We start from the raw sequence: 57,671 nt of genomic DNA, 5'->3' as shown, positions 1-57,671 counted from the left end.
CGGACCTGGTGGCAGCGGCGCAGACGCTGGGGCGCAGCGACATGTCGGTGGGCATGATCTTCGCGATGCACTGCCAGCAGGCCGAAGCCATCGTCCGGTACGGCGGCCGGGTGCTCCGCGACGAGCTGCTGCCGGCCATCGCCAAGGGCGGGATCTATCTGGCGTCGGTGACGACCGAGGCGGGCAAGGGCGGCCATCTGCTCAGCGCGCAGGCCCAGTTGACCGGCGGCGACGGGCAGCTGGCGATCGACAGGTTCGCGCCGGTCGTGACCGGCGGAGGGTACGCCGACGGCTTCCTCATCACGATGCGCAGCCCCGACGCCGTCACCGACAGCGATGTGTCCCTGGTGTACGCGCACCGGAGTCAGCTCGACATCAGCGGCTCGGGCGAGTGGCAGCCGATGGGTATGCGCGCCAGTCACAGCGGCCCGCTCAAGCTGTCCGGCAGTGTGCCCGCCCGCCAAGTGGTGGGCGAGCAGGACGGATTTCACGAGATCGCCGCCCAGGTCTTCGGTCCGCTGGCCCATCTGGGCTGGTCGGCTGTGTGGCTCGGCACGGCGGCCGGCGCCCTCTCCCGTGTCCTGCGTCTGCTGCGCAGCCCGGCGGGCCGCGAACGCTTCGACCTGTCGTCGGAGCTCCTGCTCTCCCGGATCTCCCGGTCCCGGCAGCGGCTGGAGGCGGTGCACGCACTGCTCACCCGGGCGCTGGGAGTGGTGGAGTCGGGCGATGACCTCTCGGCCCCGGCCCGTCAGCTGCTGCTCAACTCGCTGAAGATCACCGCCGCCGACGAGTGCCATGCGGCGGTGGACGGCCTGGTCACCGCGCTCGGACTGCGGCACGGCTATCTCAAGGACTCCCCCACCCACCTCGAACGCGCCCTGCGGGATCTGCGCTCGGCGGCGCTGAACTACAGCAACGACCGGCTCCACCTCGCCGACGGCCGGCTGGCGCTCCGGGACCAGGGGGTGAACTTTGCCTGACACATCCCGAGGGGAGCGGCCGGGCGGCCCCGACTGGACCGCGCTCGACGCGCTGCCCGCCGAGGCCGGCGGCGACCGGGTCTGGGCGGCGCTCGGCCTGGGCGGTCTGACCGCCCGCGCCTACCGTGACGGCTCTGCCGGGGCGGGCGCCGACCTCGAAGGCCTCGCCGGGCTGCTGGCCGCCGTGGACGCCCGCTTCTCCATCGCCGCCACGCTGTCGGTGAGCGTCCAGCTCGCCACCGCGCTGCCGGTCCTCGCCGCCGGTACGGCGCCCGCGGCCCGGTCCGCCCTGGAAGAGGCACTGGCGGGCAGGACGGCGATCTCCCTGGCAGCGAGCGACGTCACCGCGGGGACCGATCTCACCGCTCTGCGTACCGAGGTGCGGATCGAGGACGACGCCCTGGTGGTGACGGGCGGGAAGAACTGGATCGCCAACGCCACCACCGCCGGCCACCACCTCGTCCTCGCCCGGCACCGTCCGGGGCGGCACTTCACCCACTTCACCTGGGTCCTGGTGCCCGCCGACGCACCGGGCGTGGCCGTGGCCCCCGCCGGATCGGCGCTCTTCGCGGACTCGGGCGCCGGCCACCTCACCTTCGACGGTGTACGGGTCGGGCGCGACCACGTACTGGGCCGGGTCGGTTTCGGACTGCCGCTCTTCGCCCGCCATATCGCCACCGAGCGGCTGGCCGGCGCGCAGTGGGGCGTGTCCCTGTGCCGCCGCACCCTGCGGGACACCCAGCGCCATCTCGCCGCCCGCGCGCACGGGGACGGCACCCTGTGGGACCTGGACGCCGTACGCCAGCGGTTCGCCCGCTGCCTGCTGCGGCTGCGCGAACTCCAGGCGCTGGTTGCTGAGTTCGGTGAGTCCGTGGTGTCCCGGTACGACGCGACGGCCGCCGCCACGCTCAAGGCGGCCGCAGGCGCCACCGTCAGCGAGGTGCTGGCCGAGTGCGCGCAGCTGTGGGGCGCCGCGGGCTTCACCACCGGCGGCATCCAGGAAGTACGTGCCCAGGCCGCGCTGTTCGGGATCGGCGGCGGCGCGAACGAGGTGGTGCTCGGCGCGCTGGCCGACGCCGCAGAGAGCCTCCTGGCCGAGCCCGCACGGCCGGACGTACTGCGGTGAACACCGTGCTGGAGGTCGCGGACCGGGTCTGGGTGACGGAGGCCGCCGCCGGCCGGACCCCGCCGAGCACCCACCGGGACGATCTGCGCCGCGCGGCCCTCCTGCCCGAATGGCGTGCCGGTGAATTCCTCGCCGGGCGGGGGCTTCTGCGCGGATTGATCGCCGCGGTCCACCCGGCTGCCGACGGAGCCGGCATCATCCCGGACGAGCGCGGCAGGCCCCGTATCGAGGGGCTGCCCGGGGTGGGCATCAGCGTGTCGCACAGCGGGGGCGCGGTCGCGGCCGGGGTCGCCGTCGGGCGGGCCGTCGGGGTGGATCTCCAGCAGCCGGCGGGCTCCGTTTCGGCCCCGTTCGTCCGCCGGGTACTGCACAGCCACGCCGACCGGGTCACCGCGCTGCCGCCGGAGCGGGCCGCCGAGGAGGTCGCCTGGGTGTGGACCGTTCAGGAGGCGTGCGTGAAGGCCGGCGGCGCGGGTCTCTCCGGCCGCCCCTGGGCCATCGACGTACGCCCCGGCTCCCGGCACGGCCACTGGGGCGTGTACCGCTGGATCAGTCTGCGCGACCGGTCACGGACCCCGTTCAGCTGCGCGTTCTCCGCGCGTCCCGCAGCGACTGCGGCGGCTGCACCGGCCGCACCACCCGCACCGTGCGCGTGCGGATCCGAAACGTCCGGCAGGACTCCGACATCCGACAAGGACAGACCGTGAACATGCCCGCCCCGCGGCACACCCTCGACGACTGGTTCGCGGCCTCGGTCGCGGTCCACGGCGACCGTACGGCGCTGGAGACCGGCGGCACCGAGCTGACGTACTCCGAACTCTCGCTGCTGGCTAGCCACTTGGCCGACGTGCTGGTCAGCGACGGGGGCGGGAAGCCGCCGCGCAGGGTGGGGCTGCTGGCCGGGCGTACCGTCGTCGCCTACGCGGGATACCTGGCCATCCAGCGCATCGGTGCCGCCGTGGTCCCGCTCGGTCCGGCGTTCCCCGCCGAGCGCAACGCCGGGATCGCGCGCCAGGCGTCGCTCGACGCGGTCCTCAGTGACGGTACCGCCGAGCCCTCCGGTCAACTGGGCGTGCTTACCACACAGATGACGGGCAGCGAGCTGCTCCGCCGTCTGGGCTCCCCCGCTCCGGAGCCGTCCGCCGCGGGGGCCGGTCCCGATGACCTCGCGTACATCATGTTCACCTCGGGGTCCACCGGGGTCCCCAAAGGTGTCCCCGTCCGGCAGCGGAACATCTGCGCCTACCTCGCCCACGCCGTACCGCACTGCTCGGCGGGCCCCGGTGACCGCTTCTCGCAGACCTTCGAGCTGACCTTCGACCCCTCCGTATTCGACATGTACACCGCGTGGGGAAGTGGCGCCGCCCTGGTCGTGCCGGCCCGCGCCGACCTTCTGGCGCCGGTCCGCTTCGTCAACCGGCACGCCATCACACACTGGAACTCAGTGCCGTCGGTCATCTCGCTCGCGAAGCGGCTGCGCGCGCTCGGTCCCGGAAGTATGCCGACGCTGCGGGCCAGCACGTTCTGCGGGGAGCCACTGACGCTCCAGCAGGCGCGGGCGTGGCAGCGGGCGGCCCCGGACAGCTCCCTGGAGAACGCCTACGGCCCGACCGAACTGACCGTCACCTGCACCGCGTACCGGCTGCCCCATGACCCGGAACACTGGCCGGCCCCCGCCAACGGCACCGTGCCGATCGGCACCCTCAACCCCCGGATGGAACACCGTTTGTTCGGGAGCGAGCTGTGCGTACGCGGCCCGCAGCGCTTCCCCGGCTATCTCGACCCGGCCAACAACGCCGGCCGGTTCCTGGAAGCCGACGGAGCCCCGTACGATCCGGCCACGGCTCTGACTGACGCGCACTGGTACCGCACCGGCGACCGCGTCGCCCTGCTGCCGCCCGACGAATCGGCCGGGTCGCGTGATCTGCCGCTGGTGCACATCGGGCGGAGCGACCAGCAGGTCCAGGTGCACGGGTACCGGGTCGAACTGGGCGAGGTCGAAGCGGCGTTGCGCGTGCAGCCGGGCGTGAGCGACGCGGCGGCCGTCGCGCTGGCGACCCGGGCGGGCACCGAGATCGCAGCCGCCTACACGGGGGCCGCCGGCAGTGAGAACGATCTCCGCGTGGCGCTCCGCGACCGCCTCCCCGCCTATATGGTGCCCGCCGTCCTCACCCGGCTGGATGCGCTGCCGCTGAACGGCAACGGCAAGGTCGACCGGGCGGCGCTCGGCAGCACCCTCCGCGCGGGCTCCGGCGCGGACTCCGGCGCGCGGGGCTGACGGGGTACGGGTGGGCGACCAGGTGTCTCCGGGGGGTACAGACGTGTCCAGGGTCACACGCCTGTCCGGGGGTCACAGCAGATCGGCGGAATGAGCGGGGGCTGTCTCCGGTTGACCCCGACGGCACACCGCGTGCCAGTTCCGGTCAGCCGTTCCAGCCGTTTCAAGCCGTTTACCGAGGAGCCCCTCAAGTGACCACCATCGCCTCCGCCGACCGCGCGGCGCAGATCCTGTCCCGGCCCGTCGTCCTGAACGGCCTGACCGTTCCGAACCGGATCGCGATGGCGCCCATGACCCGGCAGTTCTCCCCCGGCGGCATACCCGGTGAGGACGTGATCTCGTACTACGCACGCCGGGCCGCCGCCGGTGTCGGCCTGATCGTCACCGAAGGCACCTACGTGGGGCACGCGTCGGCCGGGGAGAGCGACCGCGTCCCGCGCTTCCACGGCGAGGACCAGCTCGCGGGCTGGGCGAAGGTCGCGGACGCCGTGCACGCGGCGGGCGGCACGATCGTGCCCCAGCTGTGGCACATCGGCATGGCCCGCACCGCCGGGAGCCCCCCGTACCCCGACGCCCCGGCGATGGGCCCCTCCGGCCTCCGCCTCCCGGAAGGCACCGGGGACGACGGCAAGGCCATGACGCAGCAGGACCTGGACGACGTGGTCGGCGCGTTCGCGGAGGCCGCGGCCGCCGCCGAGCGCATCGGCTTCGACGGGGTCGAACTGCACGGCGCCCATGGCTACCTCATCGACCAGTTCCTGTGGCAGGGGACGAACCGGCGGACCGACGCGTACGGCGGTGACGCGGTGGCCCGCACCAGGTTCGCGGCGGAGGTCGTGGCGGCGGTGCGCGCGGCGGTCTCGCCGTCGTTCCCGGTGATCTTCCGCTTCTCCCAGTGGAAGATGCAGTCGTACGACGCGAAGCTCGCCGGGACGCCCGAGGAGCTGGACGCCCTGCTGGCCCCGCTGGCCGGGGCCGGTGTGGACGCCTTCCACGCCTCCACCCGCCGCTACTGGGTGCCGGAGTTCGACGGCTCCGAGCTCAACCTGGCCGGCTGGACGAAGAAGCTCACGGGCAAGCCGGTCATCACGGTCGGATCGGTCGGCCTGGACAACGAGTTCTCCAGCGCCTTCCGCGGCGAGGGCTCCCGGGTCAAGGGGATCGAGAACCTTCTCGACCGCCTGGAGCGCGACGAGTTCGACCTGGTCGCCGTCGGCCGTGCGCTGCTGCACGACCCCCAGTGGGCGGCGAAGGTGCTGGAGGGGCGGCTCGACGAGCTGGCCGCGTACGACCCGGCCGCGCTCAGCACACTCAGCTGACCGGCACCCGGCTGACCGGCACCCGGCCCTACGGCCGGTCCAGGTCGCTCCCGACGACGATCGCACCGTCGAAGGAGCGGCCTGCCTGCCGGCGCAGGTCGTCGGGATCGGGCTCACCGAGGCGGGCTGGGAGGCCGGGCGAGCCATCCGGGCGGTGCTGCTCGTGGAGTCCTACTCACTCGGCGCGGCCATGACCGCCGTCAGCGGTGGTATCGCGGACGACGCCGGTCTCCTGGAGGGCCACCCCTCGCTCGCCGCTGCGCTCTCCGGAGGGCATTGCGTCTTCCGCCTCGACGCACCGGACTTCGGGCACGTCTGACGTTCATGCTGGACGGCCTGGGCCGGGAGATCGCACCGCCGGACGGGACCGGCCGGCGGACCCGGTCACGCGGTCAAGCAGCCCCACCGATAGGTTGTGCAGCACACTCAGGACAGCCAAGCGGCCCGCCGCAGCGACAGCCCGCCCGTTCAGGCGCCTCGCACCGGCAGCCCGTCCAAGTGACGTACAACCCGTACCCATGACGTACCCACCGAGATCGTCGGCTCCGACGATCCCCGGAAGCAGCCCCTCCCACGCACCGTCGTGATAGGGGCTGTTGTGATTTCGGCGCGTGACCGCCGGGTCCGGTCCGGGGACGGAGGACGACGATCTTTTCCCTTTCCCGCCCGGTCACGCCGGTCATGCAGATTACGCCAGTCCGGCCGGTCACGCCGGTCGCTCACGGAAAACATATGGAGCCATGGACATCAACGGATTCCCCCGCCAGTTCGCCAGGACCCGCCGCTTCACCCTCGGTGCCCCCCGGCAGTTCACCGTCTCCCCGGACGGTGAACGCGTGCTGTTCGTACGGTCCGCGAGCGGCACCGACGCACGCGGTCTCCTCTGGATGTACGAGCACGGACAGGAGCGTCTTCTCGCCGGTCACCCGGCACCGTCGGCGGGCGTGACCGCGTACGCCGCCGACCGGGACGCACGGGTCGTCGCCTGCACCGTGGACGGCGAACTCTGGACCGTCCGCGCGGAGTCCGGCCCGGATCACCGCCGCCCCGGCAGCCCCCTGGGCACCCCCGAGCAAGGCTCAGCCACCGCCGCCCCGTGCCGTATCCGCACCGCGGGACCGGTGACCGACGCCCGGCCCTCGCCCGACGGCACCCTGATCGCGTACGTCACCGGCGGCGCCCTGCACGTCGTACGGACCGACGGGACCGGGGACCGGCTCCTCGCCGCGCCCGAGGCCGCCGATGTCACCTACGGTCTCGCCGACTACTGTGCGACCGAATCCATCGGCAGGTCGCGCGGGTACTGGTGGTCCCCGGACAGCGGCGCGCTGCTCGTCGCCCGGGTCGACACGTCGATGGTGCGGCGCCGCTACATCGCCGACCCCGCCGACCCGGAGAAGCCGCCCGTCGCCATCCGCTACCCGGCGGCCGGCACCCCCAACGCCGAGACCTCGTTGCTCGTGGTCACCACCGGGGGCGACCGCACGCCCCTGCCGCTCCCCCACGCGGCGCCCGAGGGACGGACCCCGCCAGGCGCTTGGCACGCCCCCGCCTTCGAGTATCTGATCTCCGCAACCTGGGAGAGCGCCGGGCCCGTCGCCGTCCTGCAGACCCGGGACCAGCGCACGGTGTGGGTCATCGCCGCCGACCCGGCGGGCGGCGGGTACGAGGTGCTGTCCCGGATGTCCGACGAGACCTGGGTGCGTTTCCAGCCCGGCACACCGCCGCACACCCCCGCGGGTGCCCGGATCCTGCCCACGGTCCGCGGCGACGTACGCGGAATCCGGATCGGCGAGGCGGTCAGTCCCGATGGCCTGTATGTGCGCGAAGTGGTGGGCTCGGTGGGCGAGCGGGTCTTCTTCACCGCGAGCGAGGAGCCGACGGAGGTCCATGTCTGGTCGTACGAGGAGGGGCCCGGGTTCGTCAGGCTGACCCAGGACCCCGGTGTGCACACGGCCGCCGCCGGTGGTCCCACGCTGGTCATCGACAGCAGGACGGATGACGGCCAGTCGGTGACCGTCCGCCGGACCGGACGGCCGGACGGGCGGATCGCGGTGCTCACCGAGAAACCGCTCGTCACCCCGGCGCCGGTCCATCTCACCCTCGGCGCACGCGAGTTGCGCAGCCGCCTGCATCTGCCCACCTGGTACACGCCCGGGCAGGAGCGGCTGCCGGTGCTGCTCAGCCCCTACGCCGGGCCCGGTATGCAGGTGGTGACCAGGGGGCGTGGCTGGTACACCGCCGTCTGCCAGTGGTACGCGGAGCAGGGCTTCGCCGTACTGGCCACGGACGGACGCGGCACCCCCGGCCGGGGTGTCGCGTGGGAGCGGGCCATCGTCGGCGACCGGCTGGGGCCCGTGCTCGACGACCAGGTCGACGCCCTGCACGCGGCCGCTGAGCGGTACGACGCCCTGGATCTGGGGCGGGTGGCGATCCGGGGCTGGTCGTACAGCGGCTATCTCGCCGCCGGGGCCGTACTGCACCGCCCCGACGTGTTCCACGCGGCGGTCGCGGGCGCTACGCCCGCCGACCGGCGGCTGTACGACAGCTACTGGGAGGAGCGCTTCCTCGGCCACCCGGACGTCCAGCCGGATGGGTACGAACGTTCCTCGCTGCTCCCCCACGCGCACCGGCTCTCCCGTCCGCTGATGCTGGTGCACGGACTGGCCGACGACAATGTGGCGCCCGCCCATACGCTGCGTCTGTCGGCCGCCCTGCTGGCCGCGGGCCGTCCGCACACCGTCCTGCCGCTGTCCGGTACGGGACACCTGGTCCACGGGGAAGGCGTGGCGGACCGGCTGCTGACCCTGGAACTCGACTTCCTCAAGCGGGCACTGGCGCAGCGGACCGAGCTGGACTGATCACTCTCCCGCCGGGTCCGCGGGCCCCTGCCAGCTCGCGAGTACGTCCTCGGTCGTGGTGATCGTCGCGACGAGCGCGAGGGTGTTGCGGATCATCGCCGGGGTGTAGTCGGCGGGCACCCCCGCGATGGCGTCCGCGGGAACCACCACCGTGTAGCCGAGATTGACCGCGTCGAAGACGGCGTTGGGGATGGCCACATTGGCGGAGACCCCGGTGACGACCAGAGTGCGGCAGCCCAGGTTGCGCAGCAGCGCGTCGACGTCCGTGCCCGCGAGGGGCGAGAGGCCGTGCAGCCGCCGTACGACGAGGTCCTCGTCCGCCACCTCGACCGGCTCGGCGACGCAGACCGCCTTCGAGCCCATGTGCTGCTGGACGGGGAGCCGGCCGGCAGCCCGGAAGAGCCGGGCGTTCCGATTGGCGCCCCGCCCGTCCGGGCGCCGTTCCGCTATCGCGTGCACCACCTGCACCCCCGTTTCGTGCGCTCGGGCGACCAGCTGGGCGACGCGCCCCAAGGCCCCCGACGACTGTGCCTCGGCGGCCAGTTCGGGCAGGGCGCTGTCCTGGCCGACCACACCCTCCTGGCACTCGACGGTGAGCAGCACGGCCGTGGCGGGATCGAGCTGCTGCGCAAGCTGTTCGGACGACGGCATGGGCCCTCACCTCCTGGAGCCCGGCCCACCGGGCAGGGCCGGGCGCGCGAGGCTAACGCCCATTGCGTCATGAAGGAAGAGACTCCATGATTTCTGACACCTAGTCAGGTGCAGCTCTGGTCAGTTACAGCATGGTCGGATACAGCTGGTCGGAGACAGCCGAAACGGCGGGAGAGACCCCATGACCGACACCCAGCGCCGAGGCCGCAGGATCATGCTGACGGACGCGGAGCGCGACATCTTCCTCAGCGAGCGGCGCACCTGCCGGGTCGCCACCGTCTCGGCCGACGGCCGTCCGCACGTGGGCGCTCTCTGGTTCCTCTGGGACGGCACCTCACTCTGGCTCTACTCGCTGACCCGCAGCCGCCGCTGGTCCCAGCTGTCCCGGGACCCGCGCCTGGCCGTGCTGGTCGACGACGGCGAGGAGTACGGCGAGCTGCGCGGCGTGGAGCTCTCGGGCAGCGCGGTCATGGTCGGCGAGGCGCCCCGTACCGGAGAGCCCTGCCCCGAACTCGACGCCCCCGAGAAGCTGTTCGCGCGTAAGAACTTCGGGATGGACCTCATGCCGTACGACGGTCGCCACGCCTGGCTGCGGCTGACCCCGGACTCGGTCGTGTCCTGGGACTTCCGCAAACTCGGCTGACCGCAGGGGTGTTGCCCGCGCCCGGGCACCCGCCCCCGCTCAGCCGGCCGCTCCGTCCGGGTCCGTGTCCGCAAGACCCGCACCGGCCGCGTACAGCGCGTCGACCGCCGCCCGGATGGAGGGCCGGCGGTCGGCGTCGGCGCGCCAGATGGCGTACACATGGCGCCGCAGCGCGTCCCGTACGGTGACGACCCGTACGCCGTCGGGCACCGGGCCCCGTCCCAGCCGTGGCGCGACACCGACCCCGAGCCCGGCGGCGATCAGCGCCATCTGGGTGGGGTGCTCGCCCGCGACATGGGAGATCCGCGGCTCGAACCCCTTGCCCCCCAGGGTGAACATCAGCCACTCACGGCAGAACTCGCCCTCCGGCCAGGTGATCCACTCGTCCTGCGCGAACGCCTCCAGCTCCACCTCGGCGGCGCCGGCCAGCGGATGGTCCACGGGCACTGCGATATCGGCGATGTCGTCGAAGAGGGCACGCTTGGCCATCCCCTCGGGCATCGCCGTGGGCTTGTTGTACCAGTCGAGCACCAGGGCCACATCGAGGTCGCCGCGCACCACGCCCCTTACACCGTCCTCGCCCTCCAGCTCCTGCGAGCAGACCGCCAGTTGGGGGTGGTCCGCCCGCAGGGCGGCGAGCACTCCGGGAAGAAGCCCGCGGGCGGCGGTGGGAAAGGCGGAGATCCGCAGCTCCCCGACCACCCGGCCGCGCTGGGCCTCCAGATCCGACTGGGCCAGCTCCACCTGGGAGAGAATCCGGGCGGCGTGGTCGGCGAGGAGCCGCCCCGCGTCCGTGAGCCGGACGCCACGGCCGTTCTTGGCGAGCAGCGGCTGCCCCGCCTCCCGCTCCAGCTTGGCCAGTTGCTGGGAGACGGCCGAGGTGGTCACATGCAGCCCGTCGGCCGCTCCGCTCACCGAACCGTGCCGGGCCACCGCATCGAGGATGCGCAGACGCTCCAGATTCAACATGTAAGCAATACTAAGGCAACTACTCCACGTAATCTCGCTTGTGCTACGAGATAGGGCGGGTCCAGAGTGGTCCGCATGAGCACCGCGACTCCCGCCAGGACCGTGTCAGCACCGGTCATCGCACCGCCGCCCACCACCCGCCGACCCGCTGTCGACTGGCGCATCCGCTTCGCCCTGCTCTCGCTCATCTGGGGTTTCAGCTTTCTGCTGATCAAGGTGGGCACCGAGGGCTACGCGCCGTTCCAGGTCACCTTCGGCCGCCTCTTCTTCGGCACAGCCGTGCTGGCCGCGGCGATCGCCTTCAGGCGCGAGCGGCTGCCGCGCGGGGCGCGGACCTGGGCGCATCTCGCGGTCGCCGCGCTCCTGTTGAACGCGGCGCCGTTCTCCCTCTTCGCCTACGCCGAGCAGACCATCCCCTCGACGCTCGCCGGGATCTGCAACGCCACCTCCCCACTGTGGGGCATGGCCCTCTCCCTGGTCGCACTCTCCGAGGACCGCCCGACCCGCCGCAGGGTCGCCGGGCTCGGGGTCGGGTTCCTCGGCGTCCTGACCGTGCTCGGGGTCTGGCAGGGCTTCTCCGGACTGGACTTCAGAGGCACGGCGATGGCCCTGGTGGCGTCCCTGTGCTATCCGGTCGGCTGGATCTACGTACGGCGGACCCTGGCGGGCACCGGTAGCTCCAACCTCGCGATGACCGGTTCGCAGCTCCTGGTCGCGACCGTCGAACTCGCCCTGGTCACACCGCTGTTCACCGCACTGCCCAGGTCGTTCCCGGTGGCGCCGCTGCTCGCCGTCGCGGCCCTCGGCGCGCTGGGCACCGGAGTCGCCCTGCTGCTGCAGTACGGACTGGTGGCCGAGGTCGGCCCGACCACCGCCCAGATGGTCACTTACTTCATTCCGGTGATCGCCACCGCGGCGGGCGTGGCACTGCTGGGCGAGAGCATCGGGTGGAACACCCCCGCCGGCGCGGTGATCGTACTGGCCGGCGCCGCCCTGACACAGAGCAGGCCGAGGAGGCGTGGACTGAACGGCGGGGGCCGGGTCAGCCGTAGCGTCCGCCGGGCGCGGTCAGCCGTAGCATCCGGCGGGCGCGGTCAGTCGTAATACCCGCCGAGGCCGGTCAGTCGTAACGCCGGCCGGGCGCGGGTCCGGCCGCCGACGCGATGGCGTCCGCGACCGGACCGATGTCGTCCGGGCGCAGCGTGGAGACCGTGACGCGCACCCCCGGCGGCGCGGCCATCCGGAAGCGGGCGCCGGGGGCGACGGCCCAGCCGGAGTGCAGCAGCCGCGCCACCACCCCGGTCTCGTCCGGCACCGGCACCCACACATTCATCCCGCTCCGGCCGCAGGCGTCGATGCCCCGCTCGGCGAGGGCCCCGACCAGCGACTCCCGGCGCCGCCCGTACGACAGCGAGACCGCGGAGACATCGACAGCCCCCGAGCTCCACAGCTGGACCACCGCGCTCTGGAGCAGATGGCTGACCCAGCCGGGGCCGAGCCGCTGACGGCCCAGCACCCGGTCCACGGTGAGCGCGTCACCCGTCAGCACGGCGAGCCGCAGATCGGGTCCGTACGCTTTGGAGACCGACCGTACGAAAGCCCAGTTGTCCGCGACCGCGGCCAGCGGGCTCAGCGGCAGATCGACGATCCCGTGCCCGTGGTCGTCCTCGACGAGCAGGACGCCGGGAACGTCGCGCAGGACGGTCCGCAGCGCATCGGCGCGCGCTGAACTCACCGCGGCGCCCGTGGGATTCTGCGCGCGGGCAGTGACCACGAGCGCGCGGGCGCCCTCGCGCAGCACCCGCTCCACCTCCCCCGGCAGCGGCCCCTCCTCGTCGAGCGCCATCGGCACCGCGCGCAGCCCGAGCGCGGGTACGAGATCCAGCAGGGCGCCCCAGCCCGGGTCTTCGATGGCGACGGAGTCACCGGGCCTGAGGTGCGCGGCCAGCACCCGTTCGACCCCGTCGAGCGAACCGGACACCACGGCGACCGGCCCGTCCGGCACGCCGTCGGCGGCGAGGGCGGCCCGCGCCAGCCGTTCGAGCTCCGGGTCGACGCCCGCCTGCCCGTAGAGCACAGCCCGCTCGTCGCTGCGCGCGGCGGCGCTCGCCAGGGCCCCGGCGAGCGGGGGCAGCAGGGCGCGGTCGGGATTGCCCGACGCCAGGTCCCGCACCCCGGCAGGGATGTCGGCCCTGATGGATTCACGCGCCGTGCTGGCCGGCCGGGGCCGCACCCGGCTCCCCCTGCGGCCCGCCGTCGCGATCACCCCGCGGTCGCGGAGCGCCCGGTAGGCGGCGCCGACGGTGTTCGGATTGACGCCCAGCTGCGCCGCCAACTCCCGCAGCGGCGGAAGCAGTTGACCCGGCGCGAGCGCGCCGGAGCCGACGGCTCGCTCCACGCTCGCCGCGATGTCCGTTGCACGGCGGCCTTCGATCCCATACTCTCCTAGCACAAACGAGATTATGCACTAATGCAATGGAGAACGCAATATGGAGAACGCAAGGTCCGAGACCGCTCCGGCCGCTCCCCGGCAGCAGGACGCGCCTTACGTACCGACCGCGCGGACCGTGCCCACCCGCTCCCGGGAGCGCGCCTCGTACGACCGTGAACTGGTCCACTCGATCCTGGACGAGGGGTACGTCTGCCACCTCGGGTTCCTCCGCGACGGTGCGCCCGTCGTGCTGCCGACGCTGTACGCACGGGTCGGTGAGCGCCTCTACGTCCACGGCTCGACGGGCTCCCGTCCGCTGCGGGCGGCCGGCGAGGCGGATCCCGGCATAGCGGTCTGTCTGACGGTCACCCATGTCGACGGTCTCGTCCTGGCCCGGTCCGCCTTCCACCACTCGATCAACTACCGCTCCGTGGTGGTGCACGGCACGGCCCGCCAGGTCACCGCCACCGACGAGCGGCGCACCGCTCTCGACGCGATCGTCGAGCAGGCGGTACCCGGCCGGTCGCACGACTCCCGCCCGGCCAACGCCAAGGAGCTGGCGGCCACCGCCGTGGTCCGCCTGGACCTCGACGAGGTCTCGGCCAAGGTCCGCACCGGCGGCCCCAACGACGAGCCCGAGGACCTCGCCCTGCCCTACTGGTCGGGTGTCGTACCGGTGAGCCGCGGATACGGCGCACCGGTACCGTCGGACGACCTGGACCCGACGATCACCCTGCCGGATTACCTCGACCGGCACTGACCGACCCTGACCGGCTCAGACCGTCTCAGATTTGCTCAGACCGGCTCAGACCGGAGAGCCGACCGGCGCCGGCCGGCGCCGCGCGGCCGCCGCCCGCATCTCCCCGTACGCGAGTCCGGTGACGGCCGCGAGCAGTAGCAGCGTGCCGAGGACGGTGCCCGCTGTGAGCCGCTCCCCGAGCAGGGCGACAGCGATGACCGCGGCGCTCACCGGTTCGAGCAGCATGATCACCGAGACGGTGGCGGACCGGACGACCGCGGCCCCGGCGAAGTACAGGGCGTACGCGAGCGCGGTGGGCACCGCGGCCACATAGGCCAGCAGGCCCGCCACCCTGCCCAGTTCGACGGTGCGCGGGAGCAGGCCCTCCGCCACGGCGAGCGGCAGCAGGACAGCGGTACCGACGGCGAGGGACCAGGCCGTCGTCGACAGCGGGTCACCGCCGCCGCTCCGGCCGAGCCACCGGGTCAGCAGGGTCATCGCCGCGTATCCGGCAGCGGAGAGCAGCGCCCAGCCGACCCCGGCGGGGCGTACGGCACCGCTGCCGCTGCCCAGTACCAGCACCACGAGTCCGCCCAGCGCACCCGCGACGGCGGTGGTCCCGCCGGCGCCGAGCCGCTCCCCCATGGTCAGCCGGGCACCGACGGCGATGAGCACGGGCCCGGCGCCGAGGGTGACGACGGTGGCCACGGCGAGCCCGGTGAGCTGGACCGCGGCGAAGTAGGCGACCTGGAAGAGCGTGAAGGCCAGTCCGGTCGCGGCGGTGCGCAGCGCCAGACGTGTGCGGGGTTCGGCGGGGCGGGGCACACCGCGGGGGCGGCGCACGGCCCGCACAGCGAGCAGCAGCACCAGGCCGCCGGCGCAGCGCCAGAAGGTGAGGGAGACGGGCCCGAGATCACTGGCCCGGTAGAGCAGCGAGGCCGCGGCACCGGCGGTACCCCACGCAGCTCCGGCCACGGACAGATAGATGAGACTCCGGCGGACGGACAGCCCGGCGGCAGGGTTCGGCGTATGCGTCACGTACTTGCTCCATGAAGGATGACTGAGAAAGGGGAAAGGCGGTCGCTGAACTCCGTGCGCGGGCAGCGACGAGCCGCTCGGGGACAACCCGAGCCCGGTCTCCGTCAGAGGGTGCGGCCGCCCGCGCTATGCGGCGGGGGGCGGCAGTACGGTGAGATGCATGGCGAAACCCTAACGGACGACGGCCGCGCCGGGGCAGGCATTCACTCCGGCACCGGTTCGCGCTCCGGCGCTAGTTCACGCTCCGGCCGGCGGCGGGCAACTCCGCCCCCACGGCGGGCGTCGCGCCCGCCACCGGGCCCGAAGGCGGCTTCGGGGCCGAGGACTGGGCGACGAACGCACCGAACAGCACCACCACACCGCCCACGATCTGCGGCGCGGAGAGATGCTCCCCGAGCAGCACCCAGGCGAGCACGGTCGCGATGACCGCTTCGAGACAGGCCACCACGCCTGCCACCTGCGGGGAGAGCCTGCGAACCGAGACCACTCCGGAGACATAGGCGACGACGGTGGCGATGAGCACGATCCAGCCGAGCAGCAGCCAGGCGGGCACCCGCGTCCCGTTCATGTCCGCCGCACCTGCGAGCAGTGACCAGTCCATCCGCCACGGGCGAGCGATCACCGTCAGCAGGGCGGTACCGACGAGGAGTCCGTACGCGATGACGCCCAGCGGGTCGGCCGGGTCGGCGCCGTCGCCGCCGTGGTCCGCCAGGACGAAGTAACCGACCTGGCAGCAGGCGGCGCCCAGCGCGAGCAGCAGCCCGACGGCGTCGAAGCTCAGCCCCGACCAGACCTCGACCACACAGGCGAGCCCCCCGGCCGCGAGCACCACCCCGAGGGCGGCGGCGCGCGTCACCGGCCTGCGCTGCACGAACCTGACCCAGCCCAGGACGAGCGCCGGCGCCAGATACTCGACCAGCAGCGCGACCCCGACGGGGATACGGGAGAGGGCCGCGAAGTAGCAGGCCTGGACGCCCGCGACGGCGAACAGTCCGAACCCCAGAAGCAGCGCGGGCCTGCGCCGCACGAGGTCACGGTGGCGCCAGGCCACGGGCAGCATCACCAGAGCGGCCCCGGCCACCCGGAGCCAGACCACCTGCAGCGGGTCGAGCCCCGCCTCGATCAGCGGCTTGGCCGCGACACCCGATCCACCGAACGCGAAGGCCGACGCCAGGGCGAGTCCCAGGCCGACGCTCTTTCCCTGAGACGCACGCATCGGCACATCATGACAGGTGCTGTCAGGAGCGTCACCACCGATGGGACTGACGGGTGCCGTCCCCCAGGCGCCCCGCGAGGAGTTCCGCGTCCACCCCCGCGCGGCTGAGCACCTCCACGGCACGGCACTCGCGGTCGCGGGCGAGCGCAGCCAGCAGGTCGAGCCCGCTCGCCCGCCGGTTCCCGTCCTTCCCCGCTCGCTCCAGGGCCCCCTCCATGGCCGCGACTGCGGCTGGCGACCAGCCGGTCACCCCGGGCTCGGCCACCGCCACCACCGGAACGGCCCCCGAGTCCTCGACCGATCCCTGCCAGCGCAGCCCGTAACCGATGCTGCGCTGCACGAGATAGCCGAGCACCTTGGCCACCTGGGGGCCGCCCTCGAAGGCGGCCCGCACCTCGGGGTCGGTCTCCATCACCGAGTGCAGCAGATGGGCCGTGTCGATCTGCCGGTCGCCGTCACGCAGCGCACGCCGGCGTGCGCCCGCCACGACCGTCGCCAGTTCCACGGTGAGCCTGGCCTCGATGTCGGCTCGGGACGGGGCGGGCTGGTCCTCCGGCTGGGTAGAGCTATGCACATCTCCCAGCTCATCAGCCACCCGAGTCCGGAACATCCCCGCCGGGGAGCATTTACCCCTCCGACAGAAGTTGGGCACGCCTGCCCGGACTCTCCTCCTTACGGATGAGACGGCGATTGCACGCGAAACAGGCGCGCGCCCCCTGCGCCCGGACACCCGGGCCCCCACAGCCCGCCCCTCCGCGTCCACCGGCGAAACGGTCCGAGGGTCTGACGGTTCATCAGTATTGAATGTTCCGGGCTCAGGAGCTACGTTCCGCGACATCACAACCCGACGAGAAGGGGTGGTCGCATGGCCGAAGTCAGCGCCGAGGCTCGGATCGAAGCACCGGCCGAGAAGGTCTGGTCCCAGCTGACCGACTTCAGCGCGTACGGCGAGTGGAACGCGACACACACCAGTTTCCCGAAGGGCGGCCCGGCCAACCTCGCCGTGGGGGCCACCTTCGAGGAGAACATGAAGCTCATGGGCTTCCCCGCGGAGGTGAACTGGACGGTCGACGAGCTGGCGCCCGCGGCTCTGCTGGTCACCCGCGGCAAGGGCCCGATGGGTGTCAGCCTCGCGATGCGCTACTCGCTCACCCCCGACGGCGACGCCACCGTGGTCCGCATCGACGGCGAGTTCACGGGTGCCGCCGTGTCGCTGATGGCCGGCAAGCTCAAGGACTCGGCGACCGCCGCGCTCCAGGAGTCACTGCACAAACTCGCCGGCCTGGTGACCTGACTCGTACGACAGCGGCGCCCCGACGGATATCCGTGTGGGGCGCCGCTTCGGCCGGGGTCGTTCATGAGCTCTTGCACTGCCAGGTCATCGCCGTCACTGTCCTCGCCGCGAGCACGCACGACAACGCCGCAGGCACCGCCCTGCTCGGCCACGTCAGTGGTCCTTTGTCACCCACCGTCCCGGTTCGCCGTTCCTTCGTCCGGCTGGGGTTTCCCGTCAGCCGTTCCGGCCGTCATCGCCTCGGCGACGGCGGCGAGTTCGCCGAGGCGCACCGGTGCCGCAGGGGTGCGGCCGGAGAGCGGGCGCAGGTCGTCCGCGGTGACCGCGCGGCCGGCGAGGCAGGCCGCGATGCCCGCGCTCGCGTATCCGCAGATCCTGCCCTGGCACCAGCCCATGCCGGGCCGCGCCAGCATCTTCAGGGTGCGCGCGTCGGTCGCGCCGAGGTCGTCGTGGGCGTGGCGCAGGTCGCCGTAGGTGACCTCCTCGCAGCGGCACACCACGGTCGAGTCCGGCAGCCACCGCGGCCAGGCGGCCGGCACGGGGTAGGTGCGGTGCATGGCGGTGGCGAACCGCCGCGCCCGCCGGATGCGGCCCTGGACCCGGCGGATCCCGGCCGGGGTTCCTGCTGCTTTGTCGGAGCCTGCGGCCGTACCGGAACCTGTCGTCGTACCGGAGTGCCCATGGCCGAGCGAAGCGGCCAGGGCGAGGGCGCTCAGCCGGCCCTCGCTGACGGACAGGGCGGCGCCGCCCACGCCGGTGGCCTCGCCTGCCACGTATACGCCGTCGACGCTGCTGCGCTGCAGCGCGTCGACCGCCACGATGAGCGCTCCGTCGATGTCCTGCCGGGTCTCCGCGCCGAGCATGAGCGGGAGTTCGAGCGAGGGGGTGAACCCCCAGCCGAGGGCCACCAGGTCGGTGACGAGCTCCTGTTCGGGTCCGGCCGGCCGGCCCTGGTGGTCCAGCTTCGCGATCCGCACGGCCTCGACCCTGCCGTCGCCGAGGATCGCGCGGATGACGGTCCTGGTCCGGTACGGGATGCGGTGCCGGGCGAGCACCGCGGCGTACTGCGCGGCCTCGACTCCCTTGCCGGGCGCGGAGACTGTGCCGACCGGGTCGCGCAGCCAGCCGAGTGTGGTGTTGGCCTCGACGACCGCGGCGATCCGCGCGCCGGCGCGCGCGAGCCCGGCGGCCACCGGCAGCAGGAACGGTCCGGTGCCGCCGACGACGGCTCGCCGGCCGGCGAGCGTGCGGTGGCCCTTGAGCAGTGCCTGGACGCCGCCGGCGGCCATGACCCCGGGCAGCTCCCAGCCGGGGACGGGCAGTTGACGGTCGTATCCGCCGGGGCACAGGATCAGCGCGTCGGCCTCGACGGGATCGGGGGCGGCGGACCAGTCGGCTTTCGGGTCCGGCACGGTGGGCGTGACGCGCACGGTGAACGTCTTGTCGCTGTCCCGGGTGGCGAGCCACACCTGGTGGCCGGGCAAGTAGCGGACGCGCCCGGCGGCGCTCAGGGCGTACAGCCGGTCGCGCAGGCCGGTGAAGACAGGCCAGCCGTGGTGGCCCCGGCGGTCCTCCGGGCGGGTGTGGTTCTCGTCGAAGTGCCGCCAGAACTGGCCGCCGGGCTGCCCGGCAGCGTCCACCAGGGCGACATCGAGCCCCGCTTCCGCTGCTTCGACGGCAGCCGCGAGTCCGGCCGGCCCGGCCCCGACCACGGTCACGTCATGAAGGTGCGCCATCGCCGTCCTCCTCTGCGTGCTGCGCGGCACGGCTGTCGTCGCGGGTGTGCTGCGCGTCGCCCGGCTCCGGAACGCCGTCGCTGTCCAGCGTGTCATCCGACTCCGCCGCGCCGTCGCTCTCCAGCCGCATGCCGTCGTCCGCGGGGACCAGGCAGGCGCGCTCGGCGCGCGCGCCGTCGACGATGATCAGACAGTCGAAGCAGACGCCGATGCCGCAGAACAGGCCGCGCGGCCGGCCCTTCCTGCGGGTGGTGCGCCAGTCGGTGATCCCGGCGGCGACCAGGGCTGCGGCGATGCTCTGGCCGGGCTCGGCGGGGACTCCGGTGCCGCGGAAGGTCATCCGGTAGGTCACGGAGAAACTCCCTCGGCAACGTCCTCGTGCCGGTCGGGGAAGCGGTCGGGGGCGAACGGCGCCAGATCGAGGCCCGGCTGCTCGCCGGTCATGGCCTGCGCGATCAACTTGCCGGTGCCGGCGGCCAGTCCGATGCCGGCGCCCTCGTGGCCGCAGGCGTGCCACAGGCCGGGGGCCCGCGGGTCGGCGCCGATGACGGGCAGGTGGTCGGGGCAGTACGGGCGGAAGCCGTGGTAGGTGCGCATCAGCCGCACCTGCCGCAGCATCGGGAACAGCGCGACGGCCTTGGCCGCGAGCGTGCTGATCGCCGGCACGGACACCCTGCGGTCGAAGCCGACCCGCTCGCGGGAGGCGCCGATGAGGATGGTTCCGCTGTCGGTGCCCTCCACCACCGGCGAGGTCTGCAGGCCTGCGTCGGAACTGGCGACGTCGCTGATGTACTCGGCGGCGTACACCTTGTGCCGGATGGTGCGCGGCGGCATGGGTTCGGTGACGAGCACGAAGCCTCGCCGGGGGCGGACCGGGACGGAGACCCGGGCCAGGGCTGCGACCTCGCCGGCCCAGGTGCCCGCCGCGTTGAGCACGGCGCCCGCGAGGATGTCGCCCGCGCCGGTGCGGACCCCGGTGACCCGGTCCCCGCTGCGCAGGAAGCCGGTCACCTCGGTGCCGGTGTGCACGTGCGCGCCCCTGTCCCGGGCGAGGCGCAGCAGGTGGGCGACCACCAGCATCGGCTGCACCTGTGCGTCCTGCGGGTAGAACGCGGCCCCGGCCAGGTCCTTCGCCAAGTGCGGCTCGTAGTCGTGCAGCCGGCCCTGCCCGACGTCCTGGACCTCGACGCCGCTTGCGCGCTGATGGACGCTCAACTCCCGCAGCGCGGCGACGCTCTGCGCGGTGGTGGCGACGACGAGGCCGCCCTTGGACTCGAACTCCCAGCGGCAGGCGTACTCGGCGAGGTCCTCCCGCCAGACGGCCTGCGAATACAGCGCGAGGTCGAGTTCGGGGCCGGCCTCCTTGTCGGACACCAGCAGGTTGCCCTCCCCCGCGCTGGATGTGCCGCCGGCGATGGCGCCGCGCTCGACGACGGCGACCCGCCGGCCGGTGAGCGCCGCGAAGTACGCGGCTGCCGCGCCGACGACACCCGCGCCGATGATCACCAGGTCCGCGCTCCTGCTGCCCGCAGCCCCCTGGCCGGCGCCCAGCCTCTGCAGGTGGGGGGTGGAGGGTACGTTCACAGCAGAAACCCCCCGGGGAAGGGGTCGCTCGGGTCGAGGTGGAACTGCGAGGTCCCGGTGATCCAGGCGCGGCCGGTGATGGAGGGCAGCACCGCGGCGTGCGGCCCTACGATGGTCTCTCCGAGAAGGCGTCCGGTGAAGCGGGTGCCGATGAAGGACTCGTTCACGAACTCCTGCCCTACGGCGAGTTCACCGCGAGCGTGGAGCTGCGCCATCCGCGCGCTGGTGCCGGTGCCGCACGGTGAGCGGTCGAACCACCCCGGGTGGATGGCCATGGCGTGCCGTGACAGCCGGGCCGTCGACCCGGGGGCCTTGAGGTAGACGTGGTGGCAGCCGGCGATGTCGTCGCGCTCGGGGTGGACGGGCCGATCCGCGGCATTCACGGCGTCCATCACCGCCAGCCCTGCGGACAGCAGGTCGCCGGCCCGGGACCGGTCGAACGGCAGCCCAAGGTCGGCGAGTTCGACGATCGCGTAGAAGTTGCCGCCGAAGGCGAGGTCGTAGCGCACCTCGCCGTACCCGGGCACCTCGACGGTGGCGTCCAGCGCGTGGGCGTAGGACGGCACGTTGGCGAGGGTGACGGAGGTCGCCGCGCCGTCCTCGACCGCCACCGAGGCGACGACGAGTCCGGCCGGGGTGTCCAGCCGGATGGTGGTGACCGGCTCGGTGACCGGCACCATCCCGGTCTCGACCAGGACGGTGGCCACGCCGATCGTGCCGTGGCCGCACATCGGCAGCAGCCCGGACACCTCGATGAACAGCACGCCGAAGTCCGCGTCGGGGCGGGTCGATGGCTGCAGGATCGCGCCGCTCATCGCACTGTGCCCGCGCGGCTCGTACATCAGCAGCGTGCGGACGTCGTCGCTGTTCTCCATGAACCAGCGTCTGCGCTCGGCCATCGTGGCGCCGGGGATGGTGCCCGCGCCGCCGACGACGACCCGGGTCGGCATGCCCTCGGTGTGCGAGTCGACGGCGTGGAAAGTGCGGCGGGACCTCACTTGTAGCCCTTGGCGAGAACCGCCTCGGTGTCGGCGGTGACCCGGGCGGTCTGTTCGGGCGACAGCGGCAGCCGCGGCGGCCGGCAGGCGCCGCCCTTGAGCCCGGCGATGTCCATCGACAGTTTGATGGACTGCACGAACTCGGTCTTGGAGTCCCAGCGCAGCAGCGGATGCAGGTCGCGGTAGACCGGCAGAGCGCGGGCCAGGTCAGCCGGGTCGCCGGAGGTGGCCAGCCCGTACAGCTCGACGGTGCTTCGCGGGAGCATGTTCGGGTAGCCGGCGATCCAGCCGACGGCACCTGCCATGCCGAGTTCGAGCAGCACGTCGTCGGCGCCGACGAGGAGGTCCAGGCCCGGCGCCAGTTCGGCGATCTGGTAGGCCCGGCGGACGTCGCCGGTGAACTCCTTGACACCGACGATCGTGCCCTCCTGGAAGAGTTCGGCGAGCAGGTCGGGGGTGAGGTCGACCTTGGTGTCGATCACGTTGTTGTAGGCCACGACCGGAAGCCCGACCTTGGCGACCTCGCGGTAGTGCTCCACGACCGCCGCCCGCTCTGCCCGGTAGGCGTTGGGCGGCAGGAGCAGCAGCGAGGTGGCGCCGGCCTCGGCGGCCTGCTCGGCCCAGCGCCGGGCCTCGAACGCACCGTACGCGGCGACGCCCGGCATCACACCGAAGCCGTCGGGAGCGGCCTGGACGGCGGTCTCGACGACGCGGGCGCGCTCCTCGGCGGTCAACGTCTGATACTCGCCCAGCGAGCCGTTGGGCGTCACGCCGTCGCAGCCGCCGGCGGCCAGGAAGCGGATGTGCTCGGCGAAGGCGTCGTAGTCGACCGACAGGCCTTCGTGGAACGGCAGGGCCGTGGCAACGTGGACTCCGTGCCAGGGCTTCGCGGAGTTGGTCATGCGGCAGCTCCTTGGCTGGTGGTGGAAAAGAAGGTTCAACAGTGCGATGTCCTATGTGATGTCACACGTACAATTTCACATACGATGAGAGAGGTCCACTGGATCACTGGGCGACCATCCATCCCTCCAGGCCGTCGGCGTCCAACGGCAGCGCGCGGGACAGCACGTCCGAGCCCTCGGCGGTGATCAGAATGTCGTCCTCGATGCGCACGCCGATCCCCCGCAGCTCCGGCGGCACCGTCAGGTCGTGGGCGTGGAAGTAGAGCCCCGGCTCGACGGTGAGCACCATTCCCTCACCCATCGAGGCATCCTGGTACGCCTCGGGAGCGGCCTGCGCGCAGTCGTGCACGTCGAGGCCGAGGTGGTGGCCGATGCCGCAGATCAGGTAACGGCGGTGCTGCTGGCCTGCATCGGACAGCGCCTCGTCCACCGAGACCGGCAGCAGGCCCCAGTCGGCGAGCCCGCACGCGATCACCTCCATGGCGGCGTAGTGGAACTCGCTGAAGCGGCGACCGGGGCCGACGGCCGCGAGTCCCGCCCGGTGCGCCTTCTCCACCAGGTCGTGCACCTGCCGCTGGGCGGCAGAGAATCGTCCCGAGGCCGGGAAGGTGCGAGTGACGTCGGCGGTGTAGTGACTGGCGACTTCCACTCCCATGTCGAGCAGCAGCAGTTCCTCGGGGAGCACCGGGCCGTCGCAGCGCACCCAGTGCAGAGTGGGCGCATGCTTGCCGCCGCCGACGATCGACGCGTAGCCGGGGCCGTTGCCGTATGCCCGGGCGTACCGGTCGAAGGTGCCCTGCAGCCAGCGCTCGCCACGGCCGGCGATCGCGGCCGGGATCTCCCGGACAACCTCAGCGAACCCCTCGACGGTGCGGTCCACCGCCTGCCTCAACTGGTCGGTCTCCCAGGCGTCCTTGTACATCCGCAAGGAAGCGAGGGTGCGGGCGGCCTCCTGGTCCGCCGACACCTCGTCGCGCAACTCCGCCAGCGGGCGCACCTCGACGCCGAGCACCCGCGCCCAGCCCTCGGGCCCGGGCGCGGCCCCCACCCACAGCTCGCCGTAACGGGTGTCGGACCAGAAGGCCGGGTCGCCGGGATAGGCGGGCGGCGGAATGAAGAGGACGGCGTCGCCGGCATGCACCACGACGACGGCGTTCTCGATCGCGCAGCCGGTCAGCCAGTAGAAGTCGCTGTCCGGGCGGAAGTCGTACGCGGTGTCGTTGCTGCGGATCGGCGCCTCGCCCGCGGCGACCACGACAGTCCGGCCTGGCAGCGCCTCAGCGAGCCTGGCACGGTGGGCGGCCGCGGCCGCGGCGGCGCCGGGCACGACCGAGGGCGTGCGGTCCAGGGTGTCCCACCGCGTGCCCATGTAGGCGTTGAACGCGGGTATCCCGGTCAGTTTCGGGGGCCTGCCCTCAGTCACCGGTGATTCCTCCTCCTGTGTCGCGCACCAGGTGCTGGAGCCGGGTGAACACCCGCTCGTCGCCGATGCCTTCGTGCTCGTACTCGTTGGTGGCCCGGACCCGGGCGTCGCCGAACCGGGCCACGGAGTCCCGTTGCAGTACTGCGTCCATGTACATGCCGTCGTGGCGGACGGCGGCGGCGACCGGGACCTCGTTGGCGGCCGGTCCAGGTCGTACAGCGGCGGCCGGCTGTCCCGTTCGGCGAGCAGCTCCACCGCCCCGCGGAACAGGCGCAGTTCGGCCATCCCCCGGAACATCAGGGGTAGCTCATCCAGCCTCAGTGGTATGTGGCATTGCACTGACCATAAGCCCTAGGCTCGGCGCACAGCAATGGGGTCGCCGCGACAGTCCGGTGCCGGGCGTCCGAAGCCCGGGACGCCGCACGGCCCAGCTGAACGGCGAAGCGCAACATCCCAGCCCGCCCCGGAGTTGACCCGTCTCCGGCCTCACCAAAACTCCAAAAATCAGCGACCGGACGTAAAGTTGGCACACTCCTGAGAGACCTGGAACGGGTGCTGATGGAACTCGAACTCCGACACCTGCGGATGCTGTGCACGATCGCGGACACGATGAGCCTCGGCCGGACGGCCACCGTCCTGGGGTGCTCGCAGCCCGCGGTGAGTAGTCAACTGAAGCGCATCGAGCGGCTCATGGGCGAGGACCTCTTCGTCAGGGGCAGTGCGGGGGTGACACCGACGCGCTTCGGGGTCGAGGTGGTGGTGCAGGCGCGCGAGGTGGTCGCGCTGGCGAGCGTGATCGGGCGCCGGTCCACCGCGGGCCACCGCGGGACCGACCGGGTGCTGCGGGTGGCCGCGACGAATACGCCCATCCTGCCGGGGCTCCTGCAGCGGGCGCGCACCGTCCTGCCGGCGCTGACCACGCAGGTGAGCAGCGTGTACTCCTCAGCCGAGATCATCAGGCTGCTTGAGGACGACAAGCTGGACGTCGCCGTCGCTGTCGACTATCCCGGCCGGGAGCTGGGGCATTCGGATGCCGTGGTACGTCGTGGCATCGTCACCGAGCCCAGCTTTGTGGCCATGCCCGCCACCCACCCCGCGAGCGGGCAACTGGATGTGCCACTGCTCGATCTGGCGGGGGACGCCTGGTTCCTGACGCCCGATGACGGTGCGGGCTGGCCCGGTGTCTGCTACGACGCCTTCCAGGCGGCCGGCTTCACACCCGCCACCGTGCACGAGTACCTCGGTGACCGGGACCAGTTGCAGCGGATGATCGCCGACGGGCTGGGGATCTCCGTCGTCCAGGCGACGTGCAAGCCGAACCCGGGTGTGGTCGTCAAGCCGCTGGCCGGCACGCCGTTGTGGTGCCGCTATGTGCTGGTGTGGCACCGGGAGCGGGTGCCGGACGAGGTCGCGGAGACGTTCTTCGGCGCGGCCCTGGCCGCTTACGAGGAACTCATCGTCCGGGCACCGCACTTCCGGACGTGGGCCGCCCGCCATTACCGGACCCCACGGAGGCAGCCGTAGGGGGATTACAACGCCGGCACATGCCGGGGCCGTGGCCCGGCCGACCGGAGTCGACCGGGCCACGGCTTCGGGGCATCAGGTCACTGTCGTGCAGGAGAGGGCAGGAGAGGGTCAGAACGACGTGGTGACGGTGACCCCGCTGAAGTCGGTCACCGCGTACAGGCTGATGTACCGGTAGCCCGCCTCGGTGTTGTTGACGGTGATGCTCTCGGCGTTGTCGGAGTGGGTGGACTTCTCGGTGAAGGTGGACGGGCCTGCCCATGTCGTCGGGTCGTAGTAGAGGTCGGCATTGCCGCTGCCGCCGCTGGTGTTGACCTTCAGAGTGGTGGTGCCGGCCGGCAGCCAGATGTACAGGTAGTCGGTGTCACCGGCAACCCGGGACTGGTCCGACCTGAAGCAGTTCTGGCCCATCACCTGTGTTTTGGTGTCGGTGCAGGCCGCGGCCGAGCCACCCCCGTTGCCGCTGCCATCGCCCAGAGCGTCGAGCCAGGCGTCGAAGTCGGCGTCGTAGCTGGTGCCGATGTTGTTGTAGACGGCGTAGGCGCCCTGGTAGTCCCCGGTCCGCATCTTGGCCAGCATGGCCTGGATCTGGTCCGGGTGCTTCTCGGTCATGTACCGGACGGCCAGGTAACCCCACGGGTAGGTGCGGGTTTCGTCGTCGATGGCGTAGGTGTTCTGGAAGAGCTGGCTGAGCTTGTAGGTGTGCTTGGCCGCCTCGGTCAGCGCGCCGTCGTCGGTGAGGTTGCGGTAGGAGTACGAGACGTACTCCGCCTGGCCCTCGATCCACCAGACGTCCGGGACGGTGATCTGGGTGCCGAAGTCGCCCTTCATGTCGTAAATGGACTGCTGGACGTGCGCGAACTCATGGTTGAGGTTCCACGCGTTGGCCGGGAAGCCGTTGTCGGTCGGCCATTGGTAGAGGATGGAGTAGGCGATGTTGTCGGGGTCGGTCGGTGTGCCGGTCAGCGTCTCGCCGCCGTTGTCGGTGTCGTTGCCGAAGATCGCCCACGAGTAGGTCATGTAGTCGGCCCTGCTCCCGAAGATGACCATCTTCAGGTTGAAGTACTCACCAGGGATCGGCGTCGTGGTCTTGACTTGGTTCTGGTAGAACGCGACCTCGTTCGACAGGCTCGTGCAGACGTCGGACTGCTCCTTCGCTGTCAGCGCCTGCGCCATGATGGTGAAGTTGCTGCAGGCGTTGTTGATCGGCAGCGCCGCCGCGGTGAGCTGCTTCGTCAGGTCGCAGACGCCGTAGTAGGAGCACTGGTCCGGGTCCCCGGTGCTGGCCCGATAGGCGACGTGCACCCACAGGTTGTCCGTGGCACCGGTAATGGACGAGCCGTCCAGCAGACCCTTGATGAGCGGGCGGATCTTGCTCTGCAGGGCCGGTATCTGGATGAAGTTGGCCAGGTCGTTGCCCGCGTTCGAGTCGAGGACGTCGTTGTCCCCGCCGAGCAGGTCGCGGTGGTTGAGGGTGAAGTTGTAGAGCGTGTCGGTGATACGGGAATCCGTGGTGACCGCGGTGACGAAGTCCGACATCCCCGGACCGCGCCACAGCGGGGTGTAGATCGCGTTCAGCGCCCGGTCCATCTCCGGGACGGCGTCCCACGCACTGCTGGTGTAGGCGTTGAGGTACCGGCCGTAGACATCCAGGTAGTCGGCCTGCACCTGCGCGCTGTCGGTGAGGACGAACGCCTGCTCCAGCACACCGCCGTTTCCCGCACTGACGTCGTTCGCGTGGCTGCTGGCGAACAGCGTGTTGAACCCGTTCTCGACGGCGCTGCGGAGCGAGGAGTCGTACGTGCCGACATCCTGGGGGTCTCCGTACTGCACGTAGTAGCCGGCGCGCATGAAGTACATCAGCTCGTTCAGGCCGCCGGAGTCGTCACCGGTGTAGGAGCCCGCCGCGCCGGCGATGCCGTTCGCCACCGCGAGCATCTGGGACTGGTTGAACACGGCGTGCGCGTCCGAGCCGGTCAGGCTGAACAGCGGGTTGATGCAGGAGCTCCAGTCCACCGTCTTGATGTACGACACCAGGTCGCTGCCGGACCGGCCCGAGAAGTCCGACGTGGTGCACGACGTGACGGCGGCAGACTTGGCAGCACCGGCCGCATGGAGTGCCGCGTGCGCCGACAGGTGCGGCTTGGACGGCTTGGCCGAATCCAGGGCAGTCGGCTCCCCGCGCAGTTTCGCGGGCAACGGCTTGGCTCTGGTGGCGGCGGCTTGGGACCGAACGGTCTCAGCTCCGGTCGGTGTGGCTTTCCCGTGCTGTTCGGCGGCCTGCATGGCTGCGGCGGGTGCCGACGCGGCCGCTGATGAGGCATACCTGGTGTTGCTCGTCGCCGCGGCGGCCTGGGTGCTCATCAGGCCGGCGACGAGCCCTCCGGCCGCCAGACCAGCGGCCAGAACTCTGGGCAGGATGGATCGACAGTGCATCGCGTCTCCAGTGGGGGGAGCGAAGGGAAGCCGCCCGAGGAGGCGGGCAGCGATATGTAACATTGCACTGAGGTGAAGTTGTGGGCAATGCTCGGGGACCCAGCACTGTGTCCGGCTGCCCCATAACACCGACGCACAGGATGTCGACGCCTGCCTGGAAGTGAGATGCGGATGACGAGGACAGAGCCGATCGAGACGATCGCCTGGCACACCGGCGGCGAACCGTTCCGGATCGTCGTGGCCGGCCCGGCCGAGGTGAGGGGTGAGGGGCTGACCGTTGTCGAGCGCAGGGTCATCGCGACGCGGAGTGAGGACGCGCAGTGGGCGCGGGCCCTGCTGTGCGGCGAGCCGCGCGGCCACGCGGGCATGTACGGCGGGTTCCTGGTTCCGCCCGACGACACCGGCGCCCACCTCGGGGTCCTCTTCTGGCACAACCGCGGGTTCTCCACGCATGCGGGCACGGCACGATCGCCCTGGGCTCCTGGGCCTTCGCCTCGGGCCGGGTCCCGGCACCTGCCGACCGCCTGCCCGACGTGGTGATCGACGTCCCGTCCGGGCGCGGCACGGCAAGCGTGCGGACCAGCAACGGCCAGGTCCAGGACGCCACGTTCACCAACGTGCCCGCTTTCGTCCACGCGCACGGCGTCGACGTGCCGACCTCCCGCGGGAAGGTCACCGTCGACATCGCGTTCGGCGGCGCGATGTACGCGGTGGTGCCGGCCGCGTCCGTCGGGCTGCGCGTCCGGCCGCAGGACGTCACCGAACTCACCGCCGTCGGGCGGGAGATCCGCGACGCGCTGAACGCCGCCCGCGCCGCCGAGCACCCTCTCGACCCGCGGCTGTCCGGGATCTACGGGACCATCTTCACCGAGGAGACCGGGCCCACCGAACTGCGGGCCGACGGCAGCCGGCTGGTGCAGCAGCGCAACATGACGGTGTTCACGAACGGCCAGGTCGACCGGTCTCCGTGCGGTTCCGGCACGTCGGCCAGGATCGCGGTCCTGGCCGGCGCCGGCCAGGTGCGCCCGGGCGACGAGCTGCGGCACGAGTCCGTGGTGGGCTCGGTGTTTCACGCCTGGATCACCGAGCGGACCACGGTCCACGGGGTACCTGCGGTCGTCACGGCGGTGACGGGCACCGCGCACGCGGTCGGCACGTGCCGGTTCACCGTCGATCCCCGCGACGCACTCCTGCCCGGGTTCGTGCTGCGATGACCGAACTCCTCGACGCGGAGCGGGTCTTCGCCCTGGGGCCGGTCGCCGCCGTCCGGGCCGTCCACGCCGCGCTGACCGCGGGTCTCGACCCGGACGGCGACATGCCGCGGATCATCACCCCGGTGACCAACGGGCAGGGGCTGCTGATGCCGTCCGAGGCCGGCGGCTGGTTCGGGGTGAAGGTCGCGACCGTGGCCCCGGGCAACGCCGCCCTCGGCCTGAACCGCATCAACGCGACGTATCTCCTGCACGACAGCCGGACCCTGACGCCGGTCGCGATCCTCGACGGCGTCGCGCTGACGACGCTGCGCACCCCTGCGGTCTCGGTCGCCGCCTGCCTCGACCGGCTGCGCGAGCTCGCGGCGGGCGCCGCGGACGGGCTGCGGCTGGTGGTCTTCGGCGCGGGCCCGCAGGCCGAGTGGCATGTCCGGACGATCCGGGCGCATGCGCGGGTCGCCCACGTCACGGCGGTCACCCGCCGCGGCGGCGCGACGACGGCCTGGGCGGACCGCCACCTGGCCGCGGACAGCGCGGCTGTCGACGATCGCGTCCGCGCCGCGGACGTCGTAGTCGCCGCAACCTCGGCCCGCGAGCCGGTCCTCGACGGGCGACTCGTACGCGACACGGCGCTCGTGCTGGCCGTCGGCTCCCACGAGCCGTCGGTGCGTGAAATCGACGGCACGCTCATGGAACGCGCCACGGTCGTCGTCGAAGGCCGGGCGAGCGCGCTGCGCGAAGCCGGCGACGTCGTCATGGCGGTGGCGGAGGGCGGGCTCGACCCGCGCACGCTGGTGACGATGGCCGACCTGCTCACCTCGAAGGCCGCTCTGCCCCGCGACCGCCCGACGGTCGTCAAGACCACCGGGATGGGATGGGAGGACCTGGTGGTCGCCGTCGCGGCGTACCAGCAGGGAGCACGGCCGGAGTGACATCGGAGTGACATCCCCCTATTTCCGTACCATGTGAAATGGTACCTTCGCGAAAGGTTCCCGACGGACGGAGCACACGGTGGTGCGAGACGACATGCAGCCGCGCGAGAGCGCGAGCCACGACCGCGCAGTTCCGCCCCCGCTGGCGGAGTGCTTCACGCAAGGGTGGGCCGAGGCGGCTCCGGCGGTGCCGGTACTGCCCGGAGCGGCGTACGCGGCCAAACGCCGCACACTGCTGTCCGCGCGCTTCCCGGGGGAGCGGATCGTGGTCCCGGCCGGCGGCCTGAAGGTCCGGAGCAACGACTTCGACTACGCCTTCCGGCCGCACTCCGCGTTCCTCCACCTCACCGCGGACGAGGGCGCCGGCGCCGCCCCGGACAGCGTCCTCGTCCTGGAGCCGACGGGCACCGGCCACGACGCCACGGTGTTCGCCCGGCCGCGCTCCCCGCGCGACGGCGGGCCGAACGGCACCGAGTTCTACCGCGACCGCCGCTACGGCGAGTTCTGGGCCGGCCGACGCCGCACCCTGGCGGAGACCTCCGATGCCCTGGGCCTTACGGCTCTCCCCCGCGATGACCTCGCACGCGCCCTCGCGTCGGACGTCCCGACCCGGGTGGTGCGCGGCCAGGACCCGGTGGTCGACGCGGCGGCGCCGCCGGCCACCGAGGCCGAGTCCGAACTCCTCGCGTTCGTCTCGGAGTTGCGGCTGATCAAAGACGAGTGGGAGGTCGAGCAGATGCGCGCGGCCGTGGGACACACCGCGGCCGCCTTCCACGACGTGGTGGGCGAGCTGCCCACCGCGATGCGGCTCGCGCGCGGCGAGCGCTGGATCGAGGGCACGTTCAACCGGCGGGCCCGGCTGGAGGGTTACGGCCTCGGCTTCGAGACGATCGCGGCGGCCGGCGCGCACGCGTGCGTCCTGCACTGGATGCGCAACGACGGTCCCGTCCGCAACGGCGAACTCCTCCTGCTGGACGCCGGCGTGGAGACCGACACCTGCTACACCAGCGACGTGACCCGTACCCTGCCGGTCGGCGGGCGCTTCACCGACGCGCAGCGGCAGGTGTATGACCTGGTGCACGCGGCCCAGTCGGCGGGCATCGCCGCGCTGCGGCCCGGCGCGCGGTTCGGCGACTTCCACGACGCCGCGACGCGCGTCATCGCCGAGGGCCTGGACTCCTGGGGTCTGCGCCCGGGCGGCGCCGGCCTCCACGACCGGTCCCTGTACGGCCGTTACACCGTCTGCGGCACGGGACACATGCTGGGCCTGGACTGCCACGACTGCGCCGACGCCCGGAGCAGCGCATACCTGGACGGCGTCCTGGAGCCGGGCCACGTCCTGACCGTCGAGCCCGGCCTGTACTTCCAACCCGACGACCTGACGGTCCCCGCGCGCCTGCGCGGCACCGGCGTGCGGATCGAGGACGACTTCCTCATCACCGCCGACGGCGCCCTCTGTCTGTCGTCGGCCCTGCCGCGGTCCGCCGCCGACGTCGAGGCGTGGGTGACCGCCGCCCGCTGATATCGCGCGGTCCGGGGAAGCGGGTGGTGCGGACGTCGGCGTCCGCGCCACCGTGTCGACGGCGGAGGGGTCGAGCGACTGTCACGTCGTCCGCTCAGACCGCCCGTCAGTCCAGTGGACCGTCAGCTCGCGCCGCGGTCGCGTGCGGCGGGCGGGGCCGGCTCCGTGGAGTCGGCCCACAGGGAGCGGACGTTGCCGAGGTGGCGCCGCATGCACGCCTGCGCGCCCTCCTTGTCGCCGGCCAGCATCAGGTCGAGCAGTTCGAGGTGCTCCTCAGCGGACTCCACCAAGCGGCCGTTGGCGTCCAGCGCGGTGAGCCCGTACAGCCGGGAGCGCTTGCGGAGGTCCCCCACCACGTGGACCAGGTGCGCGTTGCCGGCCAGGCCCAGCAGGGCGAGGTGGAAGCGGCGGTCGGACTCCAGGTACGCGATCAGGTCGTGCCGCCGGGCGCCCTGGACGATCTCCTCGGCGAGCGGGCGCAGCGCCTCCAGCTGCTCGGCGCCGGCGACGGCCGTGACGCGTCCGATCGTGGGAACCTCGATCAGCTCGCGGATCTCCGTGTACTCGTCCAGCTCTCGCTCGGTGACCTCGGTGATCCGGAAACCCTTGTTCCGTACCGCCTCGACCAGGCCCTCCCGGGCCAGATCGAGCATGGCCTCACGCACCGGGGTGGCCGACACCCCGAGGTCGGCGGCCAAGGTGGGCGCGGAGTAGACGCCGCCGGGCCTCAGCTCGCCCGCGATGAGGGCGGCGCGCAGGGCGTTGGCCACCTGGTCGCGCAGGTGCTCCTGCACGGGAATGACACTGCGGGACGAGAGATGGCCCATGATCGATCCTCCAGACACACGTGGGCATCAGTATACAATGTCACGTTGCCCAGAAGTCGCCGCGGCCCCGGGCCATGCGGGCGGGTACGACCTGCGTCCACCCGCCCAGCCACCCGGCGGTCCACCGGCTGCGGCCGGGTGGATCCCACCCGTACCCACATCATCAGGCGACGACAGAACCACTCAAAGACTCATGAACCGCCCTCCGAGTCCTCATCGGCCAGAATCAGATAGAGCTTCTTCCGGGATTCGCTGATCACGGCCATCGCCTTCTTGCGCTGCTCCGGCGTACCGGTCCTGAAGACCTGGCCGAAAGCTTCCATCAGACCGAAGCCGGCCTGCCGGATCTCGTTCACCGTCTCCCAGTCACCGCCACGCCCGGCCCCCTCCCAAGGAGCGTCCGGCCCCTCGTCGGCGGCCGTGCGCCCCGGCTCGGTGAGCGTGAACAGCTTCTTGCCGCCCTCGCTCTCGCTGGCGATCAGGCCTTCGTCCTCCAGCAGCTGGAGCGTCGGGTAGACGGAGCCGGGGCTGGGGCGCCAGGCCCCGCCACTACGCTCGCCGATCTCCTGGATCATTTCGTAGCCGTGCATCGGCCGGTCCTTGAGCAGAGCCAGGATCGACGCGCGCACATCACCGCGCCGCGCCCTCCCCCGGGGCCCGCCCCTGCCGCCGCGCCCGCCGAACGGGCCGCCGAACGGCGGACCGAACGACCCGAAGGCGCCGCGACGCCCCTCGAAGTCACCCTCGCCGTGATGGCCGGGGCCGCCGTGCCCCTGTCCATGTACGTGTCCATGGGAACGCATCGCACTCACTTCCTTACATCGTTGATCTGTCGCGATGCGTCAACGATATATCGGGACTGTTCTTTTGGCAATGTTTTCCGGGCCACGTCCCCGCAAGTGGCCTTGGCCTGCGGTGTTGCCACGCGCCTACCGTCTGTCCCATGCGCATACGAATCGTCGACGCCTTCACGGACCGCCCCTTCGCCGGCAACCCGGCCGGGGTGCTGCTCCTCGACTCCTTTCCGGACGACGACTGGCTCCAGAGCGTGGCAGCGGAGGTGAACCTCTCCGAGACGGCCTTCGCCCACCCGCTTCCCGCCGGCGGCGAGGCCGACTGGGCGCTGCGCTGGTTCACCCCGGCCACCGAGGTCGACATGTGCGGCCACGCCACCCTGGCCACCGCCCACGTCCTGCACACCACGGGCGCGGCGACGGGCACCGTCCGCTTCGCGGCGCGCTGCGGGCCGCTCACCGCGACGACCCGCGAGAACGGTTCGATCACGCTTGACTTCCCCACGTCGCCGCTCACCGAGGAAGCCGTCCCGGCCGGCCTCAGCGAGGCACTGGGCGTCCGGATCACCGGGGTACGGGACACCGGACCGCACATCGGGGACCTGCTCGTCGAGGTCGCCGACGAGCAGACGGTCCGCTCACTGTCACCCGACTCCGCTGCGCTGAAGGCCCACTCCCGGCGGGGCATCATCGCGACCGCCGGGGCGGACGACCCCTCGCTCGGCTACGACTACGTGTCGCGCTGCTTCTTCCCCCGCGTCGGTATCGACGAGGACCCGGTAACCGGCAGCGCCCACACCGCGCTGGCCCCGTTCTGGTCGGCCCGGCTGGGCCGCGACGACCTGACGGGCCTCCAGGCCTCGGCACGCTCCGGTCTCGTACGGACGTCACTGCGCGGCGACCGCACACTGCTCACCGGCAGCGCGGTCACCGTCATCGACGGCGAACTGCACGTCTGAGAAGGGTGGCGACGGGGAGAGGGCGGCAGAGAAGCCGCCCATGCAGAAAACGGTGAAGGGGGCGTACGGCAGTCCCGTACGCCCCCTTCACCGCACCGCAGGATCACCGCAGCGCCGGCCCCGCGGCAGCCGCTCACCCGGTGGGCAGCCACCCCACCTTCCCGGCGAGCAGCGCGTATCCGACGAACGCCCCGATGTCGAGCAGCGAGTGCGCGACGACCAGCGGCCCGACCCGCCCCCACCGCCGGTAGAGCAGCACGAACACCACACCCATCGCCACATTTCCGAGGAACCCGCCGACCCCCTGGTAGAGGTGGTACGAACCACGCAGCACCGCGCTCGCCGCCAGGGCGGCCATCGGGGTCCATCCGAACTGCCCCAGTCTGCGCAGCAGATACCCGACGACGATGACTTCCTCCAGTACGGCGTTCTGCACCGCCGAGAGGATCAGCACCGGGATCTTCCACCACACATCGGGCAGCGACTCCGGCACCACAGTCAGATTGAACCCGGTGGCCCGCGCGCCCAGGTAGAAGGCGAGGCCCACACTGCCGATCCCCGCCGCGATCACCACCCCTCGGCCGATGTCGGCCCGGAGCCGCGTCCGGTCGAGGCCGATCGCGCGCAGCCCCGACCCCTCGCGCAGCAGCAGATGCACCACCAGCGCGACCGGCACCAGGGCCGTCGCGATTCCGAAAAGCTGCCAGGCGAGATCCAGCCATGGCCGCCCCGGCGCGTACGACCCGTTGAGATTGGCGGCCTGGTGTTTGAGCCCTCCTGGTTTCGTCAGTGCCCCGATAAAGCTGATCAGCGCCGAAACGCCGCTCGCGCCGAGCGAGAGTGCGAGTACCAGCACCGTCTCGGACCGCAAGAACCGCTGCGGCGCCCCCTCTGTGGGAGCAAAATCAGCCACGCGCTCGCCCTCCGCCTGCACACCTGCCTCCAGTTGGCCAATCGCGCCTCATCCCCACCACCGTGCCACCAGGGTCTCGAATACAGGTACGAAGGTCGCGGACGACAGGCCGGGGGACGGGCGCCAATTCGATGGCGCGCTCCCCCTTTTCCTGGTTCACCTTCAGGGGAGGAACACCACCGCATGGGACGTCACAGCTTGCCCGATGACCTCACGGCACCGGCAACCCGGCCCCGTTCCGGTGCACGGCGGCGTCGTACGGTCGCCATCGCCACCGTGCTTGTCCTCGGTGTGGCGGCGGGTACGGACGTGGCTGTCGAGCGCGGCATGTTCGGGCTCTCCGGCCCCTGCCACGGGTCCGCGGTGAAACTGCGCACGGTGGCATCGCCCGATATCGTCCCGGCCGTACGCACCGCTGCCGAGCGGGCCCGCAGGGACCATGTGCGGTCCGACGGCCGGTGCCTGGACATCGCGGTCACAGCACGCGACTCGTACCGGGGTCGCGCACGAACTGGGCACCACCACCGCCAGACCGGGGTACGAGATATGGCTGCCCGACTCCGAGGCGTGGGCGGGCCGGGTCCAGGACACCGGTGAGAACGTCCTCTCACCCCTGCCTCCAGCATCGCGGAGTCCCCGGTCACCCTGGCCATGGTGCCCTCGGCCGCCAAGGCGCTGGGCTGGCCGGACAAGACCTACACCTGGGCCGGGCTCACCGCGGCGGCCACCGGCTCGGGCAGGATCCATATCGGCACCGCCGACCCGGCCCGCAGCGCCACCGGGCTGCTCGCGCTCAGCAGCATCGCCCAGTCACCGGGCCGGGCAGCAGGGGGCGACACCCAGGTCGCCGCCACCGCCAAAGTGCTGTCCCGGCGCACCTCGGACGCGGATTCCAAGGTGCTCGGCACACTCGCGCACGACGGGTCCGGTACGGAGAAGGACGACGCCCCCCACCACAACCAGCCCCTGGTCCCGTCCGAGCAGGCGGCCTTCGCGCACAACACGGCGCGGGGCAGCGCCCAGAAGCTGCGGCTGTTCTACCCCAAGGACGGCACACCCCAGCTGGACTACCCGTACACGGTGGTCGACGAGGCGGAGCCGACCACCCATCAGAGCCGGGCCGCGATGCGGTTCATGACCTACCTCCGCGAGGGCGCCAGCCGCGCCGAGCTGGACCGGCGGGGCTTCAGACTCCCGGACCGCCCCGCGACGGCGAGCCGGGTGGAGGCGGCGGGCGGGCGCACCCCGCAGCCGTACACCGACGCCTCACCGGAGCCTCCGTCCGACGACGTCCTCGACGAGACGCTCGGCATGTGGACCATCACGGTCCAGAGCGCCCGGCTGACCACCGTCGTCGACGCGTCGGGCTCGATGTCCACCCCTGTGCCGGGGAAGGGCGGGCAGACCAGGATGGACATCACCAAGGCGGCCTTGCTCAAGGCCCTCGACCAGTTCACGCCGGAGGACGAGATCGGGCTCTGGGACTTCGCCACGCACCTCGACGGCACGCACGACTACCGCAAGCGGGTGCCGACGGTCCGCCTCGGCGGTCCGGTCAAGGGCGGCGGGACCCAGCGCGACCGGCTCTCCGCGGCCTTCTCGGCGCTGCAGCCCGTACCGGGCGGTGCCACCGGTCTGTACGACACCACGCCGGCGGCGTTCCAGGACGCCCGGAGGACCTATGCCCGCGGGAAGTTCAACGCGGTGGTGGTGCTCACCGACGGCGTCAACGAGGACGACCACGGCATCTCCCGCAGCGCCCTGATCGCCAAGCTCCGGGAACTCACCGACCCCCGGCGCCCCGTGCCGCTGATCATGATCGCGGTGGGCCCCGACACGGACAGGACCGAGGTCGAGCAGGTCGCCGGGGCGACGGGGGCGCGGGGTACCAGGTGAGTGACCCCTCTCAGATCAACTCGGTCCTGCTGAAGGCGGTCATGGCGCTCGGCTGGCGCTGACCCGGGCGCACCCCTGGGAGAGCGCCCGCCGCACCTTCACAGGCCGCAAGCCGCCACCGTCGCCGGCACACCCTCCGGCCAGGAGTGCACCGGTTCGCCGCCCGCCATCAGCTCGGCGTACCGCCGGGTGGTGAGCGCCAGCGCCTCGCGCCGCCCGTGCCCCGCCTCCAGCGCCCGGTGGAACGTGTCCACCTGCCAGGAGGCACCGTTCGTCCGGCGCCTGCACCGCTCCTCGATGACACCGAGGCAGCGGTCGCGGTCCGCGGCCTCGATACCCCAGGCGTCGAGCCCCGCGGCGGCCAGCGGCAGCAGCTCGTCCCGGACGAGGCGCACCGCGGGCACCGACGTGACGCCGCCGGAGCGCCCTGCCCTCGGCCACTCCAGTCCGGCGTCGATTCCGTGCCGGCAGGCCGCGTCGAAGTTACGTGCCGCGGCCTCGAAGGGCAGCCGCCGCCACACCGGACGGGGAGCATCGGCGAGCGCCCTCACCAGCCCGTAGTAGAAGGCCGCGTTGGCCATCACATCCATGACGGTGGGCCCGGCGGGCAGCACCCTGTTCTCGACCCGCAGATGGGGTACGCCGTCGGCCACGTCGTAGACCGGGCGGTTCCAGCGGTAGACGGTCCCGTTGTGCAGGACGAGTTCCTGGAGGCGCGGCACCCCGCCGTCGTCGAGCACCCGCAGCGGGTCCTCGTCGTCGCACAGCGGCAGCAGCGGCGGAAAGTACCGGAGGTTCTCCTCGAAGAGGTCGTACGCCGAGTCGATCCAGCGCTCGCCGAACCAGGTCCGCGGCCGCACCCCCTGGGCCCGGAGTTCCGGCGGGCGCACATCGGTCGCCTGGAGGAAGAGCGGCGGCCGCGACTCCCGCCACAGCTCCTTGCCGAACAGGAAGGGCGAGTTGGCGCCCAGCGCGACCTGCACGGCGGCGACGGCCTGCGCCGCGTTCCACACATCGGCGAAGCGCGCCGGAGTGACCTGAAGGTGCAACTGCACCGACGTACAGGCCGCTTCGGGCACGATCGACGAGGAGGTGCAGGTCAGCTGCTCGACACCGGATATGTCGAGGTCGAAGTCCTCACCGCGGGCCGCGCACATCTGATCGTTGAGCAGGGCGTAGCGGTCGGCCGACGAGAGGTTCGCGCTGACGAGATCCTGCGGGTCGAGTGTCGGCAGGATTCCGATCATCATGATCCCGGCGTCGACTTCGGCTGCTTTTCTGTGCGCGTACGCGAGACCGGTGCGGAGCTCCTCGGCCAGCTGGTCGAAGACCCGTCCGCCCAACCGGTGCGGGATAATATTCACTTCGAGATTGAACATCCCGAGTTCCATCTGGAAATCACGGCTGGCGATCCGGTCGAGAACCTCCTCATTCACCATCCGGGGCATGCCGTCGGCGCCCGTGAGATTGAGTTCGATCTCCATCCCCATGAGATTCCTCGGGCTGTCGAACCTCTTCTCTTCCAATAGTCGCTCCAGCACCTCCAGACACTGCTGTAGCTTTCTCCGGTACTGCTGCCGACCCGACGGATCGACACCGCCGGCCTCCAGCTTCTCCCCCATCGCTGCACCCCTCCACGAGTGTGCGGCCACGGCGGCCGCCCGGGTCACGGTCGATAATGCCCACAGTCTGCGATCCGTAACTCCCCACCCGGAGTCAGGAGCGAGTATGGTTACGAGAAGATGACGTGTGGCACATTCACCAGGCAGACGCCTGGAGCAATTTCCAAGCGTGTGAAGCCCGGTGGGCACGGTGAAAACGACCGACGGTTTTCGGCCGACCACTCACATGAAGAACCGTGAGGCCACAGAAGCGCGCATACGTTAAATCGGGATAATCTCCGCAGAAGAAAGACCGGATAGCAACTTGTTTGCAATATCCACGTCAGCTAGTTGAAACCCCGCGTGAACACGTGTCGTATAAACTCCGCAGACGAGGCAGAGAGTTGGCGCCCCGGCCCCCGGAGAGTGCGGTACCCCTCCATGCCCCACGGCCCCCCTCTGCCCCTGCCTGCTGACAGTGCTGTCCGCACAGCCCACGCATCAACGTGTCTCCGAAGTGAGAGGCGACCACATCATGCCGCTGTATGTCCCTCCGGCTCCCGCGCCGGCCCTGCGCAGCGTCCTCGCGGCACTCGGCTCCCCCACTGCCGTACGCGAGGCCCGAACCCCGGCTCTCCGCTCCGCCCCGGGGCCACTCACCCCCGAACTGCCCCTTCCCGTCTACGTACTGGACCAGATCATGCCGAGCGGCGGGACCCCACGCACCCGGCTCACCGGCTGGCGGTTCCTGATCCGCAGCGGCGACCACGCCGTGGCCGCCGCGGACACCAAGCTCACCGCCGACGGCTGGACCTTCTCGCACTTCTTCGAGGGCCCCTACGCCACCGCCACCGGCAGCGCACTGCGCCGGGCCGAGGCGATGGACACACCGTTCCAGCCCAGGCTGCTGTCCGTGCCTGAGCTCTACATGCTGACACTGTGGCTGCACGGCGACACCGGCGCCGACGCCTCGGTCTCCGGCACCATGCCGGCCCCCACGGACCTGCTGGTGCCCCTCGCACCCGCACCACCCGGCATCGCCGCGCACCGCCCCCACCGGGTGTCGGAACTGCTGCCGGTGATGACTATGAGGCTGTCACCCCCGCTGCTGGGCTCTCCCGCCTGACGGCTGCCGGCCAGCACCGCGCGCCCCGCGACCACCGACAGGTCGCGGGGCGCGGCGCTCTTTCTGCCCATCCGGTCTAGCCCGGCCGGGCCACCTCCGAACCACCCGAACAGGCAGTCAAGTTGACCTGAACCGTCCGCACGGGTGATGCGTCCTTATGCTGTAGCAAGTGCTGCCGTGAAATCCCTGCGGATTGACGCCCGTAGGGCAACACTGGGATCACCGACTGATCGGGGGGCGGCCATGAAATCCGCATCGAGCCGCAGGACACTCACTACAACGCAGCGAAAGAACGCATCCATGTGCCAGCACCAGCCAACCTGCCCGTCAGCCACCTCTGCCGACCGGGAGGCCGCGCTCCTCGTGGCGCACCACCCGGAGCAGGGCTGGAGTCTGCTGTGCAACGGCGTTCTCATCTTCGAGGACACCGGTGAACTGCTGCCCGACGGCCAGATCATCGCGCCGCACCGCCCACTGGGCTCAGGACTGGCGACCGCCGCCTGACCCTGCTCAGTACCGAGGAACAGAACTGGCACAGCCGACGAAGGGCCGGCCCGGGAGACATCCCCGAACCGGCCCTCCCGCATGTCCGTCAGTTGTCGTACGCGTCCAGCGGCGGGCACGAGCAGACGAGGTTGCGGTCGCCGAAGGCTCCGTCGATCCTGCGCACCGGAGGCCAGTACTTGTCGGCGGGCGAGACACCGGCCGGGAAGACGGCCTCCTCGCGGGTGTAGCCGTGGTTCCACTCACCGCCCAGCGCTGCCGCGGTGTGCGGGGCGTTGCACAGCGGATTGTCGTCCTCCGCCCACTCGCCCGACGCGACCTTCTCGACCTCGGCGCGGATCGCGATCATCGTGTCGCAGAACCGGTCGAGCTCCGCCAGGTTCTCGCTCTCGGTCGGCTCGATCATCAGCGTTCCGGCCACCGGGAACGACATCGTCGGCGCGTGGAAGCCGTAGTCGATGAGGCGCTTGGCGATGTCGTCGACGCTCACACCGGTCGCCTTGGACAGCGGTCGCAGATCGACGATGCACTCGTGCGCGACCAGCCCCTCGGGGCCCGTGTACAGCACCGGGTAGTGCGGTTCGAGGCGCTTGGCGATGTAGTTGGCGGCCAGCACGGCCACCTGCGTCGCCCGCTTGAGCCCCTCGCCACCCATGAGACGTACGTACGCCCAGGAGATCGGCAGGATGCCCGCGGAGCCCCACGGGGCGGCCGAGACCGGACCGACGCCCGTCGCGGGGCCGGCGGCCGGCTGGAGCGGATGGTTCGGAAGGTACGGCGCCAGGTGGGCCCGTACGCCGACCGGGCCGACACCGGGGCCGCCGCCGCCATGCGGGATGCAGAAGGTCTTGTGCAGGTTGAGGTGCGAGACGTCCGAGCCGAACTTGCCGGGCTTGGCGAGCCCCACGAGCGCGTTCAGGTTGGCCCCGTCGACGTACACCTGACCGCCCGCGTCGTGCACGGCGGCGCAGATGTCGGTGATGTGCTCCTCGAAGACACCGTGGGTCGACGGGTAGGTGACCATCAGTACGGACAGCTCGTCGCGGTACTGCTCGATCTTGGCGTTCAGGTCCTCGACGTCGACGTCGCCGTCCTCGCGGGTCTTCACGACGACGACCTTCATACCGGCCATCACGGCGCTGGCGGCATTGGTGCCGTGCGCCGAGGACGGGATGAGGCACACGGTGCGCGCGGTGTCGCCGTTGGCCCGGTGGTAGGCGCGTACGGCCAGCAGCCCGGCCAGCTCGCCCTGCGAGCCCGCGTTGGGCTGGAGCGAGACCTTGTCGTATCCGGTGACCTCGGCGAGCCGCTCCTCCAGCTCGTGGATGAGCGTCAGATAGCCCTCTGCCTGCCCGGCCGGTGCGAAGGGGTGGATCGCGCCGAACTCGGGCCAGGTGACCGGCTCCATCTCGGTGGTGGCGTTGAGCTTCATGGTGCAGGAGCCGAGCGGGATCATGCCGCGGTCCAGCGCGTAGTCACGGTCGGCGAGCTTGCGCAGGTAGCGCAGCATCGCCGTCTCGGAACGATGCTGGTGGAAGACCGGGTGGGTGAGAACGGTGTCCTCCCGCAGCAGCCCTGCGGGCAGCGCGTCGGCGGTCCGCTCGTCGAGCGCCTCGATGTCGCCGTCGGCGCCGAAGGCGGCCCAGACGGCGGCCAGCTGGGTGCGTGTGGTGGTCTCGTCGCAGGAGACGGAGATCAGGTCCGCGTCGACCTGGTGCAGGTTGACCCCGCCCTCACGGGCGGCGGCGGCGACCTCTGCGGCCCTGCCCCCGGTCCGTACGGTGAGGGTGTCGAAGTAGTCGCCGTGCACGACGTCGACGCCCGCGGTACGCAGCCCCTCGGCGAGGATCGCCGCGTACCGGTGGGTGCGCCGGGCGATCTCGCGCAGACCGTCCGGGCCGTGGTAGACCGCGTACATCCCGGCCATCACGGCGAGGAGCACCTGCGCGGTGCAGATGTTGCTGGTGGCCTTCTCGCGGCGGATGTGCTGCTCACGAGTCTGGAGGGCCAGCCGGTACGCCTTGTTGCCGTCGGCGTCGACCGAGACGCCGACGAGCCGCCCCGGCAGGCTGCGCGCGAACTTCTCACGTACGGCCATGAACCCGGCGTGCGGTCCGCCGAAGCCCATCGGGACGCCGAACCGCTGGGTCGTACCGACCGCGATGTCCGCTCCCAGCTCTCCGGGCGAGGTGAGCAGCGTCAGCGCCAGCAGATCGGCGGCGACGGTGACGACGGCACCCAGCTCGTGCGCCTGCTCAATGACGGGCGCGATGTCCCGGACCCGGCCGGAGGCGCCCGGGTACTGGAGCAGCACGCCGAACACACCGCGCTCGGCCACATCGGCCGGGATGCCGTCACTGAGGTCGGCGACGACGACCTCGACACCGGCCGGCTCGGCGCGCGTCTCGATCACCGCGACGGTCTGCGGGAGGGCGTCGGCGTCGATCAGGAAGACACCGTTCTTGACCTTGCCCACGCGGCGCGCGAGGGACATCGCCTCGGCTGCCGCGGTGCCCTCGTCCAGCAGCGAGGCGCCCGAGGTGGGCAGGCCCGTCAGATCAGCGACAACGGTCTGGAAGTTCAGCAGCGCCTCCAGGCGCCCCTGGGAGATCTCCGGCTGGTAGGGCGTGTACGCCGTGTACCAGGCGGGGTTCTCCATGACGTTGCGCAGGATGACCGGCGGGGTGAACGTGCCGTAGTAACCGAGCCCGATCATCGGGGCGAGGACCTGATTGCGGTCGGCGAGCGAACGCAGCTCGGCGAGGACCTCGGCTTCGGTGCGGGCGTCCGGGAGGTTCAGCGCCTCGGCACTCTTGATCACCTCGGGTACGGCGGCCGATGTGAGCTCCGAGAGCGATCCGTAACCGACGTGGGCGAGCATCTTGGCCTGATCCCCCGCGTCGGGCCCGATGTGGCGCTGTTCGAAGGGGATGCCACGCTCCAGCTGGGAGAGCGGAATGCGGTGAGCAGTCATGGCGGAGGCCTCCTGGTCGTTACGACCTGCGAGGGGTACCACGGCACGGGTACCCGGACGGCCTCCCCCTCTGTCATCTCAACCTGAGAGTTTCACCGGCCCGCCGCTCGACGCGCCCGCTTTCACCGTCGGTGAGGTAGGGATCCGGGCGTGCCCGCCCGACGCCCGCCCTGCTTTCCAGAGTGACCTCGTCCGCGCGGTACGTGTGCCTGAGAGATTCCGGGGAGGATTTGCTCCTTCGGCGCCCCCGGACAACGCGTCCGAAGAGCTCTCCCGCGCGGGGTCAGCAGCCAGTGGCCAGCCTACCAGCGAGCCACTTCGCACGGTGTTCGAGTGGCCGATGCCACGGTTCTGGACTTCCCTGAGAGGGAGACCTTCGCCGGGGGCGGGAGACATGGTGATCCGTTGCGATCAGTTGGAGGGACCGTGCAGAGCGACATAGATCCGCGCAGCCTGATCGGCCGCAAGGCGTTCGACCTCAATGGCCTCAAGATAGGCACGGTTGACGAGGTCTACCTCGACGACGCCACCGGGGTGCCCGAGTGGGCCGCGGTACGTACCGGACTGTTCAGCCGGGACGCGTTCGTCCCGCTGAAGCCGAGCGAACTGGTCAGGGAAGCCCTGCGAGTGCCCTTCGACCGCAACCTGATCAAGGAAGCACCGGGCTTCGGCGTCGGCCGCCATCTCTCGCCCGAACAGGAACTCCAGCTCTACCACCACTACGGGCTCGGTATCTCGGCCCCCACGCCGCCGCCTCCCGACCGGGACTTCGGCCGGCTCGCGGGCGAAGAGGAACGCGCCTGAGCCTCCGGCTCCGCCCCGGCAGCCGCTGCTTCCCCGGGCCGCCCGGGCTGCCTCTCACCGGTGTCCGCTTCCTCCCCCACGGCCGGGCTGTCCGGCCCGCCCGGGGCAGTCGCGGCAGCCCGGACCAGCGGCAGCGGATCCGACGGCTGCAGCGCGGGGTCGTCGACCCTGAAGGTCCGCACCCGGCCGGGCTCGGTCGCGTACGGATCCTCGAACCGCACCGTCACCCGGCCCACGCCACTGCCCTGCACCCACCCCGCGCCGTACTCGTCATGGCGCACATCGTGCCCGGCGAGCCAGCGGCGGCCGGTGCCGGGCGGCGGCTCGTCCACGAGTGGCTCCGGCGGCGCCGCGGGGCCGGGCACCGCCTCTTCCGCCGCGAGCTCCAGCACGGCCGCCCGCTCGGTGGCCGCCCGCTCGGTGGCCGCCCGCTCCGTGGCCGCCTGCGCGAACAGATCCTCCTGAGTGAAGTCCGCGAGGCCGCTGACGCCCACCCCGAGCAGCCTCACGCCGCCCGTGGTGTCCACGGCCTCCAGCAGCCGTCCCGCGGCCTCGCGCACGACCTCCGGGTCGTCCGTGGGCCCCCGGAGCGTCTCGGAACGGGTCAGCGTCGAGAAGTCGTACCGCCGGACCTTCAGCACCACCGTCCGCCCGGACCGTCCGGCGTCCCGCAGCCGCTCCACGCACCGGCCGGCCAGCCTCACCACCTCCGCCCGCACCCGTACCCGGTCGTGCAGGTCCACGTCGAAGGTGTCCTCGACCGAGACCGACTTGGCGTCCCGGTCCGAAACCACGGGCCGGTCGTCGTGGCCGAGCGCCATCCGGTACAGCGCTGCGCCGTGCGCCTTGCCCAGCAGCCGGACGAGCTCGTCCTCACCCGCCTCTGCCAGATGGGACACGGTGGTCATCCCGGCCCTGCGCAGATGCTCACCGGTCGCCGGCCCCACGCCCGGCAGAATTCGTACGGAGAGGGGGGCGAGCAGCTCGCGCTCGGTGCCCGGTTCTATCAGGACCAGGCCGTCCGGCTTGGCCCGCTCCGAGCCGATCTTCGCCAGCATCTTGGAGCCGGCGAGGCCCACCGACCCGCTGAGCCCCGTGACCGCCAGGATGTCCCTGCGCAGCTGCTCACCGGCGCGCCGGGCCGACCGGCTGCCGTCGGCGACTCCGCCCGCCTCCAGGTCGACGAAGGCCTCGTCCAGGCTCAGTGGCTCGACCAGCGGCGAGAGCCGCCGGAGCAGCTCCATGACCTGGCCGCTCACCTCGCGGTAGAGCCCGAAGCGCGGGACCAGATAGGCGGCGTTCGGACAGAGCCGACGGGCCTGCGCCATCGGCATCGCCGAATGCACCCCGAAGATCCGGGCCTCGTACGAGGCCGTCGACACCACTCCGCGCGGCCCCAGCCCGCCGACCACCACCGGCTTCCCGCGCAGGCTCGGCTTCGCCGCCTGTTCCGCGGCGGCGAAGAAGGCATCCATGTCCAGATGCAGGATGGTCGGTACAGCTCTCACACCACCGATGCTGCCTCACGGCACTGACAATCGGGGCTCTGCGGTGCGCTGGCCCGTCAGACAGCGCGGTTGCGGCGCCTGGCCAGTTCGTCGGCCGGGTTGTGGCCGATCAGGGTCTCGCCGGTGTCGACCCGTTCGCCGTGCAGCTGCGAGAGGGCGCTCTCCACGTCCCGCCACACGACCCCGACGGCGATTCCGAAGATCCCCTGGCCGCCCTGGAGCAGGCCGACCACCTCGTCGGGCGAGGAGCACTCGTACACCGTCGCGCCGTCGCTCATCAGCGTCATACGGTCGAGGTCGCAGGCCCCGCGGTCTCTGAGGTGGTGGACCGCCGTACGGATGTTCTGGAGGGCCACACCGGTGTCCAGGAACCGCTTCACGATCTTGAGGACGACCACGTCCCGGAAGCTGTAGAGACGCTGGGTGCCCGATCCCTGGGCGGGCCGCACACTCGGCTCGACCAGTCCCGTGCGCGCCCAGTAGTCGAGCTGCCGGTAAGTGATCCCGGCCGCCGCGCAGGCGGTCGGCCCCCGGTAGCCGACGGTGTCGGTCGTCGGTTCGGCCGCTGAGCCGTGAAGCGGATACGGCACTCCGTCCCCCGGACCCAGTCCGGGGAGATCCCCTGCCACATCTTCGCCGGTGCTTCTCACGCCGACCTCCGTCCTTGAACTGCCCACTCGACGGTAGGCAGTCACTTGAGGTGCGTCAACGATCGCCACACTCGGCACGCCGAGTGATAATCACCCCAGGAGTGGTTTCGCGTGCCCCTCTCCGGGGAAAGGCTTGCCGGATGCGCTGACGACCCGAGCGGAGCGTCACTGGCTGTTCGTCCCGAAGTCCTCCGGAGAAATCTGGTCGAGGAACTCGCGGAACTTCTCCACCTCGTCCTCCTGCTCGTCAGGAATGGCGATTCCCGCATCGTCGAGCACTCCGTCACTGCCGTAGATCGGCGTCCCGGTGCGCAGAGCGAGCGCTATGGCGTCGGAAGGCCTCGCACTCACCTCGACCCCGCTCGCGAAGACCAGCTCCGCGAAGAAGACCCCGTCGCGCAGATCGGTGATGCGCACTTCCGTGAGCTCCTGGCCGACCGCTTCGAGGACATCCTTGAAGAGGTCATGGGTCAGCGGCCTTGCTGGAGCCATGCCCTGCTGGGCGAAGGCGATCGCGGTCGCCTCACCAGGGCCGATCCAGATAGGGAGATACCGGTCGCCTCCCACTTCACGCAGGAGCACGATCGGCTGGTTGGAGGGCATTTCCACCCGGACACCCACAACGTCGAGCTCGTTCACACAGCAACCCTAGGACGTGCCCGGCAGGTTTGGGTAGTCGGGCACCCCCGTGATCAGTACAACCGGACCCGGAGAGAGGTCTGCACGAGCGCCGCGTGAAGCCGCACGGTCAGTGCTGCCAGGTCCTTCGTGGTCGTATCCGCGTCCGCTCTGGTCTGCGGATTGCGGTTCAGCCGAAGGGGGGCGACGACCTGCTCGATCAGCCCGGACTCACGGTCGGCGGCCGCTTTCATGGCACGCAGATGCCGCGGTTCCAGACCGAATCGGCCCAGGTCCGCGACAAGCCCGGCCACATTCACGGCCTCCGCGTCGTATCCGCCCTCAGGGAGCGGCGACAGCAGGCCGTACGACTCCCATTCCGCGAGGTCGTCAGCGCTGATCCCGGCGGCCGCGAGCAGCTCTTCCCGGCCGACCCGGGACGCCGTGGGCCCGCCAGCGCCGCCGTCCGGCGCTCCGTCCGCGGGCTCGCGGACGGCACCGGGGGCGGGCAGCTGGATCTGCTCGCCCCGGCCCAGTGCGTCGAGGTGGTCCCGGATGACCTTCAGCGGCAGATAGTGGTCGCGCTGCATCCGCAGGACCTGAGCCAGCCGCTCGACGTCCGCGGTACCGAACTTCCGGTACCCGGACGACGTACGCTGCGGCTCGACCAGCCCTTCGGCCTCCAGAAAGCGGATCTTGGAGATCGTGACTTCGGGAAACTCTTCCCGGAGCAGATTCAGGACCGTGCCGATACTGACAAGCCGGTCGTCGTCGGTGGCGGTGCCGTCGCCGGCACCGCCTGTCGATGATTGCCGCATGGGCCTTCCCTGACGGGTCACACGCCCCGCTGGCTCGCGTAGAAGACCAGCCGGTACTTGCCGATCTGCACCTCGTCACCATTGGCGAGCACGACGGCGTCGATACGCTCACGGTTGACGTACGTGCCGTTCAGGCTGCCGACGTCCGAGACGGTGAAACCGCCGTCGGCACCCCTGCGGAACTCCACATGCCGCCTCGACACGGTGACGTCGTCGAGGAAGATGTCGCTCTGCGGATGGCGGCCGGCCGTGGTCAGATCGCCGTCCAGCAGGAAGCGGCTCCCCGAGTTCGGGCCGCGGCGGACGACGAGGAGCGCGGAGCCGAGGGGCAGGGCGTCGACGGCCGCCTGGGCCTCAGGAGAGAGCGAGGGCGAAGCGGTCTGCCCTGTCACCTCAGCCTCGTACGCCTCGAGGCCGGAGATGGAGATCGTCGAAGTGGTCTCCGAGGGCCGCTCGGGCACCCCGGCGCGCAACGGCGCTCCACAGTTGGAGCAGAACCGACTGTCCTCGGCATTGCGGTGGCCGCACCTCGTGCAAACCGGCATGGATGCATCCTCCTGCCGCGACTGCCCTGCGTGGGCGTTGGTTGCGTACGGATCGGAGGGCAACCCTCGACCCGTACTTGAGGGTGATGCTTCCCCAAAACCTATGCGGCCCTGACCCGCAGGGTCAACAGACGACGCACCCTGATCACCCGAAATGTCGCGACCGGGCCGACCCACCTCGTCCCGGAACAGCGGGCGGTCGCCACCCTGGTCCTCGCCCTCCACATGGCGCGGGGCGCGGTGTCGCGCGCTGTCCTCACGTGCGCTCTTGCCGAACAATTTCCCAAACAACTTCACGGGCGATTCCCCTTGACCGAAACAGACCCGCCCGTGGGGCAGGACGAACTCTCAATGAACACACCTGCCGAACCGGACATCCTTACAACGTCCGTACCCCCCAGACAGTTTCCACCACACACCCCGCTATCCGTGCGCCGACCCCCCGCAACCTCGTGGCCTTGTCCCCCGGCCCTCACGCGCCCCCGCCTCACTGTGAGGAGGACCGAGCGTAGTCAGGCCGCTTCGCCGGTCGCAAGGCGTCCACAACGATCTTCTGTGCAGGCGTCACAGTGGCTGTGGCCTGCTCCTTCTCCAGAGTCTGCACCACTCCGCCCGGAATATTCAGCGCGGGCTCCAAGTCGGCCGGTTTCCCGATGACCTTGAAGGTGTACGGCGCGCTGATCTTCTCCGTGTCCACCTGGATCCCGCCGCCCACGTCGGAGAAGTAGGTGTCACCCACGACCCGGACGCCGTTGACCTGAATCGCCTCGGCGCCGGCCGCCCGCAGCTCCTGGACCGTGTCGAGCAGCATGTCCGCCTGGACCGTCTTGTGAGGGTCGTTGACGAGCAGGGTGATACCGGGGCCCTGGGCGGCGACCGTGCCGGCCAGGATGCCGAGCTGACGCGCTTTCTCGTTCGTCTGCTTACGCGCCTCCTCGGCCTGGTCCGAACTGCTCTCCAACTCGCTGCGCTGGCTCTGCAGACGCTGCTTCTCGTCGTCCAGGCGCTGGGTGCGATTGTCGAGCTCGTCGAGGATCCGCACCAGGTCCTCCTGGCGTGCCCCGCGCAGCGGGCTGTTGTCGCTGTTGGAGCGGACCTGGATGGCAAGTCCCAGACCCAGTACGAACAGCAGCAGGGCGACGACGAGTTGCGCCCTGGTGACCCGGGGCGGCCAGAGGGCTGCGATCAGCCGCTGCCGGCCGGCCTGCCTCGACTGCACCGCAGGCGTCGCCCCCGTGGCATCTCCCGGCGGCGTCTGCGCGGGCTTCTCCTCGGGCAGCGCGCCGGGGAAACGCCCGGGCCTGCCACCGGCGTCGGGCGGTGACCCCTGCGGGCTCCGCGGACCACCATCCGGATCAGGCGGGCTGCCCGGGTCCTGCGAATTATCCGGGTTCCGCGGGTCGGGCGGGTTCTCGTCGTCGCTCATCGGCTCGTCACCCATCGGCCTCACGCCCGGAACACATGCCTGCGAATGGCCGCGGCGTTCGAGAAGATGCGGATGCCGAACACGACCACAACACCGGTGGACAACTGCGCGCCGACGCCCAGTTTGTCGCCGAGGAACACGATCAGCGCGGCCACCACGACGTTGGACAGGAAGGACACGACGAAGACCTTGTCCACGAAGATTCCGTCGAGCATGGCCCGCAGACCGCCGAAGACCGCGTCGAGAGCGGCCACGACGGCGATGGGGAGGTAGGGCTCGACCATCGCCGGCACTTCGGGCCGGACCAACAGTCCGACCACGACTCCCACGACGAGGCCCAGTACGGCGATCACGATGTGCCCTTCCCTGTGTCGGCCGCGCCTTGGTCGGTGCCGGCGGCCTTCGGCTTTGCTGTACGTACGATCAGGCTCGCGGCCGCAGGAAGGCGCACGTCGGCCTGGTCGGAACTGCTGGTGCGGATGGAATAGCTGTCCTTCAGAACCTTCAGGTACTGCCCGCCGACACTGTCGTCGAATTCGCTGAGCAAGTGCTTCCCGTCCCCCACCGCCAGCACCGTGTACGGCGGTACCAGCGGCCTGTTGTCGACCAGTATGGCGTCACCGGCGGCGCGGATCGCCGACAGAGCGGTCAGACGCTGTCCGTTGATGGCGATCGCCTCGGCGCCCGACTGCCAGAGAGCGTTGACGAACTGCTGCATGTCACGGTCCCGCACCCGCCCCGTGTCGGAGAATCCGGGGCTCTCGCGCGGACCGCCGCCGTCGCTCTGAGAACTGTCCTTGGCGTCGTCGATGACCAGCTTCACGCCGGGACCGTGCACCGCTGTCGCGCCGGACAGCAGGGCCACAAGACCGCCCTGGTCGCCCCCGTGCTTCTGGAGCGCCTTGCGCTGCTGCTCACCCACCGAGTCGCGCAGCCCGTCGACCTTCTTCTGTTCCGCGTCGGCGGACGAAGTCTCCGAGTCGATACGGTCGATGAGCTCCTGGCGCTCCTTCGCGACCACCGGCGCCGTCACTCTGGCCTGAGCGGCGCCCACGGTGACCACGACCGCGGCAAGTACCAGCCCCGCGGCAAGACCGAGCTTGGCCCGCAGTGGACGCGGCACCCCCACGCTGCCCTCGGCCCGCCGCCGGGCGGTCGCCTCGGCGTAGCCGTCGTCGAGGCTGTGATCCATCACGTTGTTGAGCAGCGACATCGACGCATCGGGGCGCGGCGGCGGGGAGGCTGCGCTCCGAACGGGGGGCTGCTTCGGCATGCCGCACATCGTCGCACGTCGCAGCCGCAGGCTCCCAATGGCCCCGTCGGTGTACCGGACGGCACGGAGTCATGCCGTCCGGTACACCGTTACGACCTCACTGACCTGCGCTGTCCACGATCGACGACCACTCGTCGAGCAGCGCCTGCGCGGACGCGTCGTCCGGTCCTTCCGCCCACAGATGAGTGACGGCTTCGGCCGGGGCCGGCAGCACCATCACCCACCGGCCGTCGGGTTCGACGACCCGGACCCCGTCCGTGGTGTCCACGGACCGGTCGCCGGCCGCCTCCACCACCCGGCGCATAACCAGACCCTTGACGGCCCAGGGGGTCGCCAGGTCACGACGGAGCACATGGGCGCGCGGAATCCGGGCATCGATCTGACTGAGCGTCAACTGTGTACGGGAGACCAGGCCGATCAGCCGGACGAAGGCGGCGGTGCCGTCGAAGACACTGCTGGACTCGGGGATGATGAATCCACCGCGCCCGTCACCGCCGAAAATGGTGGAGTCCTCGCGGCCGACCCGGGTCAGGTCGTCGGGCGATGTAGTCGTCCACTCCACCTGGGTCCCGTGGTACGCGGCGACCTGCTCGGCGATCCTCGTGGTCGTGACCGGCAGCGCGACGCGTCCGCTGCGCCGCTCGGCCGCGATCAGGTCCAGCATCACCAGCAGAGCCCGGTCGTCCTCGATGATCCGGCCGCGCTCGTCCACGAGGGAGACGCGCTCGCCCACCGGGTCGAACCGCACTCCGAAGGCGGCCCGTGCCGAGGCCACGATCTCGCCGAGCCTGACGAGCCCGGCCCGGCGCGTGTCTGCGGTCTCCGTGGGCCTCGACTCGTCGAGTCCCGGGTTGATGACGAGCGCGTCGACACCGAGCCGTCCGAGGAGGCTGGGCAGGACGAGCCCGGCGCTGCCGTTGGACGCATCGACCACTACCTTGAGCCCGGCGTCCGCGATCCCCTTGGTGTCCACGTTGCGGAGCAGGGCGCCGGTGTACGAGTCGAAGACGCTCGCCGGGAAGTGCAGGTCCCCGATCTCACCGGGGAAGGCGCGGCGGTACTCCTGGCGGGCGTACACCCGGTCCAGCTTGCGCTGCCGGCCCTGCGAGAGGTCTGCTCCGCTCTCGTCGAAGAACATGATGTCCACGGAGTCGGGCACACCGGGCGAGGTCCGGATCATGATGCCGCCCGCACTGCCGCGGGCTGTCTGCTGTCTGGCCACCGGCAGCGGTGCGTTCTCCAGGTCCCGTACATCGATGGCACTGGCCTGGAGGGCGGAGATCACTGCCCGTTTGAGGGCACGCGCACCACGCGAGTGGTCACGTGCGGTGGTGACCGTGGAGCCCTTCTTGAGCGTGGTGGCGTACGCACCGGCCAGCCGTACGGCCAGTTCCGGGGTGATTTCGACATTGAGGATCCCGGAGACTCCGCGAGCGCCGAAGAGATGTGCCTGGCCCCGGGATTCCCAGATCACCGATGTGTTGACGAAGGCACCGGCCTCAATGGTCTTGAACGGATACACCCGCACATTGCCCTGGATGATGGATTCCTCACCGACGAGGCACTCATCACCGATGACGGCGCCGTCCTCGATGCGGGCCGCACGCATGATGTCGGTGTTCTTTCCGATCACGCAGCCACGCAGGTTGGACTGCTGGCCGATGTACACGTTGTCGTGAATGACAGCCCTGTGCAGGAAAGCGCCCGTCTTGACGACCACATTGGAGCCGACGACGGTGTGCTCCCGTATCTCCACGCCCTCTTCCACTTTGGCGTAGTCGCCGATGTAGAGCGGGCCGCGGAGTACGGCATCGGGATGCACTTCGGCGCCTTCGGAGACCCATACACCCGGAGAGATCTCGAAGCCGTCGATGTCCACGTCGACTTTGCCTTCGAGGACGTCCGCCTGAGCCTTCACATAGCTCTCGTGAGTGCCGACATCCTCCCAGTAGCCCTCGGCGACATAGCCGTAGACCCGCTTCCCCTCCTTCATCAGCTGGGGGAAGACATCACCGGACCAGTCGACCGACACGTCTGCCTCGACGTAGTCGAATACCTCGGGTTCCATCACGTAGATGCCCGTGTTCACGGTGTCCGAGAAGACCTGGCCCCAGGTCGGCTTCTCCAGGAAGCGCTCGACCTTTCCTTCCTCGTCCACGATGGTGATGCCGAACTCCAGCGGATTCGGCACCCGGGTCAGGCACACCGTGACGAGTGCGCCCTTCTCTTTATGGAAATTAATCAGATCCGTCAGGTCGAAATCGGTGAGCGCGTCCCCGGAGATCACCAGAAAGGTGTCGTCCTTGAGCGCCTCCTCCGCATTCTTGACGCTCCCCGCTGTGCCGAGCGGCTTCTCCTCGTTCGCGTATGTGAGCTCCATACCGAGCTCTTCACCGTCGCCGAAGTAGTTCTTGACCAGGGATGCGAGGAACTGCACGGTGACGACCGTTTCACTGAGCCCATGCCGCTTCAACAGCCGCAGCACATGTTCCATGATCGGTCGGTTGACCACCGGCAGGAGCGGCTTGGGCATACTTGAGGTCATAGGGCGAAGACGTGTGCCTTCGCCACCAGCCATCACGACGGCCTTCATGTCGGAAGCGCCCTCCTTGAGATGTCGACAGTCCAGCCGACTTCACCCGTCCGGTGAGGACACTCTGGCGTCATACGCAATCCGGCCACGCTGCGCGGCGCGCATCGACGAGTTCAGTCGGCTACTACATCCGCCTTCACAAGTCGGCGGACTTGTACTACATACAGGATTCCTGCCCACCAGTAGAGCGTTGTACCCCACCCTGCGAACGCCCATCCGAGAATCGACGCCAGGGTGCTCAGCCAGCCGCTGCCGTCGCTGAGCAGGAGCAACGGGAACGCGTACATCAAGTTGAAGGTAGCTGCCTTGCCCAGAAAGTTCACCTGGGGCGGCGGATAGCCGTGCCTGCGCAGGATTCCTACCATGACCAGAAGCATCAGCTCACGGGCCAATAGTGCCGCGGTCAACCAAATCGGCAGGATCTCCCGCCAGGTCAGACCAACCAGGGTGGAGAGAATGAAGAGACGGTCCGCGGCAGGGTCGAGCAGCCGTCCCAGCTTGCTGATCTGGTTCCAGCGGCGGGCCAGCTTGCCGTCGAGATAATCGCTCACACCACTGAGCATGAGTACCAGCAATGCCCAGCCATCGCTCTTGGGCCCGCCGAACTCGGGGCGGAGAATCAGCCACAGGAAAACGGGCACACCGATGAGGCGGGCCATGCTGAGGATGTTGGGGATGGTGAGTACCCGGTCCGTCTGAACACGGGTCTCCTGGACCTCCACCCGGGGGCCTCCTGTGAGGAACGTACGAACGATGCTCCCTGACCCTACCCTCAGCGGCGCCCGGCCAAGTCACAGGGGTCAGCGGACAGATGCCGGCCTGGATGTGAAACCGCAGGTGGACGCAGAAATGCCTCAGCCCCGGACCATAACGGTCCGGGGCTGAGGCTAAAAATTGTTCGGCGGCGTCCTACTCTCCCACAGGGTCCCCCCTGCAGTACCATCGGCGCTGAAAGGCTTAGCTTCCGGGTTCGGAATGTAACCGGGCGTTTCCCTAACGCAATGACCACCGAAACACTATGAAATTAACCAACACCGGTAACTACACGGTCGTTCGTTATTTCAGAACTAACACAGTGGACGCGAGCAACTGAGGACAAGCCCTCGGCCTATTAGTACCAGTCAGCTCCACCCGTTACCGGGCTTCCACATCTGGCCTATCAACCCAGTCGTCTACTGGGAGCCTTAACCCCTCAAAGGGGGTGGGAATACTCATCTCGAAGCAGGCTTCCCGCTTAGATGCTTTCAGCGGTTATCCTTTCCGAACGTAGCCAACCAGCCATGCCCTTGGCAGGACAACTGGCACACCAGAGGTTCGTCCGTCCCGGTCCTCTCGTACTAGGGACAGCCCTTCTCAATATTCCTACGCGCGCAGAGGATAGGGACCGAACTGTCTCACGACGTTCTAAACCCAGCTCGCGTACCGCTTTAATGGGCGAACAGCCCAACCCTTGGGACCGACTCCAGCCCCAGGATGCGACGAGCCGACATCGAGGTGCCAAACCATCCCGTCGATATGGACTCTTGGGGAAGATCAGCCTGTTATCCCCGGGGTACCTTTTATCCGTTGAGCGACAGCGCTTCCACAAGCCACTGCCGGATCACTAGTCCCGACTTTCGTCCCTGCTCGACCCGTCGGTCTCACAGTCAAGCTCCCTTGTGCACTTACACTCAACACCTGATTGCCAACCAGGCTGAGGGAACCTTTGGGCGCCTCCGTTACTCTTTAGGAGGCAACCGCCCCAGTTAAACTACCCATCAGACACTGTCCCTGATCCGGATCACGGACCGAGGTTAGACATCCAGCACGACCAGAGTGGTATTTCAACGACGACTCCACAACCACTGGCGTGGCCGCTTCACAGTCTCCCACCTATCCTACACAAGCCGAACCGAACACCAATATCAAACTGTAGTAAAGGTCCCGGGGTCTTTCCGTCCTTCTGCGCGAAACGAGCATCTTTACTCGTAGTGCAATTTCACCGGGCCTATGGTTGAGACAGTCGAGAAGTCGTTACGCCATTCGTGCAGGTCGGAACTTACCCGACAAGGAATTTCGCTACCTTAGGATGGTTATAGTTACCACCGCCGTTTACTGGCGCTTAAGTTCTCAGCTTCGCAACCCCGAAAGATCACTAACCGGTCCCCTTAACGTTCCAGCACCGGGCAGGCGTCAGTCCGTATACATCGCCTTACGGCTTCGCACGGACCTGTGTTTTTAGTAAACAGTCGCTTCTCGCTGGTCTCTGCGGCCACCCCCAGCTCACCAAGTAAATCGGATCACCAGGAATGGCCCCCCTTCTCCCGAAGTTACGGGGGCATTTTGCCGAGTTCCTTAACCATAGTTCACCCGAACGCCTCGGTATTCTCTACCTGACCACCTGAGTCGGTTTAGGGTACGGGCCGCCATGAAACTCGCTAGAGGCTTTTCTCGACAGCATAGGATCATCCACTTCACCACAATCGGCTCGGCATCAGGTCTCACCCTCCATGCCATCCGGATTTACCTGGATGACGGGCTACACCCTTACCCCGGGACAACCACCGCCCGGGCTGGACTACCTTCCTGCGTCACCCCATCGCTTACCTACTACCACCTTGGTTCAGCGGCTCCACCACTCCCCTTTGCCCGAAGGCTCCAGGACGGCTTCACGGCCTTAGCATCAATGGGCTCAGTACTGGGCGTTTCAAAGCGGGTACCGGAATATCAACCGGTTGTCCATCGACTACGCCTGTCGGCCTCGCCTTAGGTCCCGACTTACCCTGGGCAGATCAGCTTGACCCAGGAACCCTTAGTCAATCGGCGCACACGTTTCTCACGTGTGTATCGCTACTCATGCCTGCATTCTCACTCGTGAACCGTCCACAACTCGCTTCCGCGGCTGCTTCACCCGGCACACGACGCTCCCCTACCCATCCCAGCCCCCGTTAGGGGTACATGCTGGAATGACACGACTTCGGCGGTACGCTTGAGCCCCGCTACATTGTCGGCGCGGAATCACTTGACCAGTGAGCTATTACGCACTCTTTCAAGGATGGCTGCTTCTAAGCCAACCTCCTGGTTGTCTCTGCGACTCCACATCCTTTTCCACTTAGCGTACGCTTAGGGGCCTTAGTCGATGCTCTGGGCTGTTTCCCTCTCGACCATGGAGCTTATCCCCCACAGTCTCACTGCCGCGCTCTCACTTACCGGCATTCGGAGTTTGGCTAAGGTCAGTAACCCGGTAGGGCCCATCGCCTATCCAGTGCTCTACCTCCGGCAAGAAACACACGACGCTGCACCTAAATGCATTTCGGGGAGAACCAGCTATCACGGAGTTTGATTGGCCTTTCACCCCTAACCACAGGTCATCCCCCAGGTTTTCAACCCTGGTGGGTTCGGTCCTCCACGACCTCTTACAGCCGCTTCAACCTGCCCATGGCTAGATCACTCCGCTTCGGGTCTAGAGCGTGCAACTCAAACGCCCTATTAGGACTCGCTTTCGCTACGGCTTCCCCACACGGGTTAACCTCGCTACACACCGCTAACTCGCAGGCTCATTCTTCAAAAGGCACGCAGTCACGACTGACAGTACAAGTACCGCCAGCGACGCTCCCACGGCTTGTAGGCACACGGTTTCAGGTACTATTTCACTCCGCTCCCGCGGTACTTTTCACCATTCCCTCACGGTACTATCCGCTATCGGTCACCAGGGAATATTTAGGCTTAGCGGGTGGTCCCGCCAGATTCACACGGGATTTCTCGGGCCCCGTGCTACTTGGGAGTCACACAAGCAAGCCGTTGATGTTTCAGCTACGGGGGTCTTACCCTCTACGCCGGACCTTTCGCATGTCCTTCGCCTACACCAACGGTTTCTGACTTGCCCAACAGCCGGCAGACTATTGAAGTGCAATCCCACAACCCCGCATGCGCAACCCCTGCCGGGTATCACACACATACGGTTTGGCCTCATCCGGTTTCGCTCGCCACTACTCCCGGAATCACGGTTGTTTTCTCTTCCTGAGGGTACTGAGATGTTTCACTTCCCCT

Annotated in this window: 47 protein-coding genes, 2 rRNA genes, 2 pseudogenes and 1 riboswitch (2 of these 52 cut by a window edge); of the genes and pseudogenes, 20 read left to right on the top strand and 31 right to left on the bottom strand. The window is 70.1% G+C overall.

The window, feature by feature from the left end:
- The 7 genes from OG452_RS30820 to OG452_RS30790 all read left to right on the top strand — a co-directional run.
- A protein-coding gene (locus OG452_RS30820) for an acyl-CoA dehydrogenase family protein (RefSeq protein ID WP_327298817.1) crosses the window boundary here: on the top strand, window positions 1-980 show its 3' portion. The gene continues 199 nt to the left of window position 1, outside the view; only the last 980 of its 1,179 coding nucleotides appear in the window; its start codon lies beyond the left edge, outside the window; its stop codon occupies window positions 978-980.
- Window positions 973-2,106, top strand: coding sequence for an acyl-CoA dehydrogenase family protein (locus OG452_RS30815; protein ID WP_327298816.1), 1,134 nt, complete (start codon window positions 973-975; stop codon window positions 2,104-2,106). Before OG452_RS30820 ends, OG452_RS30815 begins: the two co-directional genes overlap by 8 nt.
- Window positions 2,103-2,813 (top strand): 4'-phosphopantetheinyl transferase family protein, encoded by a 711-nt coding sequence (locus OG452_RS30810; protein ID WP_327298815.1) that lies wholly within the window; start codon window positions 2,103-2,105, stop codon window positions 2,811-2,813. Before OG452_RS30815 ends, OG452_RS30810 begins: the two co-directional genes overlap by 4 nt.
- A 2-nt stretch (window positions 2,814-2,815) precedes the next feature.
- Window positions 2,816-4,384: an AMP-binding protein gene (locus OG452_RS30805; protein ID WP_327299840.1), complete on the top strand. Its 1,569-nt coding sequence runs from the start codon at window positions 2,816-2,818 to the stop codon at window positions 4,382-4,384.
- A 191-nt stretch (window positions 4,385-4,575) separates the two neighbouring features.
- Complete coding sequence (locus OG452_RS30800; protein ID WP_327298814.1) at window positions 4,576-5,703, top strand: NADH:flavin oxidoreductase; 1,128 nt, start codon at window positions 4,576-4,578, stop codon at window positions 5,701-5,703.
- Between the two features lie 154 nt (window positions 5,704-5,857).
- Entirely contained in the window at window positions 5,858-6,022 is a 165-nt protein-coding gene (locus OG452_RS30795; protein WP_327298813.1) for a hypothetical protein, read from the top strand.
- Between the two features lie 421 nt (window positions 6,023-6,443).
- A complete protein-coding gene (locus OG452_RS30790) occupies window positions 6,444-8,564 on the top strand; it encodes a S9 family peptidase (RefSeq protein WP_327298812.1) in 2,121 nt (706 codons plus the stop codon).
- Here OG452_RS30790 and OG452_RS30785 read toward each other — a convergent pair whose 3' ends face one another.
- Window positions 8,565-9,215: a cysteine hydrolase gene (locus tag OG452_RS30785; RefSeq protein ID WP_327298811.1), complete on the bottom strand. Its 651-nt coding sequence runs from the start codon at window positions 9,213-9,215 to the stop codon at window positions 8,565-8,567.
- Between the two features lie 181 nt (window positions 9,216-9,396).
- Here OG452_RS30785 and OG452_RS30780 point away from each other — a divergent pair, with 181 nt between their 5' ends.
- Window positions 9,397-9,858, top strand: coding sequence for a pyridoxamine 5'-phosphate oxidase family protein (locus OG452_RS30780; RefSeq protein WP_327298810.1), 462 nt, complete (start codon window positions 9,397-9,399; stop codon window positions 9,856-9,858).
- A gap of 39 nt (window positions 9,859-9,897) precedes the next feature.
- Here the strand turns inward: OG452_RS30780 and OG452_RS30775 are convergent, their stop codons facing one another.
- Window positions 9,898-10,827: a LysR family transcriptional regulator gene (locus OG452_RS30775; protein ID WP_327298809.1), complete on the bottom strand. Its 930-nt coding sequence runs from the start codon at window positions 10,825-10,827 to the stop codon at window positions 9,898-9,900.
- Window positions 10,828-10,902: 75 nt separating this feature from the next.
- Between OG452_RS30775 and OG452_RS30770 the strand changes: the two genes are divergently transcribed.
- Window positions 10,903-11,931, top strand: a complete 1,029-nt coding sequence (locus OG452_RS30770; protein ID WP_327298808.1) for a DMT family transporter — start codon at window positions 10,903-10,905, stop codon at window positions 11,929-11,931.
- A gap of 16 nt (window positions 11,932-11,947) precedes the next feature.
- Here the strand turns inward: OG452_RS30770 and OG452_RS30765 are convergent, their stop codons facing one another.
- Window positions 11,948-13,279, bottom strand: coding sequence for an aminotransferase class I/II-fold pyridoxal phosphate-dependent enzyme (locus OG452_RS30765; RefSeq protein ID WP_327298807.1), 1,332 nt, complete (start codon window positions 13,277-13,279; stop codon window positions 11,948-11,950).
- A gap of 37 nt (window positions 13,280-13,316) precedes the next feature.
- Here OG452_RS30765 and OG452_RS30760 point away from each other — a divergent pair, with 37 nt between their 5' ends.
- Window positions 13,317-14,018 carry a pyridoxamine 5'-phosphate oxidase family protein gene (locus OG452_RS30760; RefSeq protein WP_327298806.1) on the top strand — a complete coding sequence of 234 codons (702 nt, stop codon included), beginning with the start codon at window positions 13,317-13,319 and terminating at the stop codon, window positions 14,016-14,018.
- Between the two features lie 45 nt (window positions 14,019-14,063).
- Here the strand turns inward: OG452_RS30760 and OG452_RS30755 are convergent, their stop codons facing one another.
- The 3 genes from OG452_RS30755 to OG452_RS30745 all read right to left on the bottom strand — a co-directional run bounded on the left by OG452_RS30755 (window position 14,064) and on the right by OG452_RS30745 (window position 16,861).
- The gene (locus OG452_RS30755) at window positions 14,064-15,035 is read right to left on the bottom strand and encodes a DMT family transporter (RefSeq protein ID WP_327298805.1); all 972 of its coding nucleotides are present in this window, start codon (window positions 15,033-15,035) and stop codon (window positions 14,064-14,066) included.
- Window positions 15,036-15,267: 232 nt separating this feature from the next.
- Entirely contained in the window at window positions 15,268-16,251 is a 984-nt protein-coding gene (locus OG452_RS30750; protein WP_327298804.1) for an EamA family transporter, read from the bottom strand.
- Window positions 16,252-16,282: 31 nt separating this feature from the next.
- Window positions 16,283-16,861, bottom strand: a complete 579-nt coding sequence (locus OG452_RS30745; RefSeq protein WP_327298803.1) for a Clp protease N-terminal domain-containing protein — start codon at window positions 16,859-16,861, stop codon at window positions 16,283-16,285.
- 255 nt (window positions 16,862-17,116) lie between these two features.
- Here OG452_RS30745 and OG452_RS30740 point away from each other — a divergent pair, with 255 nt between their 5' ends.
- Complete coding sequence (locus OG452_RS30740) at window positions 17,117-17,545, top strand: type II toxin-antitoxin system Rv0910 family toxin (RefSeq protein WP_327298802.1); 429 nt, start codon at window positions 17,117-17,119, stop codon at window positions 17,543-17,545.
- Window positions 17,546-17,712: 167 nt separating this feature from the next.
- Here OG452_RS30740 and OG452_RS30735 read toward each other — a convergent pair whose 3' ends face one another.
- The 7 genes from OG452_RS30735 to OG452_RS30705 form a co-directional block, all read right to left on the bottom strand.
- On the bottom strand, window positions 17,713-19,281 hold the full coding sequence (locus tag OG452_RS30735; RefSeq protein WP_327298801.1) for an FAD/NAD(P)-dependent oxidoreductase: 1,569 nt from the start codon (window positions 19,279-19,281) through the stop codon (window positions 17,713-17,715).
- Window positions 19,265-19,633 (bottom strand): (2Fe-2S)-binding protein, encoded by a 369-nt coding sequence (locus OG452_RS30730; RefSeq protein ID WP_405560018.1) that lies wholly within the window; start codon window positions 19,631-19,633, stop codon window positions 19,265-19,267. The genes OG452_RS30735 and OG452_RS30730 overlap by 17 nt, the downstream gene beginning before the upstream one ends.
- Complete coding sequence (locus OG452_RS30725) at window positions 19,630-20,832, bottom strand: NAD(P)/FAD-dependent oxidoreductase (RefSeq protein WP_327299838.1); 1,203 nt, start codon at window positions 20,830-20,832, stop codon at window positions 19,630-19,632. The genes OG452_RS30730 and OG452_RS30725 overlap by 4 nt, the downstream gene beginning before the upstream one ends.
- A 29-nt stretch (window positions 20,833-20,861) precedes the next feature.
- Window positions 20,862-21,863 (bottom strand): proline racemase family protein, encoded by a 1,002-nt coding sequence (locus tag OG452_RS30720; protein WP_327298800.1) that lies wholly within the window; start codon window positions 21,861-21,863, stop codon window positions 20,862-20,864.
- On the bottom strand, window positions 21,860-22,765 hold the full coding sequence (locus OG452_RS30715) for a dihydrodipicolinate synthase family protein (protein ID WP_327298799.1): 906 nt from the start codon (window positions 22,763-22,765) through the stop codon (window positions 21,860-21,862). The genes OG452_RS30720 and OG452_RS30715 overlap by 4 nt, the downstream gene beginning before the upstream one ends.
- A 103-nt stretch (window positions 22,766-22,868) precedes the next feature.
- On the bottom strand, window positions 22,869-24,188 hold the full coding sequence (locus OG452_RS30710) for an aminopeptidase P family protein (protein ID WP_327298798.1): 1,320 nt from the start codon (window positions 24,186-24,188) through the stop codon (window positions 22,869-22,871).
- Window positions 24,181-24,339 (bottom strand): hypothetical protein, encoded by a 159-nt coding sequence (locus OG452_RS30705; protein ID WP_327298797.1) that lies wholly within the window; start codon window positions 24,337-24,339, stop codon window positions 24,181-24,183. The genes OG452_RS30710 and OG452_RS30705 overlap by 8 nt, the downstream gene beginning before the upstream one ends.
- 407 nt (window positions 24,340-24,746) lie before the next feature.
- Between OG452_RS30705 and OG452_RS30700 the strand changes: the two genes are divergently transcribed.
- Window positions 24,747-25,712: a LysR family transcriptional regulator gene (locus tag OG452_RS30700; RefSeq protein WP_327298796.1), complete on the top strand. Its 966-nt coding sequence runs from the start codon at window positions 24,747-24,749 to the stop codon at window positions 25,710-25,712.
- A 111-nt stretch (window positions 25,713-25,823) separates the two neighbouring features.
- Here the strand turns inward: OG452_RS30700 and OG452_RS30695 are convergent, their stop codons facing one another.
- On the bottom strand, window positions 25,824-28,148 hold the full coding sequence (locus OG452_RS30695) for a M9 family metallopeptidase (protein WP_327298795.1): 2,325 nt from the start codon (window positions 28,146-28,148) through the stop codon (window positions 25,824-25,826).
- Between the two features lie 165 nt (window positions 28,149-28,313).
- On the opposite strand from OG452_RS30695, the pseudogene OG452_RS30690 reads away from it, so the two are divergent.
- The 3 genes and pseudogenes from OG452_RS30690 (at window position 28,314) to OG452_RS30680 (ending at window position 31,813) form a co-directional block, all read left to right on the top strand.
- A pseudogene (locus OG452_RS30690) lies at window positions 28,314-29,362 on the top strand (proline racemase family protein).
- Entirely contained in the window at window positions 29,359-30,291 is a 933-nt protein-coding gene (locus OG452_RS30685; protein WP_327298794.1) for an ornithine cyclodeaminase family protein, read from the top strand. Before OG452_RS30690 ends, OG452_RS30685 begins: the two are co-directional and overlap by 4 nt.
- Before the next feature lie 94 nt (window positions 30,292-30,385).
- Window positions 30,386-31,813 (top strand): aminopeptidase P family protein, encoded by a 1,428-nt coding sequence (locus tag OG452_RS30680; RefSeq protein ID WP_442810174.1) that lies wholly within the window; start codon window positions 30,386-30,388, stop codon window positions 31,811-31,813.
- A 122-nt stretch (window positions 31,814-31,935) separates the two neighbouring features.
- Here the strand turns inward: OG452_RS30680 and OG452_RS30675 are convergent, their stop codons facing one another.
- Window positions 31,936-32,640: a GntR family transcriptional regulator gene (locus OG452_RS30675; RefSeq protein WP_327298792.1), complete on the bottom strand. Its 705-nt coding sequence runs from the start codon at window positions 32,638-32,640 to the stop codon at window positions 31,936-31,938.
- A gap of 191 nt (window positions 32,641-32,831) precedes the next feature.
- A complete protein-coding gene (locus OG452_RS30670; RefSeq protein ID WP_327298791.1) occupies window positions 32,832-33,443 on the bottom strand; it encodes a PadR family transcriptional regulator in 612 nt (203 codons plus the stop codon).
- 140 nt (window positions 33,444-33,583) lie between these two features.
- Between OG452_RS30670 and OG452_RS30665 the strand changes: the two genes are divergently transcribed.
- Entirely contained in the window at window positions 33,584-34,393 is an 810-nt protein-coding gene (locus OG452_RS30665) for a PhzF family phenazine biosynthesis protein (RefSeq protein WP_327298790.1), read from the top strand.
- Window positions 34,394-34,526: 133 nt separating this feature from the next.
- Here OG452_RS30665 and OG452_RS30660 read toward each other — a convergent pair whose 3' ends face one another.
- On the bottom strand, window positions 34,527-35,306 hold the full coding sequence (locus OG452_RS30660; RefSeq protein WP_327298789.1) for a CPBP family intramembrane glutamic endopeptidase: 780 nt from the start codon (window positions 35,304-35,306) through the stop codon (window positions 34,527-34,529).
- A 183-nt stretch (window positions 35,307-35,489) separates the two neighbouring features.
- Between OG452_RS30660 and OG452_RS30655 the strand changes: the two are divergent.
- Window positions 35,490-37,264: pseudogene (locus OG452_RS30655) on the top strand (substrate-binding domain-containing protein).
- Between the two features lie 36 nt (window positions 37,265-37,300).
- On the opposite strand, the gene OG452_RS30650 reads toward OG452_RS30655, so the two are convergent.
- A complete protein-coding gene (locus OG452_RS30650) occupies window positions 37,301-38,824 on the bottom strand; it encodes a glutamate--cysteine ligase (RefSeq protein WP_327298788.1) in 1,524 nt (507 codons plus the stop codon).
- 514 nt (window positions 38,825-39,338) lie between these two features.
- Here OG452_RS30650 and OG452_RS30645 point away from each other — a divergent pair.
- A complete protein-coding gene (locus OG452_RS30645) occupies window positions 39,339-39,929 on the top strand; it encodes a hypothetical protein (protein ID WP_327298787.1) in 591 nt (196 codons plus the stop codon).
- A gap of 300 nt (window positions 39,930-40,229) precedes the next feature.
- Window positions 40,230-40,433, top strand: a complete 204-nt coding sequence (locus tag OG452_RS30640) for a DUF5999 family protein (protein ID WP_323183871.1) — start codon at window positions 40,230-40,232, stop codon at window positions 40,431-40,433.
- 88 nt (window positions 40,434-40,521) lie between these two features.
- On the opposite strand, the gene gcvP is transcribed toward OG452_RS30640, so the two are convergent.
- Window positions 40,522-43,407 (bottom strand): aminomethyl-transferring glycine dehydrogenase, encoded by a 2,886-nt coding sequence (gcvP, locus tag OG452_RS30635; RefSeq protein ID WP_327298786.1) that lies wholly within the window; start codon window positions 43,405-43,407, stop codon window positions 40,522-40,524.
- Between the two features lie 187 nt (window positions 43,408-43,594).
- Window positions 43,595-43,693: riboswitch (glycine riboswitch) on the bottom strand.
- Window positions 43,694-43,833: 140 nt separating this feature from the next.
- Between gcvP and OG452_RS30630 the strand changes: the two genes are divergently transcribed.
- Window positions 43,834-44,211: a PRC-barrel domain-containing protein gene (locus OG452_RS30630; RefSeq protein WP_327298785.1), complete on the top strand. Its 378-nt coding sequence runs from the start codon at window positions 43,834-43,836 to the stop codon at window positions 44,209-44,211.
- Here the strand turns inward: OG452_RS30630 and OG452_RS30625 are convergent.
- From OG452_RS30625 to OG452_RS30570, 12 genes are all read right to left on the bottom strand, one after another.
- Window positions 44,127-45,719, bottom strand: a complete 1,593-nt coding sequence (locus tag OG452_RS30625) for a DNA polymerase IV (RefSeq protein ID WP_327298784.1) — start codon at window positions 45,717-45,719, stop codon at window positions 44,127-44,129. The genes OG452_RS30630 and OG452_RS30625 overlap by 85 nt on opposite strands.
- Window positions 45,720-45,775: 56 nt before the next feature.
- The gene (locus OG452_RS30620) at window positions 45,776-46,369 is read right to left on the bottom strand and encodes a MerR family transcriptional regulator (protein WP_405560028.1); all 594 of its coding nucleotides are present in this window, start codon (window positions 46,367-46,369) and stop codon (window positions 45,776-45,778) included.
- Window positions 46,370-46,534: 165 nt separating this feature from the next.
- On the bottom strand, window positions 46,535-47,008 hold the full coding sequence (locus OG452_RS30615) for a bifunctional nuclease family protein (protein ID WP_164266948.1): 474 nt from the start codon (window positions 47,006-47,008) through the stop codon (window positions 46,535-46,537).
- Between the two features lie 53 nt (window positions 47,009-47,061).
- A complete protein-coding gene (ftsR, locus tag OG452_RS30610; RefSeq protein ID WP_327298783.1) occupies window positions 47,062-47,805 on the bottom strand; it encodes a transcriptional regulator FtsR in 744 nt (247 codons plus the stop codon).
- A gap of 17 nt (window positions 47,806-47,822) precedes the next feature.
- The gene (locus OG452_RS30605) at window positions 47,823-48,689 is read right to left on the bottom strand and encodes an FHA domain-containing protein (protein WP_327299836.1); all 867 of its coding nucleotides are present in this window, start codon (window positions 48,687-48,689) and stop codon (window positions 47,823-47,825) included.
- Window positions 48,690-48,837: 148 nt separating this feature from the next.
- Window positions 48,838-49,776 (bottom strand): DUF881 domain-containing protein, encoded by a 939-nt coding sequence (locus OG452_RS30600; RefSeq protein ID WP_327298782.1) that lies wholly within the window; start codon window positions 49,774-49,776, stop codon window positions 48,838-48,840.
- A 20-nt stretch (window positions 49,777-49,796) separates the two neighbouring features.
- On the bottom strand, window positions 49,797-50,129 hold the full coding sequence (locus OG452_RS30595; RefSeq protein ID WP_164266945.1) for a small basic family protein: 333 nt from the start codon (window positions 50,127-50,129) through the stop codon (window positions 49,797-49,799).
- Window positions 50,126-51,049 carry a DUF881 domain-containing protein gene (locus OG452_RS30590; protein WP_327298781.1) on the bottom strand — a complete coding sequence of 308 codons (924 nt, stop codon included), beginning with the start codon at window positions 51,047-51,049 and terminating at the stop codon, window positions 50,126-50,128. Before OG452_RS30590 ends, OG452_RS30595 begins: the two co-directional genes overlap by 4 nt.
- A gap of 97 nt (window positions 51,050-51,146) precedes the next feature.
- A complete protein-coding gene (locus OG452_RS30585; RefSeq protein ID WP_327298780.1) occupies window positions 51,147-53,642 on the bottom strand; it encodes a mannose-1-phosphate guanyltransferase in 2,496 nt (831 codons plus the stop codon).
- Window positions 53,643-53,755: 113 nt separating this feature from the next.
- A complete protein-coding gene (locus OG452_RS30580) occupies window positions 53,756-54,364 on the bottom strand; it encodes a CDP-alcohol phosphatidyltransferase family protein (RefSeq protein WP_327298779.1) in 609 nt (202 codons plus the stop codon).
- A gap of 174 nt (window positions 54,365-54,538) precedes the next feature.
- Window positions 54,539-54,655 (bottom strand): 5S ribosomal RNA (rrf, locus tag OG452_RS30575).
- 78 nt (window positions 54,656-54,733) lie between these two features.
- A 23S ribosomal RNA gene (locus OG452_RS30570) occupies window positions 54,734-57,671 on the bottom strand; it runs 187 nt beyond the window's last position.

Source organism: Streptomyces sp. NBC_01197 (assembly GCF_036010505.1).
Taxonomy (GTDB): Bacteria; Actinomycetota; Actinomycetes; order Streptomycetales; family Streptomycetaceae; genus Streptomyces.
This window is presented reverse-complemented; position numbering and strand designations above follow the sequence as displayed.

Coding starts and splice junctions, on each gene's coding strand:
- OG452_RS30650 (WP_327298788.1), bottom strand. CDS start 38,824: ATGGGGGAGAAGCTGGAGGCCGGCGGTGTCGATCCGTCGGGTCGGCAG.
- OG452_RS30645 (WP_327298787.1), top strand. CDS start 39,339: ATGCCGCTGTATGTCCCTCCGGCTCCCGCGCCGGCCCTGCGCAGCGTC.
- OG452_RS30770 (WP_327298808.1), top strand. CDS start 10,903: ATGAGCACCGCGACTCCCGCCAGGACCGTGTCAGCACCGGTCATCGCA.
- OG452_RS30695 (WP_327298795.1), bottom strand. CDS start 28,148: ATGCACTGTCGATCCATCCTGCCCAGAGTTCTGGCCGCTGGTCTGGCG.
- OG452_RS30745 (WP_327298803.1), bottom strand. CDS start 16,861: ATGTTCCGGACTCGGGTGGCTGATGAGCTGGGAGATGTGCATAGCTCT.
- OG452_RS30785 (WP_327298811.1), bottom strand. CDS start 9,215: ATGCCGTCGTCCGAACAGCTTGCGCAGCAGCTCGATCCCGCCACGGCC.
- OG452_RS30805 (WP_327299840.1), top strand. CDS start 2,816: ATGCCCGCCCCGCGGCACACCCTCGACGACTGGTTCGCGGCCTCGGTC.
- OG452_RS30705 (WP_327298797.1), bottom strand. CDS start 24,339: ATGGACGCAGTACTGCAACGGGACTCCGTGGCCCGGTTCGGCGACGCC.
- gcvP (WP_327298786.1), bottom strand. CDS start 43,407: ATGACTGCTCACCGCATTCCGCTCTCCCAGCTGGAGCGTGGCATCCCC.
- OG452_RS30740 (WP_327298802.1), top strand. CDS start 17,117: ATGGCCGAAGTCAGCGCCGAGGCTCGGATCGAAGCACCGGCCGAGAAG.
- OG452_RS30750 (WP_327298804.1), bottom strand. CDS start 16,251: ATGCGTGCGTCTCAGGGAAAGAGCGTCGGCCTGGGACTCGCCCTGGCG.
- OG452_RS30590 (WP_327298781.1), bottom strand. CDS start 51,049: ATGCCGAAGCAGCCCCCCGTTCGGAGCGCAGCCTCCCCGCCGCCGCGC.
- OG452_RS30680 (WP_442810174.1), top strand. CDS start 30,386: ATGCAGCCGCGCGAGAGCGCGAGCCACGACCGCGCAGTTCCGCCCCCG.
- OG452_RS30700 (WP_327298796.1), top strand. CDS start 24,747: ATGGAACTCGAACTCCGACACCTGCGGATGCTGTGCACGATCGCGGAC.
- OG452_RS30735 (WP_327298801.1), bottom strand. CDS start 19,281: ATGGCGCACCTTCATGACGTGACCGTGGTCGGGGCCGGGCCGGCCGGA.
- OG452_RS30675 (WP_327298792.1), bottom strand. CDS start 32,640: ATGGGCCATCTCTCGTCCCGCAGTGTCATTCCCGTGCAGGAGCACCTG.
- OG452_RS30600 (WP_327298782.1), bottom strand. CDS start 49,776: ATGAGCGACGACGAGAACCCGCCCGACCCGCGGAACCCGGATAATTCG.
- OG452_RS30665 (WP_327298790.1), top strand. CDS start 33,584: ATGCGCATACGAATCGTCGACGCCTTCACGGACCGCCCCTTCGCCGGC.
- OG452_RS30780 (WP_327298810.1), top strand. CDS start 9,397: ATGACCGACACCCAGCGCCGAGGCCGCAGGATCATGCTGACGGACGCG.
- OG452_RS30715 (WP_327298799.1), bottom strand. CDS start 22,765: ATGACCAACTCCGCGAAGCCCTGGCACGGAGTCCACGTTGCCACGGCC.
- OG452_RS30640 (WP_323183871.1), top strand. CDS start 40,230: ATGTGCCAGCACCAGCCAACCTGCCCGTCAGCCACCTCTGCCGACCGG.
- ftsR (WP_327298783.1), bottom strand. CDS start 47,805: ATGCGGCAATCATCGACAGGCGGTGCCGGCGACGGCACCGCCACCGAC.
- OG452_RS30670 (WP_327298791.1), bottom strand. CDS start 33,443: ATGCGTTCCCATGGACACGTACATGGACAGGGGCACGGCGGCCCCGGC.
- OG452_RS30585 (WP_327298780.1), bottom strand. CDS start 53,642: ATGAAGGCCGTCGTGATGGCTGGTGGCGAAGGCACACGTCTTCGCCCT.
- OG452_RS30685 (WP_327298794.1), top strand. CDS start 29,359: ATGACCGAACTCCTCGACGCGGAGCGGGTCTTCGCCCTGGGGCCGGTC.
- OG452_RS30790 (WP_327298812.1), top strand. CDS start 6,444: ATGGACATCAACGGATTCCCCCGCCAGTTCGCCAGGACCCGCCGCTTC.
- OG452_RS30775 (WP_327298809.1), bottom strand. CDS start 10,827: ATGTTGAATCTGGAGCGTCTGCGCATCCTCGATGCGGTGGCCCGGCAC.
- OG452_RS30760 (WP_327298806.1), top strand. CDS start 13,317: ATGGAGAACGCAAGGTCCGAGACCGCTCCGGCCGCTCCCCGGCAGCAG.